Source organism: Enterobacter sp. 118C5 (assembly GCF_034107645.1).
Classification (GTDB): domain Bacteria; phylum Pseudomonadota; class Gammaproteobacteria; order Enterobacterales; family Enterobacteriaceae; genus Enterobacter; species Enterobacter nematophilus.
This window is the reverse complement of sequence record NZ_JAWNEU010000013.1, coordinates 1-56,290: the sequence shown is the minus strand read 5'-3', so window position 1 is coordinate 56,290 and position 56,290 is coordinate 1. Positions and strand designations below refer to the sequence as shown.

Genomic DNA, 56,290 nt, shown 5'->3' with positions numbered 1-56,290 from the left:
TCCGGTAAATCGACGCTGATCAACGATACGCTGTTCCCGATTGCGCAGACGGCGCTGAACGGCGCGACGCTTGCCGAGCCTGCACCGTATCGCGACATTCAGGGGCTGGAACATTTCGACAAGGTTATCGACATTGACCAGAGCCCGATTGGCCGTACGCCGCGTTCCAACCCGGCGACCTATACCGGCGTCTTCACGCCCGTACGTGAACTCTTCGCCGGCGTACCGGAAGCGCGCTCGCGCGGGTATACGCCAGGACGTTTCAGCTTTAACGTGCGCGGCGGCCGCTGTGAAGCGTGTCAGGGCGACGGCGTGATCAAAGTTGAGATGCACTTCCTGCCGGATATCTACGTGCCGTGCGACCAGTGCAAAGGCAAGCGCTATAACCGCGAAACGCTGGAGATTAAGTACAAAGGCAAGACCATCCACGAAGTGCTGGACATGACCATCGAAGAGGCGCGCGAGTTCTTTGACGCCGTCCCTGCGCTGGCGCGTAAGCTGCAGACGCTGATGGACGTTGGCCTGACCTACATTCGTCTGGGGCAGTCAGCGACAACGCTGTCCGGCGGTGAAGCCCAGCGCGTGAAGCTGGCGCGTGAGCTCTCCAAACGCGGAACCGGCCAGACGCTCTACATTCTGGATGAGCCGACCACCGGTCTGCACTTTGCGGATATCCAGCAGCTGCTGGAGGTTCTGCATCAGCTGCGCGATCAGGGCAACACGATTGTGGTCATCGAACATAACCTGGACGTGATTAAAACCGCGGACTGGATTGTCGATCTTGGCCCGGAAGGCGGCAGCGGCGGCGGTGAAATCCTCGTCTCCGGTACGCCAGAGACCGTTGCAGAGTGCGAAGCCTCGCACACCGCGCGCTTCCTTAAACCGTTGCTGTAATCTCAGACGGAGAGCTGCTGTCGGGTCACTTCCGGCAGCAGCTCAACCGCCTGCTTGTAGGACGCATCCACCAGATAATAAATTTGCGAGCCGGGCAGCGAGCCGTCCAGATAAACGGTACTCCAGTGCGCCTTATTGAGGTGCTGACTCGGCCTCACATCATCATGCTGCTGACGTAACAGATCCGCCAGTTCCGGGCTGGTTTTCAGCGACGCCGCCGGACGCCCCTCCACCTCTTTCACCATCGCAAACAGCACGTCTCCCACTTTAATCTGCGTGGCTTTCCAGTCGCTATGAACGCTCTGCTCAGCGCCAGGTTTACTCATGCAGTACTGAAGTAGCTCCGAAATTGTCATCTTTATTCCCCTTGTAGCGTTGCGATAATTTTACGCGAACCACCGTGAATGCGATGTTCTCCCAGCCAGATCCCCTGCCACGTTCCCAGCAGTAGCCGCCCGTTGTGTACCGGCAGCATCAGCGATACGCCCAGCAGAGAAGATTTGATATGCGAAGGCATGTCATCTGCGCCCTCATAATCGTGCTCGTAGGGGGCATTGTCCGGAACCGTCTTCAGGAAATGGTGTTCCATATCAGACCGGACGGTGGGATCGCAATTTTCATTAAGCGTGAGAGAAGCCGATGTATGCTGAAGCAGCAGATGCAGTAAACCCGTTCTGACGCGTGACAGGTCGCGGATTTGTCCGATGACTTCTTCCGTCACAAGGTGAAATCCGCGGGGTTTGGCGCTTAAGGTCAGGGTCTGTTGATACCACATGTGCTGCTCCGTTCTGAAAGATGAATCTTTCTAAGTGTGCAGCAAGAAGGCGAAAGGTAAAACCCGCAGCGGCGGATTTGTTCAAAAAAGAATCATACCCGCCGCTCATGCATTAATACTCGGAGTTAACGATCACCTCTTCGCCAAACTTGCCTGCCATCGGCAGCGGTCGATAGGTCGAGTTAGAGGCACGCAGCACCCGGATCGCTCTGGCCCCCACATCCTGCGCCGCGGTAATGTCGTTATCCGAATCACCGTAGAACACTTTGATGTTTTTCTGCTCCAGCCACTGGGTTTTGGTGTTTTGCCCCTCTTTATCACCGGCAAAAATGACCGGGTTCATGCTGGCCGTCGGGATCTGAAAATCGTCCTGCAGGGTTTTGGAAACAGTCTCCGTTTTGGTCTGGCTACGGCCGGTGACAAAGTAAATGCTGTCGCCGCGCTTAACGTGCATAGCAATAAGCGCGCGGGCGACCTCTTTCGGGATGCTGTACTCGTCCCAGCCGTTATTCATTTTTTCCCAGAACTCCGGGTTCTTCAGATACGCTTCGCTTTCCGGGGAATACGTTTTCTTACCGCGCCAGAAGCCAGGGCTTGAGAAAAGCACGGTATCGTCAATGTCGAAGCCCACGGCCATTGGCGGACGGCCCATCAGGCTGTTTTCAATTTGGGCGACGGAAACCCAGTGAATGGGTGCCTGTTCGGCAAGCATGGCGGCGGTGGTGCCGGTGTAGAGCGGCGTCGGCGCGGAAGCTCGCGCCACAACGGCACTATTAAGCGAGAACAATAAGCAGGCGGCGCTGAGCGCCAGTGTGATCTTGCGCATATTTTCCCCTGAATATTCAGTTTGTTATCGTTTTATTTTGAGTGAATGGTCAAAAAACTATCCGACCATAACCCCAGCGGGAGGTGAAGGAAAGGAGTTTTTGCTTATAAAGATGAATAAAAAGAAGACGATCACAAAGTACCGGGGGACGTGTTTATGGGGCCTGAGGCCCTCACCCCGGCCCTCTCCCGCAGGGAGAGGGAGGATAAGTAAGCACTTACATTACTGCAGCAAACGCCTGCGCCATGCGGTGAACGTTGCTGGCATTCAGGCCCGCCACGCACATGCGGCCGCTGGCGATCAGGTAGACGCCGAACTCTTCGCGCAGACGATCGACCTGCGCCGCGCTCAGTCCGGTATAGCTGAACATCCCGCGCTGCTTGAGCAGATAGTCGAAGTTGTGTCCCGGCACGGCTTCTTTCAGCACGTTAACCAGCTCCTGACGCATGGACAGGATGCGCTTACGCATCGCTTCCACTTCGGCAAGCCAGGACGCCTTCAGCTGTTCATCACCGAGTACCGTCGCTACCACCTGCGCACCAAAGTTTGGCGGGCTGGAGTAAATGCGGCGAACCGTCGCCTTAAGCTGGCCCAGTACGCGACCTGCCGCTTCTGAGTCCTCACACACCACGGACAGACCGCCAACGCGTTCGCCGTACAGAGAGAAGATTTTTGAGAAGGAGTTGCTGACCAGCGCTGGCAGCCCGGCGCTGGCAACGGCGCGAATGGCATAAGCATCTTCTTCCATGCCTGCGCCAAAGCCCTGATAGGCGATGTCGAGGAACGGGATCAAATTACGTGCCTTCAGCACCTCAATCACCGCATCCCACTGGGCATTGGTGAGGTCCGCACCCGTTGGGTTATGGCAGCACGGATGCAGCAATACGATACTGCGCTCCGGCAGCGTGTTCAGTTTTTCCAGCAGCGCTTCAACGCGCACGCCGTTGGTTTCGCTGTCGAACCACGGATAGGTCTCGACTTTAAAGCCTGCCCCTTCGAAGATCGCAACGTGGTTTTCCCACGTCGGGTCGCTGACCCACACTCCGGAATCCGGGAAATACTTTTTCAGGAAGTCAGCACCGACTTTCAGCGCACCTGATCCGCCCAGCGTCTGGATGGTCGCCACGCGTTTCTGCGCGAGTACCGCGTGGTTGGCCCCAAACAGCAGAGGCGCGATGGTATTGCGGTAGGAGTTAAGCCCTTCCATCGGCAGATAAAGAGACGCACCGTGTGGAACAGCGTTAAGGCGCGCTTCGGCTTCGGCAACGGCTTTTAATTGCGGGATGATGCCATCCTCGTTGTAATACAGGCCAATGCTGAGGTTCACTTTGTCGCTGCGAGGATCTTCTTTGAAACGCTCCATTAAGGAGAGAATAGGGTCGCCGGCATAGGCGTCAACTTTCTGAAACACGCGATGGTTCTCCGGAATTCGATGAGGCAGGAATTTCAACAATAAACCGGAAGTGGAAGAAGGTCGAGAGGATGTTAGTAAAGTTGAAGTGAGGTTAATTACCTCACTTCACTGGCGGTTCAATCGATGTATTGCATCGCCACCCGCGACGTCAGGCGCGTGATAAGTTCGTAAGCACTTACTTTCGTTATTTCAGCAATGCGTTCAACGGGCAGACCTTCGCCCCACATCACCACATCGTCGCCCGCTTTATCCTGGGCTTCAGGCCCCAGATCAACGCAAATCATGTCCATCGCCACGCGGCCGACAATTTTCACTTCACGACCGTTAACCAGCACCGGCGTACCCGTTGGCGCCGCGCGCGGATAGCCGTCGCCGTAGCCCATCGCCACCACGCCGAGCCGCGTGTCGCGCTCGCTGGTCCAGGTACCGCCATAACCCACCGGCTCTCCCGCTTTATGCTCGCGCACGGCAATCAGCTTTGAAACCAGCGACATAACCGGCTTAAAGCCTAAGTCCGGCCCCCAGGGTTTGTTCTCCAGAGGGGAAACGCCATAAAGGATGATGCCTGGACGCGCCCAGTCGAAGTGGGACTGCGGCCACAGCAGGATCCCGCCGGAGGCCGCAATCGAGCGCATCCCCGGCTTGCCTTCGCAGAAGGTGTTGAAGATATCGAGCTGCTGTTCGGTTGCTCCGCACTCGGGCTCATCGGCACGGGCAAAATGGCTGACGATGTTCACCGGCTGGCGCACGTTTTTGCACTGGCTCAGACGCTCATAAAACGCTTCCGCGTTTTCCGGACGCACGCCCAGCCTGTGCATGCCCGTGTCGAGCTTCATCCAGACGGTCACCGGCTCGCTCAGCTCGGCGGATTCCAGCGCGGCCAGCTGCTCTTCGTTGTGCACCGCCGTGTGCAGACGCTGGTCGGCAATGGTCGGCAGATCGCTGGCTTCAAAAAAGCCTTCGAGGAGCAGAATCGGTTGAGTAATGCCGCCTGCGCGCAGGCGGAGAGCTTCTTCGAGACGGGCGACGCCAAAGGCGTCGGCATCGGGGAGCGTTCGCGCGGTCTCAAGAAGACCGTGTCCGTAAGCGTTCGCTTTCACGACTGCAACGAGCCTGCTGGCGGGCGCCAGTTCACGCAGACGTTGCAGGTTGTGTCGCAGAGCGCGGCGGTTAATTACAACAGTTGCCGCTTGCATTTGAATTCCTTAGAAATTACTCATCATCATATTGAGGACCGGCATAGTTGTCGAAACGCGACCACTGTCCGTTAAAGGTCAGACGCACCGTACCGATTGGGCCGTTACGTTGCTTACCAATAATAATTTCGGCGATCCCCTTCAGGTCGCTGTTCTCGTGATAAACCTCATCACGGTAGATAAACATGATTAAGTCAGCATCCTGCTCGATGGAGCCGGACTCACGCAGGTCGGAGTTAACCGGGCGCTTGTCGGCGCGTTGTTCCAGAGAGCGGTTCAGCTGCGACAGCGCCACCACCGGCACGTGCAGCTCTTTAGCTAACGCCTTGAGCGAGCGGGAAATCTCTGCAATTTCCAGCGTACGGTTGTCTGAGAGTGACGGGACGCGCATCAGCTGAAGGTAGTCGATCATGATAAGGCCGATGCCGCCGTGCTCGCGGGCGATACGGCGCGCGCGGGAACGGACCTCCGTCGGCGTCAGGCCGGAGGAGTCATCAATGTAGATGTTCCGTTTTTCCAGCAGAATGCCCATGGTGCCGGAGATGCGCGCCCAGTCCTCATCGTCGAGCTGGCCGGTACGAATGCGGGTCTGATCCACGCGCGACAGCGACGCCAGAGAACGCATCATGATCTGCTCGGAGGGCATCTCAAGGCTGAAAATCAGCACGGGCTTATCCTGCAGCATCGCGGCATTTTCGACGAGGTTCATCGCAAACGTCGTTTTACCCATCGATGGACGCGCCGCGACGATGATCAAATCCGAGGGCTGTAAACCGGCGGTTTTCTTGTTCAAATCGTCATAGCCGGTGTTCACCCCGGTGACACCATCGTGCGGCTGCTGGAACAGCTGTTCGATACGCGCCACGGTGGCGTCAAGCACGTCGGCGATGTTTTTCGGCCCTTCGTCTTTGTTCGCACGGCTTTCGGCGATTTTAAAGACGCGGGACTCGGCAAGATCGAGCAGGTCTTCGCTGGTGCGGCCCTGCGGGTCGAATCCGGCCTCGGCAATCTCATTCGCCACCGAGATCATCTCGCGAACAACGGCACGTTCGCGCACGATGTCGGCGTAAGCGCTGATGTTCGCCGCGCTTGGCGTGTTTTTTGACAGTTCTGCCAGATAGGCAAAGCCACCGACGCTGTCCAGCTGACCCTGACGCTCCAGCGATTCCGCGAGCGTGATCAGGTCAATCGGGCTGCCCGACTCCTGCAGGCGCGCCATTTCGGTAAAGATATGGCGGTGCGGGCGGGTGTAGAAATCTTCAGACACCACGCGCTCGGCGACGTCGTCCCAGCGTTCGTTATCCAGCATTAAACCGCCCAACACCGACTGTTCCGCTTCAATCGAGTGCGGCGGGACTTTTAACCCTGCGACCTGGAAATCACGCTCGCGAGGTTCAGTCTGTTTGTTGAAGGGTTTGTTTCCTGCCATAGTGAATGGAGTTACCGAGATAAAGAGTGGGTCGAAAGATTACCATATTTTTCTTACGGAGGGAGCATGGCAACGCGCATTGAGTTCCAGAAACACGGCGGTCCTGAAGTGCTGAAAGCGGTGGAGTTTACCCCCGCTGCGCCTGGCGAGAACGAAATCCAGGTTGAAAACAAAGCTATCGGCATTAACTACATTGATACCTATATTCGCGGCGGTCTCTACCCGCCTCCGTCAATGCCGAGCGGCCTGGGCACTGAAGCGGCCGGCATTGTCAGCAAAGTGGGCAGTGCGGTTAAGCACATCAAAGAAGGCGATCGTGTGGTGTATGCACAGTCTGCCCTGGGCGCTTACAGTTCCGTCCACAACGTCCCGGCGGACAAAGCCGCCCTGCTGCCGAACGCCATCTCCTTTGAGCAGGCGGCCGCCTCATTCCTGAAAGGTCTGACGGTCTATTACCTGCTGCGCAAAACCTACGAAATTAAGCCCGATGAGCAGTTCCTGTTCCACGCTGCCGCCGGTGGCGTGGGGCTGATTGCCTGCCAGTGGGCGAAAGCCTTAGGCGCGAAGCTCATCGGCACCACAGGCAGTGCGCAAAAAGCCCAGCGGGCGCTGGACGCGGGCGCGTGGCAGGTGATCAACTACCGGGAAGAGAGCATCGTCGAGCGGCTAAAAGAGATTACTGGCGGTAAAAAAGTACGCGTAGTGTATGACTCGGTGGGGAAAGATACCTGGGAGGCCTCGCTGGACTGCCTGCAGCGTCGCGGGCTGATGGTGAGCTTCGGTAACGCCTCAGGCGCTGTAACCGGCGTTAATCTGGGCATTCTGAACCAGAAAGGATCTCTGTACGTGACGCGCCCTTCTTTGCAGGGTTACATCACCAACCGGGAAGAACTGGAGGAAGCCAGCAACGAGCTTTTCTCGCTGATCGCCAGCGGCGTGATTAAGGTGGATGTGGCGGATGCGCAAAAATACCCGCTAACCGATGCGCAGCGTGCGCATGAGGTGCTGGAGAGCCGGGCGACGCAGGGTTCAAGTTTGCTAATTCCCTGAGCCCTAAAAAGAAATTGGGCTTCCCGTGGGAAGCCCTTTCTTTTTTTAGTTCGGCTGTATGTAGGGTACAGCTCGATGAATTCTGTAGCGGCAGCCATAGTGACAGATTCGATAAGTAAATCCTATTCTGTTCTAAGCCATGCTGCCGGAAAAGTTACAAGTATGTGACGAACCCCTCAATACCTTAGTAACGGAAGCGGTTATTGCGCTGATAAGTCGGCAGTTTTGGTGCTTTAATCGCCCGTATTACCCACACCACGGCGATAGCCAGCAGCAGCCACGGCAGCAGTTTGATCGTCAGGGCAAACAATCCGCCAATGAACATTACCACCGTGGCCACAACGAGCGCGGCCAGAATGCCGAGCAGCGACACGCCCGTGACCATCAGCATGACAAAAAAGCCAATCACAAAAAGTAGTTCAAGCATGGTGCTCTCCCACAAGTTCCCGAATGATGTTGCAATCATTACAAGAATCATGCCAAAGCTAACGTATTGTTCTTAAAGCAAAACGCCCCGCGAGAATTCGCAGGGCGTGGTGAATTTGACGATCTTTTAGCGAAAATTATCGCTTATCCGCCACCAGCCGCAGCGCATGTTCCAGTACTTCAATATCGGCACCAGCTTTATGCGCGTTCTCGCTGAGGTAGCGACGCCACTGGCGCGCGCCCGGGATCCCCTGGAACAGGCCAAGCATGTGGCGGGTGATGTGGCCAAGATACGTGCCGCTGCTCAGCTCGCGCTCAATGTAGGGGTACATGGCGCGCACGACCGCAACCGGGTCGGCGTCTGCGCCTGCAGCGCCAAAGATGTCGCGGTCGACCGTCGCCAGAATGCCCGGGTTCTGATACGCCTCGCGCCCGACCATCACGCCATCCATATGCTCAAGGTGCGCCTTCGCCTCCTCCAGCGACTTGATGCCGCCGTTGATCGACATCGTCAGGTGCGGGAAATCACGCTTCAGTTGATACACGCGCGGGTAGTCCAGCGGCGGGATCTCACGGTTCTCTTTCGGGCTCAGGCCTGAAAGCCAGGCTTTGCGGGCGTGGATGATAAACATCTCGCACTCGCCTTTCCCTGAAACCGTGTTGATGAAATCGCACAGGAATTCGTAGCTGTCCTGGTCGTCAATGCCGATACGGGTTTTAACCGTCACCGGAATGGAAACCACGTCGCGCATCGCTTTGATGCAGTCCGCCACCAGCTGTGCGTTGCCCATCAGACAGGCGCCGAACATGCCGTTTTGCACGCGGTCGGAAGGGCAGCCAACGTTGAGGTTGATCTCATCGTAGCCGCGCTCTTCCGCCAGCTTTGCACACTGCGCCAGCGCGGCCGGATCGCTCCCCCCCAGCTGCAGGGCAACCGGATGCTCTTCTTCGCTGTATGCCAGGTAGTCGCCCTTCCCGTGAATAATTGCGCCCGTGGTCACCATCTCGGTGTACAGCAGCGTATGGCGGGAGAGCTGGCGCAGGAAATAGCGGCAGTGTCTATCCGTCCAGTCGAGCATCGGCGCAATGGAGAAACGGTGTGCAGGAAAAGCGGTCTGGTGTTCTGACGACATGGCGAAGTTTTAAGCATCTGGTGGAAAAGGGGCGCTACTATAGCACAAAGAAAAGCCGGAGGCGCAGCGCCTCCGGTGCACTTTAGAACGTCATGCTCAGCTGAGCCCCTGCGCCCCAGGTTTCGTCCTCGCCATACAGGCCCATCAGGTCAACATGCACGGTATTAAACGGCGCGAAACCGACACCGCCGGTAAAGACGTTGCTGTCGTTCCCTTTCATGTCCGCGCGATAACCGGCGCGCACCGCCAGCCAGCTCAGCGGAGTCACTTCAGCACCGACCCCAACATACTGCGACGTATCTTCGCTCTTGAAGCCTTTGGTTTCGGTCAGATCGCCATCGGCGGTCAGCGTCACCAGATCGTTGTGCCAGGCGGCGCCCGCGGTCACCAGCGGACGGATCTGGTAGGTGTCTTTATAGCTCACCACTTCCCCCGTACGCCCGTTGCGGATGCGGATATCTTTGGTGTCGATATCGCGCGACATCAGGTTTTGCCCGCTCACGCCGACCGTCCAGTTTTCGCCAAAATCAGCGGCAATACCGGCATCGACGTTAAAGCCGGTATCGTCTGTACGGTAGCGGCTGTCGTTCCACTTATTACTGTCGTAATCGTAGATCGAGGTGGTGTAGTTATAGATCCAGGATTTTTGCAGTTTTGGCGTCACGCCCACGGAAACCGGAACGCCGCCCAGGTCAAACTGACGCGCAACGGCAATACCGTAGTCGGAGACAATCGCCGCCCGACCGGACGCCGTTGAGTTGAGGTTTTTTGTGATCTGGTCCGTGCCGTTCAGCGCCGCGTCCAGGGCAACGCCGGCAGCCACCAGATTGCTTCTTTGAATACCGCGCAGATAATCAATATCCTGCTGGTCGATAGACGAACTCACCCGACCATGGGCATAGCCTTTCGCCATAAAAGCCACGGAAAGCACATCGTTAGGGATACTCACGGCAAGCCCTGCCCCTGCCGTCGCGCGTGCGGTTTTACCCTTGAGATAGTCCAGCTCATCGGCCAGATCTTTGGCCGCGCCCTGGAACTGGTTAATCGAGCCTAGCGGATTGGTGATGACCTCAATTGGCGTAAGGTTATCAACCACATCCTTATAATGATTGATTTTGTCGTTGATGGTATCAATCTCGTCCTGAAGATTGTCCTCATCCGTCACCTGTACGCCAACGGACGGCAAAATGACCGTCACATCATCGTCCGGTTTTGCCTTTGCCAGCAGCGCGGGGTTGATTAACGCCCCACTACCATAGCTGCCCGAAGCAACGCCGGTCCCCCCCATCGCGTCGCTACGTGATTCTGTCCAGGTATTGGCCGCTCCCGCCTGATTTGCCATAAACAAGGAGACAGCGATGCTAACCACCGAAAATTTAAAATGTTTTTTCACAGTATGCCCGTCTTATAGTCTGTTATGAAATAACCCCTGTCTGTTATCCCCCAAACAGGCGCGAACTATTGCTGTGAATAAAGATAAAAAGACCCGCTAATTCATTCCCTAAGTAAAACTTCCTTACGGCCTGTTGTAATTTGTGACGGCCCTCAATATTTATAGAAGAGGAAATTATTTTTTCACAGGTTTTCCATCATGTGGCCCGAAAAATTGAGGGGGATGATCCACCCAGCGGTCCTCTCGCGTGGCGGCATAGACCGGATTAAGCGGATAGTAGATGCGGTTTTGCTTCTTGTTGGCCTCCCCCACCACCAGTAACCGCACCTCTTCGTCCGTATTGTTGATAAAGGTGTGGCACACGCCCGTTCCGGCGGGAAAGCCCACGCTGTCGCCGGGTTCAAGCCTCCACAAATAGCCATTAATCCAGGCTTCAGGATAGCCCTCAAGCACGTAGATAAACTCTTCTTCGTCACTTTCCGCATGGGGATAGGACGTTCGACGCCCCGGCGGTAAACGCTCATGATGAATGCCTATGCGCCTGAGGCCCAGCCTGCGCGCCAGCGGTGCACCGATGGAAAAAAGCTCATTACTGTCGGGGTAGGTGGCGTCATCTGGCCCTTCTACGTCGCGCCAGTGCTTGATACAGTCTGGTTTTTTCATGGTTACATTCCCGGTTTGCGATGCGTCAGGTATAGCACAGCCTGGCGGATATCGGTGTTTTTGCCAGAACATGATAAAGTGAGGGTTTTACGTCCCAGAACATCCGAGGTGCTAAATGGATAAGTCCACAAAAGAGCTGTTAGCGCAGGCCGAAAAGCTGTGCGCGCAACGCAATGTGCGCCTGACCCCGCAGCGCCTTGAAGTCTTACGCCTGATGAGCCTGCAACAGGGGGCGATCAGCGCCTACGATCTGCTCGACCTGCTCCGCGAAAGCGAGCCGCAGGCTAAACCGCCGACGGTGTATCGCGCGCTGGATTTTCTGCTGGAACAAGGGTTTGTGCATAAGGTTGAATCCACAAACAGCTATGTCCTGTGCCATCTTTTCGATCAGCCAACGCACACATCGGCCATGTTTATCTGCGACCGTTGCGGCGTGGTAAAAGAAGAGGGTGCGGAAGGCGTGGAAGACATCATGCATTCGCTGGCGGCAAAAATGGGTTTTGCCCTGCGCCATAACGTGATTGAAGCACACGGGTTGTGTTCAGCATGCGTTGAGGTGGAAGCCTGTCGGCATCAGGATGCGTGTCAGCACGACCACTCTATTCTGGTGAAGAAAAAGCCGCGTTAAGGGCAAAAGAAAAGGCGGCTTAGAGCCGCCTGTGTGGGTTATTCAGCGTTACCAGCGGTAGTCGTTACGGGTTTCCCAGTCTTTGACTTCGTTTTCCGCCTGATCTTTCTCGTAGCCGTAACGTTCCTGAATTTTACCGACAAGCTGATCGCGTTTACCTTCAATGACGGTCATATCGTCATCAGTCAGCTTACCCCACTGTTCTTTCGCTTTACCTTTGAACTGCTTCCAGTTGCCGCCGATTTCGTCTTTATTCATCATCGTGTCCTCTTAGTTAAGCGTCGGGTCGTAACGTCCGTTACGTTCTTTTCTGCTGGACGTGATAATAATTGTAGCTAAGGATTCGGCGGTCAATTTCATATTCGGAATCTTTAACCGTCACGATATATCGTGACGGGAAGGAAGCCAGGTATTATTTTGCCAGTGCCGATGCCAGATAAAGGCAAGCGACAGGCCGCGCAGGGAGAGGAAGACCGCAAGCGCCAGCCACAAACCGTGATTACCCAGCCAGGGAAGCGTCAGCAGCGTCAAACCAAACCCCGCCGCCGCGACCGCCATACTGTTACGCATTTCCGCCCCGCGCGTTGCACCGATAAACATGCCATCCAGCAGATAGCACCAGACACCCACCACCGGCAAGATCACCTGCCAGACGATGTAGTGGTCCGCCAGTTCACGTAAAGCCGGTAACGAAGTGAGTAATGCAATAATGTCACGGCCAAAACAGGCGTAAATCAGTGCGAACGCCAGCGCGACCAGTCCCGCTTGTCGACAGGCTGCCCGCCAGACATCCTGAAGCTGCCCACCTTCCCGCGCGCCGTACGCCTGCCCTGAATGCGCCTCAACGGCGTAGGCGAAGCCGTCCAGCGCGTAGGCGGTAAAGGTCAGCAATGTCATCAGAACCGCATTCACCGCGACGATCTCAGGCCCAAGACGGGCGCCAAAAACCGTCAGCGCGCCAAAACAGAGCTGCAGCAGAAGCGAGCGCAGCATGATGTCACGGTTGAGCGCCAGCAGCCTGCGGATATTGCCGCGCCATGCGTTTTTGAGCAACGCAAGGGAGATCCCGCGCATCGCCAGCACGCGCCAGACCATCCACAAACCAATGAAAAAGGTTCCGTATTCGGCAATCGCCGTCGCCAGTGCCGCCCCGCGTACGTCCATATGCAGACCCATCACCAGCCAGAGATCGAGCGCAATGTTGAGCAGGTTTCCCACGACCAGCAAAATCACTGGCGCACGGGCGTACTGCACGCCCAGTAGCCACCCCAGCAGAACCAGGTTTGCCAGCGAAGCGGGCGCGCTGAGCCAGCGGATTTCCAGGAAGCGACGCGCCTGCTCCAGTACCGCCTCACTACCGCCAACAACATGGAGCGCAAGGTCAATCAGGGGCGTGCGCAGTAAAACAATCAACATCCCCGCGCCTAGCGCCAGGATCAGCGGCTGCACCAGCGCACGCGCCAGACGTAACGGGTCTTTCGCACCATACGCCTGTGCCGTGAGCCCGGTAGTGCTCATACGTAAAAACAGCAGCAGCATAAACAGGAAGCTGGTTGCCGTCGCGCCAATCGCCACGCCGCCAAGATAAACAGGGGAATCGAGATGACCAATAACGGCCGTATCGACCAGACCCAGCAAGGGCACGGTGATATTGGAGAAAATCATCGGCAGGGCAAGACGCCACAATGCCTTATCAGATGCCGTCAGCAGTGACATGAGAAATACCGGGAATGGAAAATGAAGCAGGCTACAGCGGAAGCGTAGCCTGTCAGGAAGAGATTACAGCCATTCGCCGTTGCGAATCACGCCAACCGCCAGACCTTCAATAGAGAAGCTCTGTTCGCGGAGGTCGACCACAATCGGGGTGAACTCGTTGTTTTCAGGCAACAGCTGAACGGTGTTACCCTGTTTTTTCAGGCGCTTAACGGTCACTTCGTCATCAATGCGCGCAACCACCACTTGGCCGTTTCGCACATCCTGCGTTTTGTGAACGGCCAGCAGGTCGCCATCAAGAATGCCGATGTCTTTCATCGACATCCCGCTAACGCGCAGCAGGAAATCAGCACTCGGCTTGAACATACCAGGATCGACCTGGTAATGACCTTCAATATGCTGTTGTGCCAGCAGCGGTTCACCTGCGGCAACGCGGCCAATCAGCGGAATGCCCGTCTCTTCTTCCACCAGCAGGCGGATACCACGCGACGCGCCTGACACAATCTCAATTACACCCTTACGCGCCAGCGCTTTCAGGTGTTCCTCGGCAGCATTCGGAGAACGGAAGCCCAGACGCTGCGCGATTTCCGCACGCGTGGGTGGCATACCCGTCTGGCCGATATGATCCCGAATGAGATCAAACACCTCTTGCTGCCTGGTCGTTAATGCTTTCATTCCGCCCCCTGGGTGTATATACAGTTATGCTGTGAGTATATACAGTCAAAGGAGATTTTGGAACCAAAAACTGCACAAAAAACCAGGGACTTAATTATTCCTCGAGGCTCATCGGAAATGTGACCAAAGCAGAGTGACCCAGGTAATGGCTGCTGTGATAATCGCCAGCAGGACAGCGGCGGAGCCCATATCTTTCGCGCGGCCAGAAAGCTCGTGGAAATCAAAGCCGATCCGGTCGACCACGGCCTCAATAGCGCTATTGAGAATTTCCACTATCATCACCAGAAGTACGGAACCGATGAGAAGCACGCGGGTAATGGCATCTACATCAAGGAAACAGGCGATGATAACCGCGACGATAGCGGCGACACCTTCCTGGCGAAAAGCAGCTTCATTAACCCAGGCGGCACGGAAACCTTTCCACGAATAGCCGGCAGCTTTGATGATACGCGTTAACCCAGTGGTATTATTGGCCATTAAAAGAACCTTTTTTAAAAAAGAGCGTCAGTAACAGGAGCTGCAGCGCGTTTCGCTGCCGCCTGAAGTATGACGGGTAACAACAGAAATTTTGCGCGCTTTCTGTTATCCTTGCGCCGCAATTGCATTATTAACCAGAGGCTTTACATCGTTTATGTCCGGCTGGCCACGAATTTACTACAAATTACTTAATTTACCATTAAGCATACTGGTAAAAAGCAAGTCTATCCCAGCAGAACCCGCGCTGGAACTGGGGCTCGATACGTCGCGCCCTATTATGTACGTTTTGCCTTATAACTCGAAGGCAGACCTGCTAACGCTTCGCGCCCAGTGTCTGGCGCATGATTTACCCGACCCGCTTGAACCGCTGGAAGTTGACGGCACTTTGCTGCCGCGCTACGTGTTCATCCACGGCGGGCCGCGCGTGTTTACCTATTACACGCCGAAAGAAGAGTCCATCAAACTGTTCCACGACTATCTCGACCTGCACCGCAGCAATCCTGACCTGGATGTGCAGATGGTGCCGGTATCGGTGATGTTTGGTCGCCGTCCGGGCCGCGAAAAAGGCGAAGAGAACCCGCCGCTGCGCATGCTTAACGGCATCCAGAAGTTCTTCGCGGTCTCCTGGCTGGGACGCGACAGCTTTGTGCGCTTCTCTCCTTCCGTCTCCCTTCGCCGAATGGCGGACGAGCACGGCACTGACAAGATCATCGCGCAAAAACTGGCGCGCGTGGCGCGTATGCACTTCGCCCGTCAGCGCCTGGCGGCCGTAGGACCGCGTCTCCCTGCGCGTCAGGACCTGTTCAACAAGCTGCTGGCCTCTAAAGCGATTGCTCGCGCCGTTGAAGACGAAGCGCGCAGCAAGAAAATTTCCCATGAGAAAGCCCAGCAGAACGCCATTGCGCTGATGGAAGAGATCGCAGCGAACTTCTCTTATGAGATGATTCGCCTGTCCGATCGTATTCTCGGATTTACCTGGAACCGCCTTTATCAGGGCATCAACGTGCATAACGCCGAACGTGTGCGGCAGCTGGCGCACGACGGCCATGAGATTGTCTATGTCCCCTGCCACCGCAGCCACATGGACTACCTGCTTCTCTCCTACGTGCTCTATCATCAGGGGCTGGTACCGCCGCACATTGCCGCCGGTATTAACCTGAACTTCTGGCCAGCAGGCCCGATCTTCCGCCGTCTGGGTGCGTTCTTTATTCGTCGTACCTTTAAGGGCAACAAGCTCTACTCCACCGTCTTCCGCGAGTATCTCGGCGAACTGTTCAGCCGCGGCTATTCAGTGGAGTACTTCGTGGAGGGCGGTCGTTCCCGTACCGGTCGTCTGCTCGATCCGAAGACCGGCACGCTGTCGATGACCATTCAGGCGATGCTGCGCGGAGGAACCCGTCCAATCACGCTGGTGCCAATTTACATTGGCTATGAGCACGTGATGGAAGTGGGCACGTACGCCAAAGAGCTGCGTGGTGCGACCAAAGAGAAAGAGAGCCTGCCGCAGATGCTGCGCGGCCTGAGCAAGTTACGCAACCTGGGTCAGGGCTACGTAAACTTTGGCGAGCCGATGTCGCTGATGACGTATCTGAACCATCATGTTCCGGATTGGCGCGAATCCATCGACCCTATCGAAGCGGTTCGTCCGGCCTGGCTGACGCCAACGGTGAACGGCATCGCGTCCGAGCTGATGGTGCGCATTAACAACGCCGGTGCGGCCAATGCCATGAACCTGTGCTGTACGGCGCTGCTGGCTTCCCGTCAGCGTTCCCTGACCCGTGAACAGCTCACGGAGCAGCTGGACTGCTACCTGGACATGATGCGCAACGTGCCGTACTCGGTTGATTCGACAGCCCCTTCTGCTACCGCCAGCGAGCTTATCGATCACGCGCTGCAGATGAACAAGTTCGAAGTCGAGAAAGACACGATCGGCGACATCATCATTCTGCCGCGCGAGCAGGCGGTGCTGATGACGTACTACCGCAACAACATCGCTCATATGCTAATGCTGCCGTCGCTCATGGCGGCCATTATCACCCAGCATCGCCGCATTTCACGTCAGGAGCTGTTGCGCCACGTTGAGACGCTCTACCCGATGCTGAAAGCGGAGCTGTTCCTGCGCTGGAGCAAGGAAGAGCTGGCCGTTGAGCTGGATAAACTGACGGAAGAGCTGCGCCGTCAGGGGCTAATCACCGTTGCGAACGACGAGCTGCACATCAATCCGTCACGCTCCCGCACCCTGCAACTGCTCGCGGCCGGCGCGCGCGAAACGCTGCAGCGCTACGCCATTACGTTCTGGCTGCTGAGCGCGAACCCGTCGATCAACCGCGGCACGCTGGAGAAAGAGAGCCGGACGCTGGCGCAGCGTCTGTCCGTTCTGCACGGCATTAACGCCCCTGAATTCTTCGACAAGGCGGTCTTCAGCTCGCTGGTGCTGACGCTGCGTGACGAAGGCTTCATCAGCGATACGGGCGATGCTGAGCCGGAAGAGACGCTCAAGGTTTACCAGATGCTGGCTGAACTGATTACGTCGGATGTGCGCCTGACGATTGAGAGCGCGACGCAGGGCGAGTGATGTAAAAAGCCGGGTAGTGGTTCACCTTGCCCGGCCTGACGTTCTGCATAATAAAAAGGCCCGGTAAGCGCTAACGCTACCGGGCCTTATTTTTGAGCCTTGTTAAATCACCGCATTTAGCTCAGCAGCGTAAAGGCAATCATCCCGACAATGGCCCCGGTGGTGCCGAGGATGGTTTCCATCAGCGTCCATGTTTTCAGGGTTTGCGCTTCGGTCGCGCCGGTAAACTTACCGAACAGCCAGAAGCCAGCGTCGTTAACGTGCGAGACGACAATCGAACCGCCCGCGATGCAGATAGACAGCGCGGCCATCTGCGCACCGGAGTAGTTGAGCTGTTCAATTACCGGCATCACCAGACCTACGGCGGTTAAGCACGCCACGGTTGCGGAACCCTGAATGATACGCACCGCCGCAGCCAGCACGAAGCAGGTTACCGCAATCGGCAGGCCCATCCCGGTCAGCGCTTCACCCAGAGCCGGGCCCACGCCGGAATCCACCAGCACCTGCTTGAACACGCCGCCGGCACCGATCACCAGCAGGATAATCCCCGCAGGCTGCAGCGCCGCACCGCAGATCTCCATCACGCGGTCTTTCGGCATTCCCTGGCGCATCGCCAGGCCGTAAATCGCTACCAGACACGCCACCAGAATCGCCGTGAACGGGTGACCAATGAACTCAAACCATTCGTACGCGGTAGAGCCGACCGGCACAAAGCGCGCGGCGATGGTTTTCAGGCCCACCAGCACCAGCGGGAGCAGGATCAAAGAAAGGCTAAAGCCGAAGGACGGCATTTTACCTTCGCCCAGATGCGGCTCGGTGATGTCGTCCGGAATGTGCAGCTCAACGTAACGGCTGATGAAATTGCCCCACAGCGGACCGGCGATAATCATCCCGGGGATAGCGGCGCACAGGCCAATCAGGATCATCCAGCCAAAGTCGGCGTGCATCTGGGAGGCCAGCAGCATCGGCGCTGGCCCGGGCAGCAGAAAAGCCGCCGCCGCCGCCACGCCCGCAAACAGCGGAATAACCAGCTTTACGAGGTTAGTGCCGGTATGGCGCGCCATGGAGAAGGCGACGCTGATGAGCAGCACCACCGCCACTTCGAAGAACAGCGGCAGCGCGCAAATCAGACCGGCCAGGCCAATCGCGTAGTGCGCGCGGCTGTGACCGAAGGATTTGAGCATCTTGACGGCAATCTGGTCGACCGCGCCCGTCTCATGCAGGATCTTGCCAAACATCGCGCCCAGCGCGACCACAATCGCCAGGAAGCCCAGCGTGCCTCCCATCCCTTTTTCCATCGTCGCGGCGATCTTGTCGAGCGGCATACCGGAAAAGAGACCTGCACCAATAGAAACCACCATCAAAGCAACGAAAGCGTGCATACGCGCCTTCATCACTAAAAACAGCAGCAGCAATACTGAACCCACTGCTGTCAAAACTAGCGTTAATGTACTCAAAACTTACTGCCTTTTGTTAATGACCTCGATGGTGCTGGCTACAACACCCTCCAGTGACTGATCGATATCAACCACTAAGACGTCTTTTTCATCTTCACCCGGCTCCTGAAGCGCTTCGAACTGCGTCACCAGCATCTGGGTTTTAAAGAAGTGGCCTTTACGCGCCTTCAGACGGCTTTCAATGACCTCGAAATCGCCCTTCAGATAGATGAAGGAGAGGTTCGGATTGCCGTCGCGCAGCAGGTCGCGGTAGGTTTTTTTCAGCGCGGAGCAGACGATCAGGGAAACTTTATTGGTGCGCTGCATCGCGAACGCGGCGTCATTCAGCGCCTGCAACCACGGTTTGCGGTCGTCATCGTTCAGCGGCTCGCCGGAGGCCATTTTCATAATGTTGCTGCGCGGATGGAGGAAGTCACCATCAAGAAACGCAGCCTGAAGTTGATGCGCCACTTCGCTCGCCACGGCAGATTTACCGCTACCGGACACGCCCATCAGGACGTAAACGTGGTGATCGTGATTAGTCGTGCTCAAAGGGTGTCCCTCAGTCAATTGTTACGGGTAACAGTTATCGGTAACATTGTCCTGCTGGGGCAAAAGAGAAGCAATATCCAAACGTGCGCGAAGTGAATAAGTGTGAGCTACTTCAAATTTGTCAGTTCAAATAGATCCACCCGGTGACAAGGTGAAACCTAAATCTAACATTTTAGGGGTAACCGTCTCTCCACGAATGCGCGCCAGCAGGCGTTCTGCGCCAATGCGGCCCATGCGTTCACGCGGCGTCAGGACGCTCGCCAGACGCGGCTCCATCACCTGACCAATATCGTGGCCGTGGAAGCCGGCAATCGCCATATCCTCAGGGATCTTCAGCCCCAGACGCTGGCATTCGAACGCTGCACCGACCGCAAGGTCATCGTTGGTACAGAAAATACCGTCCAGTTGCGGATACTCGCGTCGTGCCTGGCGCATCAGCTCAATACCCGAAGTGTAAGATGAGGACTGCTCCACCATCACGCTGTACGGGGTTAAGTTCGCGTCGAGCATCGCCTGCTCGTATCCCTTCTGTTTGATGATAGTACGTTCATCAAGACGCGCACCCAGATAGGCAATATGACGATGACCGCGGGCAATGATGGCCGCCGTCATCTGACGCGCCGCTTCAAAGTTATCGAACCCAACGGCGATGTCGAGGCATGGCGACTGGCTGTCCATGAGCTCCACCACCGGAATACCGGCGACTTCAATCATTTTGAGCGTGCGGGCAGTGTGGGTACGTTCGGTTAAAATCAGGCCGTCAATGTTCCAGGAAAGCATTGATTCAAGACGTTCCTCTTCCAGTTCCGGCTTGTACCCATAGTGCGCGAGCATGGTCTGGTAGCCAAAAGCATCGGTTACGCTTTCAATGCCGCGCAGAACTTCAGCGAAAACCTGGTTGGTCAGGGAAGGAAGCAGGACGCCCACCGCACGGCTGGTCGCATTGGAGAGAATATCGGGTGCGCGGTTGGGAATATAACCCAGTTCATCAAGGGCGGCAGCAATCTTGCCACGCAACGCCACGGAAACCTGTTCCGGGTTACGTAAAAAACGGCTGACCGTCATTTTGGTCACACCGACGCGATCGGCGACATCCTGAAGTACGGGGCGTTTCTTTTTCATCGTCCTGAGAAATCTTGAAGTGAGAGATTTGCTCAGTTTATCACGGACAAAGCTCAACCTTCCCCGTTTAAAGGGAAGGTTGAGAAATTATTTAGACCGGAGGCAGGTCAAACAGCAGGATTTCGCTTTCGCTGTCGGCATGCACGGAGAGCGCCTGCTCATCCCAGACGGCCAGACCATCGGCGGTGGTGGCTTTGGTGCCGTTGATAGACACTTCACCTTTAACCACCTGGATCCAGACGCGGCGATTGGCGGCAATCTGGTGCACGGACTGTTCGTCTTTCGCCAGCGCCCAGCGGTACAGCTCCATATCCTGATGCACTTTCAGAGAACCTTCACGCGCGTCCGGGGACAGCACCAGCTGTTTGCCCTGTTTCGCGTCGAAGCGGCGCTGCTCGTAGCGTGGCGTGATGCCGGTCTCTTCTGGAATGATCCAGATTTGATACAGGTGCAGTTTTTCCGTTTTGCTCGGGTTGTACTCGGAGTGACGCACCCCGGTACCCGCGCTCATAATCTGGAACTCGCCCGCCGGAACCTGCTCTTTGTTGCCCATGCTGTCCTGGTGCTCAACCGCCCCTTCCAGCACATAGGTCAGGATTTCCATGTCTTTGTGCGGGTGAGTACCGAAGCCCTGGCCTGCATCAATCACGTCGTCGTTAATCACGCGCAGTGCGGAGAAGCCCATGAAGTTCGGGTCGTAGTAGTCGGCAAACGAGAATGAATGCCATGAGTCCAGCCAGCCATGATTTGCGTGACCACGTTCGTTTGCTTTGCGTAAGTAGATCATTGTTTTCACCCTCAGTTCGTTTCGATGGAGTAAGTGTGGACTCAAACGGTCGGGGATCATAGAGGGTGAAAATTGACTCCTCTGTTCAAAAAATATGAACAAGCGCAGAGGAGCCGTTTTTGCTTATTTTGCGAGGGTTACCGTGGCAGGAGAAGCCTGCTCGAAGGCCCGCTCAAGGATTTCAAGGTTGGTCAGAACGTCAGATTCCTTGACGTAATTCGGCGCGCCGCTGGTGAGGGTTTCATACAGCGCATCGTAGACGCGGCCATAGTCGCCGGTTTCCGGTTTCAGCTCTTCTTTGACCGTTACGCCCTCATTGTTCACATACTCCAGCACGCCCACGGAATCGTCCGCCGCAAAGCCCGGTTCGCCCGGCATGATGTTGGCCTTCAGGCTGGTCTCCTGCTGGTCAATGCCGTACTTAATGAACGAGCCTTTGGTGCCGTGAACGATAAATTTCGGGTAGTCGGTTTTTACCAGATGGCTGGTTTTGACGATGGCCTTAAGGTCGCCGTAAAACAGCTGCGCCTCGAAGGTATCGTCCGGGTTAGCTTTATTGCGCAGGCTGCGGATGTCATACGCCACGTGGTTCGGGCGGCCAAACAGGGAGATGATCTGGTCCATGGTGTGTACGCCCAGGCCGTAGAACGAGCCGTCCTGCGGCAGGCCGGGGTGGGTTTCCGCCACCGGGCGGTAGTAATCGAAGTGGCTTTCAATTTCCACGATGTCGCCCAGCCTGCCGCTCTCAATCGCTTTTTTCGCCGTCAGGAAGCAGCTGTCGAAGCGACGGTTCTGATACGGGGTGACGGTCAACCCTTTGCTTTTCGCCAGCGCGAACAATTCCTTCGCTTCGGCAATGGTCGGGGTGAACGGCTTTTCTACCAGCACGTTTTTACCCGCTTCCAGCGCGCGCTTCGCGTAGTCGAAGTGGCTGTCGGCATGTGTGCAGACGACCACCAGCTTTACCTGCGGGTCATTCAATACTTCATCAAGATCGCTGGTGAAGTGAATGTGGGAATACTGCGGAGACTGCTCTTCCGGCTTCGCGCTGCGGCGGTAGATGTGGGCGACGTGCCAGGTGTCTTTACGGTGGAGGACATATGGAAGGTGGTAACGCGTGGTGCTTTTGCCAAATCCAATAAATGCGCAATGTAGTGTCATGGCTCAGTCCTTTTGGAGGTTACTGAGTCTAACCATAACAAAAAAAAAGCCAGCGAGAAGCTGGCTAAAGTAATACTGGAAGCAATGTGAGCAATGTCGTGCTTTCAGGTTCCCGTAGGGGTCTTCCTGAATGCAAAGCAATAATAATCATTCTCATTCGCACTTGTCCAATACTTTTTGCAAAAAATAGCGGTTGACTCAAATTTTAAAGTCATTGATGTTGGAGGGGACTTTTAACCGACTGAGGAACAAGGAATGAGTGAGATAGTGATACGCCACGCTGAACCGAGAGATTACGACGCCATTCGTCAGATCCACGCCCAGCCGGAGGTGTACCACAACACGCTACAGGTTCCTCATCCCTCAGAGCAGATGTGGCATGACCGGCTAACCGACCAGCCCGGCATCAAGCAGCTGGTCGCCTGCATCGACGATACCGTCGCCGGGCATCTGTGCATTGCCGTCGCACAACGCCCGCGCCGCAGCCACGTTGCCGATTTCGGTATTTGTGTGGGTGCGCAGTGGCAAAATCGGGGCGTTGCCAGCGCGCTGATGCGAACCATGATTGATATGTGCGACAACTGGCTGCGCGTCGACCGCATCGAGTTAACGGTGTTTGTGGATAACGAACCGGCTATCGCGGTGTACAAAAAGCATGGGTTTGAGATTGAAGGCACCGGCAAGCGCTACGGCCTGCGCAACGGCGAGTATGTGGATGCGTATTATATGGCGAGAATGAAGTGACATAGACTCCTCACCCTAACCCTCTCCCCAAAGGGGAGAGGGAACGATTACACCCTCTCCCCTTTGGGGAGAGGGCCGGGGTGAGGGGGATGTTCAATATCCCGCCGTTAAATCATCCACCGAACGCGGGTCCGACGCCCCAAACAGCGCGCCGTCCGGCCCGACCATAATGCTCTGGGTGCTGCCCATCGCCTCTTTCACCGCCACCTTCTGTCCGCGCTGCTCCAGCAGTTTGAGGGTGTCCGGGCTAAAGCCCTTCTCCACGCGCAGCTCGTCCGGCAGCCACTGGTGGTGGAAACGCGGGGCGTTGGTAGCTTCGGCGACGTTCATCCCAAAGTCGATGCTGTTGACCACCATCTGCAGCACGGTGGTGATAATACGGCTCCCACCTGGGCTACCGGTCACCAGCCAGGTTTTCCCGTCTTTTACCACGATGGTGGGCGACATGGACGACAGCGGACGCTTCTTCGGCCCTACCGCATTCGCATCGCCGCCGACCAGCCCGTAGACGTTCGGCACGCCCGGCTTGGCGGAGAAGTCGTCCATCTCGTTGTTCAGCAGAATGCCGCTGTTGCCCGCCACAATCCCGGTACCGAAGGTGGTGTTGAGCGTGTAGGTTACCGCCACCGCATTGCCTTCTTTATCCACCACCGAGAAGTGCGTCGTCTGGTTGCTTTCATACGGCGCCAGCTTGCCGGGGCGGATCTCGCTCGACGGCTTAGCCTTGTTGATGTCGATCTGTTCCGCAATGGATTTTGCATACGCCTTGTTGGTCAGCGCCTGCCACGGCACCTTCACGAAGTCCGGATCGCCGAGGTATTCCGAGCGGTCGGCGTAGGCGCGTTTTTCCGCTTCCGCCATCACCTGCATGGCATCCGCGCTGCCGAAGCCGAACTTGTGCATATCGAAGTGTTCAAGAATGTTGAGGATCTGCACGATGTGGATCCCGCCGGAGGACGGCGGCGGCATGGAGAAGACCTCGTAGCCGCGGTAGGTGCCGCTAATCGGCTCGCGCTCCACCGCCCTGTATTCCGCCAGATCCGCTTTGGTGATGAGCCCGCCGTTCTTTTGCATCTCCTGCGCAATCTGCTCGGCAATCGCTCCTTTGTAGAACGCATCCGGACCATGCTCCGCAATCAGCTCCAGGCTTTTGGCGAGGTTCTTCTGCACCAGCCTATCGCCCTTCTTCAGCGGCTCGCCGTCTTTCCAGAAGATGGCCTTGCTGTTTTCATGGTTTGGAATCACTTCGCTGCCGTAGGTTTTGAGGTCGTCCGCCAGGGCGTCATTGACCACAAATCCGTCGCGCGCCAACTTGATGGCAGGCTGCACCACCTTGTTCAGCGGCATCGTGCCGTATTTTTCCAGCGCCAGCGAGAAGCCCGCAACGGTGCCCGGCGTGCCGGACGCAAGATGCGAGGTGAGAGATTTTTTGCTGTCCGGGTTGCCCTGGTCGTCGAGGAACATATCGCGGGACGCCTGCGAAGGCGCCATTTCGCGGAAGTCTATGGCGGTGGTTTTCCCGTCTTTGGTGCGCAGCATCATAAAGCCGCCGCCGCCCAGGTTCCCCGCCTGCGGGTGCGTCACCGCCAGCGCATAGCCGACGGCGACCGCCGCATCCACCGCGTTACCGCCCTGCTTGAGAATATCGACGCCCACGCGGGTTGCCAGCGCATCCACCGATGCCACCATGCCATGGGTTGCCCGCACGGGATGAAAAACATCTTCCTCCACGCCGTAAGAGACCGGAGGCGCCGCCGGCGGGTTGGCCGCCACGCTAAATGTGCCGCCTGCAATCAGCGCGGCGATGGCGACCCAGCGCAAGAAGGTTGGTTTCATCATTATTGTTCTCCAGGTGAAGGGACCCATATTCCCCGCTTAAGCCTGGTTCACAACTCCTAAAAAATCATCGTCATGGTGAAATCAGGGTAAACTTAAGAGAGGCCTCAAGAGGAGGAAATGACAATGAAACGCTTGATGATTCTTACGGCGCTGATCCCGTTTGCCGCGCTCGCACAGCCAATCAACACCATGAACAACCCGAACCAGCAGGGTTACGTTATCCCGAGCCAGCAGCGTATGCAGACGGAGATGATGAGCCAGCAGCAGCAGCAAAAAGGGATGCTGAATCAGCAGCTGAGAACGCAGACCCAGATGCAGCAGCAAAGCCTGCAAAACCAGATGAACGCCAACACCCAGCGCGTGCAGCAGGGGCAGGTGCGCGAGCAGCCGCTGCCGAATAAAAACGGCGGGATGTTAGGTGGCATGACGTCTACAGGCAGCGGACAGCAGCACATGCTGCCGCCGCAGTCGAATGGCAGTATGCTTAATCCGCAGAATTAAAGTCCGGGCCGATCAGGTCGATTGCATCGGTACAGATGCTGTCCACGCCCCAGCGCAGCAGTTCGGCTGCACGCTGGGGTTTGTTAACGGTGTAAACCAGAATATGCAGACCCGCGTCTTTCAGCATCTTCACCCGCGCCGCATCCAGCAGCTTGTGGTTCAGATGGATCGAGACGCAGCCCAGGCGCGTCGTTAGCTCGCGCCAGTCCTCGCGCCACTCGTCCAGGAGAAGCCCGCGCGGTAGCTCAGGCACGGCCGCCTGTGCGGCCTCCAGCGCGTCGATGTCAAAGGACGACAGCAGCGGCGCGGTCATCCCTTCCCACAGCTCGCGCGCGGCAAGGGCAATCACTTTGCCCGTCAGCGGCCCGGTGCCGGTGGTCGGTTTGATTTCGATGTTCGCCATCATGCCGTGCTGGCGACAGCGATCGGCCACTTCCGCCAGCAGGGGCAGCGGTTCGCCTTTGAATTCGCCGCTGTACCAGCTTCCGGCGTCCACCTTCAGCAGATCGCGCCACGGCAGTTCACCCGCCACGCCCCAGCCGTTGCTGGTGCGTTCGAGGTTGTCGTCATGCAGCAGGAAAATTTCGCCGTCCTTCGACAGCTTGGCATCGAACTCGATCATCGTGTGGCCGTAGCGCGCGCCGACATCAATCGCCGCCATGGTATTTTCCGGGGCCAGCTTACCGCCGCCGCGGTGGGCGACGACGTGGGGATAAGGCCAGTTGCTCATACTCGTTGTCCTGTTTCACCGTCAAAAAGGTGCAGATGGTTTTCCGGCAGGTGCAGCCACAGCGTGCTACCCGCTTTTGGGCGCTCCTGATGCGCCAGACGCACCACCATTTTTTGCTCGCCCCAGCGCCCGTGCGCCAGGTTATCTGCACCCAACATCTCCAGCGTGTCCATCACCAGCGGCACGCCGCCGTCCGCCTGAGAGGTTAAACCAATATGCTCGGGGCGGATACCGAGCGTCATCTTACGCCCGGCGTAGCCACGATAGTACCAGTTGATCGGCAGCGCCATCCCGCTTTCCAGCTCAAAGTGCGTACCCGCGCTGCTGATGCGCCCCTCCAGCAGGTTCATCGCCGGGCTGCCGATAAAGCTCGCCACAAAGCGGGTGGCCGGTTTTTCGTACACTTCCACTGGGGTGCCAATCTGCTCGGCAACGCCTTTGTTCATCACCATTACGCGCTGGGCGAGGGTCATGGCTTCAACCTGATCGTGGGTCACGTACAGGGAGGTGGTTTTGAGACGACGGTGCAGCTGCTGCAGCTCAAGACGCATCTGGACGCGCAGCTTGGCGTCGAGGTTAGAGAGCGGCTCGTCGAAGAGGAATACCGCCGGATCGCGCACGATGGCGCGCCCCATTGCCACGCGCTGGCGCTGGCCGCCGGAGAGCTCGCGCGGGCGGCGCTTGAGCAGGCCATCCAGCTCCAGAATGCGCGCCGCCTCTTTCACGCGAGCCTCAATATGGCCTTTGCCCATCCCGCGAATTTTCAGCCCCCAGGCCATGTTCTCCTCCACGCTCATGTGCGGATAGAGCGCGTAGTTCTGGAACACCATCGCGATGCCTCTGTCTTTCGGCTCCATCTCGGTGACGCGCTGACGGTCAATCCAGATATCCCCGGAGGTGACGCGCTCCAGCCCCGCCACCATGCGCAGCAGGGTGGATTTTCCGCAGCCGGAGGGGCCGACCATGACGATGAATTCCCCGTCCGCCACGTCGAGCGTCAGCGGCTGAATCACCTGGGTTTTGCCGTCCCAGCTTTTGGTTACTGCCTGTAATTTTAAACCTGCCATCTTATTTCTCACTGTCCACTAAACCACGCACAAACGCACGCTGCATGGCTAAAACGATAACAACCGGGGGGATAAGGGTGAGCAGCATCGCCGCCATCACCTGGTTCCAGAGGGTGGTGCCTTCGCCGGTGGCGATCATGCCCTTGATGCCCGCCACGGCGGTGCCGAGATTGACGTCCTGAATAATCAGCAGCGGCCACAGGTACTGGTTCCAGCCGTAGATAAAGGTGATCACAAACAGCGCCGCGAGGTTGGTCTTCGACAGCGGCAGCACGATGTCGCGGAAGAAGCGCATCGGCGACGCGCCGTCGATGCGCGCGGCTTCAATCAGCTCGTCCGGCAGGGTCATAAAGAACTGGCGGAACAGGAAGGTGGCGGTCGCCGAGGCCATCAGCGGCAGGGTTAAGCCCGCGTAGCTGTCGAGCATCTTCAGGTTGGCAATCACCTCCACCGTCGGGAAGATACGCACTTCCACCGGCAGCATCAGGGTAATAAAAATCATCCAGAAGAACAGGTTACGCAGCGGAAAGCGGAACCAGACGATGGCGAAGGCCGAGAGCATCGACACCGTAATTTTGCCGACCGTAATGCCAAACGCCATGATGAAGCTATTGAGCATCATCAGCCAGAACGGCGCGCTGTTGGCGCCCACGCCCTGGGTCCAGATGGTTTTCATGTTCTCGAAGAGATGCCCGCCCGGGATCAGCGTCATCGGCGTGTCGAATACCGCTTTGGTGTCCAGCGTGGCGGCGACAAACGCCACGTACAGCGGGAACAGGATGACGATAATCCCTAAAATCAGCATGGTATGGCTGAAAATCGTCAGCCCGCGACGGTTCTCAATCATTGGTAGCGCACCTTACTTTCAACATAGCGGAACTGCACCACCGTGAGGATGATGACGAGGAACATCAGCACGACGGACTGGGCGGCAGAAGCGGAGAGATCCAGCCCCGCAAAGCCTTCGCGGTAGATTTTGTAAATCAGCGTGGTGGTCGCCTGCACCGGGCCGCCTGCGGTGGCCGCATCGATCACCGGGAAAGTATCGAAGAAGGCGTACACGAGGTTTACCACCAGCAGGAAGAAGCTCACCGGGGCAATCAGCGGCAGCGACAGCCTGAAGAAGCGACGCACTGGCCCTGCGCCGTCAATTGCCGCGGCCTCCACCAGCGAGCGCGGAATGGACTGCAGCGCGGCAAAGAAGAAGAGGAAGTTGTAGCTGATCTGCTTCCACACCGAGGCGAACACCACCAGGAACATCGCCTGACCGCTGTTCTGGGCGTGGTTCCACTCAACGCCGAACTCTGCCAGGAAGTGGGTAATCAGCCCGCGCCCCGGGTTAAACAGGAAGATCCACAGCACGGCGGCGACGGCGGGAGCCACGGCATAAGGCAGCAGCATCAGGGTCTGGTACAGACGGCTGCCGCGCACCACGTAATCTACCAGCGCGGCGAAGAACAGCGACGCGACCAGCCCGCTGACGGTCACCAGCGCGCTGAACTTCATCGTCGTCCAGAAGGAGTCCAGGTAGTAGCTGTCGTGGAACAGCGCGGTGAAGTTGTCCAGCCCGACAAACTGGCTGGAGAGACCGAACGGATCGACGCTTTGTACCGAGTACCACAGCGCTTCGCCCGCAGGCCAGATAAAGAAGATAACGGTGATGACCAGCTGCGGCGCGACCAGAAGATAAGGCAGCCAGCGGGAACGGAACACCGGACGGGATGAGGACATAGGTTTGCTCTGTAGGTATACCCCCCTCACCCCGGCCCTCTCCCCAAAGGGGCGAGGGTATAATCGTCCCCTCTCCCCTTTGGGGAGAGGGTTAGGGTGAGGGGATTAGTTTGAATTACGATTTGGTCGACTGCTCAAAGCGGCGCAGCAGCTGATTCCCGCGCTCTACCGCGGAGTCCAGCGCCTGCTGAGGCGTTTTCTTCCCGGTCCAGACGCTTTCCAGCTCTTCATCCACGATGGTGCGGATCTGCGGCATGTTGCCCAGACGCAGGCCTTTGGTGAACGGCAACGGTGGCTTGTTCAGCATCTGACGCGTCGCGATATCTGCCCCTGGGTTCTTGCTGTAGAAGCCCTGCTCGCGGGTCAGATCGTACGCGGCTTTGGTGATCGGCAGGTAGCCGGTTTTCTGATGCCATTCGGCGGCATTTTCAGGCTTGGCCAGGAAGTCGAGGAACTCGGCGACGCCTTTGTAGGTGCCCTTGTCTTTACCCTGCATCACCCACAGGCTCGCCCCGCCGATGATGGCGTTCTGCGGCGCGCCCTTCACGTCGGCGTCGTATGGCATCATGCCCACGCCGTAGTTGAATTTGGCGTAGTGACGGATGTCCGCCAGCGAGCCGGAAGAGGCGGTGGTAATGGCGCAGTCGCCGTTGTAGAACTTCTCGGTGGATTCGTCTTTACGCCCGAAGTAGCTGAAGTCGCCCTTCTTGTTCAGAGCTTCCAGCAGCGCAATGTGCTTCACCTGCTCCGGCTTGTTGAACTCCAGTACCGCGTCGGTGCCGTCGAAGCCGTTGTTTTTGGTGGCAACCGGCAGGCCGTGCCAGGCGCTGAAGTTTTCAATCTGGATCCAGCCCTGCCAGCCGCTGGCGTAGCCGCACTTCATGCCCGCGGCTTTCAGCTTCGCGGTGTATTCGGCCAGGTCCTGCCAGGTTTTTGGCGGCTGCTCCGGATCTAAGCCGGCTTTTTTGAAGGCGTCTTTGTTGTAGTACAGCACCGGCGTGGAGCTGTTAAACGGCTGGGACAGCAGGTGGCCAGTTTTGGAATCGGTGTAGTAACCCGCGACGGTCGGCACGAATTGCGACTCGTCGAAGTTGATGCCCGCCTCTTTGAACACTTCATAGACCGGCTTGATGGCTTTGGAGGCCATCATGGTGGCGGTGCCCACTTCATAAACCTGTAACAGCGCCGGCGCGTTGCCGGTACGGAAGGCGGCGATGCCCGCGCTCAGGCTTTGCTCGTAGTTGCCTTTGTACACCGGCACAATTTTGTAATCCGGGTGGGTGTCGTTGAAACGCTGCGCCAGGGAGTCAACCTCTTTACCCAACTCCCCTTCCATGGAATGCCAGAACGGAATGGTGGTCACAGCCATTGCGTTCGTCGCAAAAGCCAGACCCAGTGCCAGACCCAAAGCTGTGTGTCGTAACGATGTCATTGTCATCTCTCTTATTGTGCCGGATGCGCGATATCACGCGTTTTATGCTCGCGAGGTAACATGACATGCTCGAATGACAGAAAAATAACTGTTTGCTTACAGATAAGTGACAGCCAGGCGTCAGGGGGATGATGGTTGTGTGAAGGGGGTTTTGGTTGGGTGCGGTTGGGTGCCCTCACCCCGGCCCTCTCCCACAGGGAGAGGGAGCAAACACTAAAAAAGGCAACTTTCGTTGCCTTTTTGTTTTTACCTATCCGCCCAAATACGCGCTCCGCACCGCTTCGTTCGCCAGCAGCGCATCGCCGGTATCCTCCAGCACCACGCGGCCGTTCTCCAGCACGTAACCGCGGTCAGCGAGCTTCAGCGCCTGGTTGGCGTTCTGCTCGACGAGGAAGATAGTCATTCCCTCTTTACGCAGCTGCTCGATGGTGTCGAAAATCTGCTGGATGATGATAGGCGCCAGGCCGAGCGACGGTTCATCCAGCAGCAGCAGGCGTGGCTGGCTCATCAGCGCGCGGCCAATCGCCAGCATCTGCTGCTCACCGCCGGACATGGTGCCGGCGCGCTGGATGCGGCGCTCCCACAGGCGCGGAAAGAGTTCGTATACCCATTTTATGCGGGTCTGGTATTCATCCCTGTGAGCAAAGAAGCCGCCCATCGCCAGGTTCTCTTCCACCGTCATGCGGGAGAAGACGCGGCGCCCTTCCGGGACAATCGCCACCGCCTCGCGCATGATTTTTGCGGTCTGCCAGTCGGTAATGTCTTTATCATCAAACACAATCCGCCCGCTGGTGGCGCGCGGGTCGCCGCACAGAGTGCCGAGCAGCGTGGTTTTGCCCGCGCCGTTGGCACCAATCAGGGTGACGATTTCACCCTGATTGATGTGCAGGCTGACGTCGTGCAGCGCCTGGATCTTGCCGTAGTGCGCGTTGACCTTGTCGAACGTTAACATCGCTTTTTCCATCTTATGCCTCACCAAGGTATGCGCGGATCACGTCCGGGTTATTGCGGATCTCTTCCGGCGTGCCGTTTGCCAGCGGCGTGCCCTGGTTTACCACGTAGATACGGTCCGAAATACCCATCACCAGCTTCATGTCGTGCTCAATCAGCAGGATGGTGGTGTCGTGACTATCGCGCAGCTCGGCAATCAGCTCGTCCAGCTCTTTGGTCTCTTTCGGGTTGAGGCCCGCCGCCGGTTCATCGAGCATCAGGATTTCCGGCTGGGTCACCATGCAGCGCACAATCTCCAGGCGACGCTGGTCACCGTAGGCCAGGTTGCTCGCCTGACGGTTGGCGTGCTGCAGCAGGCCGATGCGGTCGAGCCAGGTGGCGGCGCGGTCGAGCGCCTCCTCCTGCGTGCGGCGGAAGGCCGGGGTTTTCAGCAGGCCGGAGAACAGCCCGGTTTTCAGCTGCTGATGCTGAGCCACCAGCAGGTTCTCAATCACCGTCATCTCGCGGAACAGACGCACGTGCTGGAAGGTACGCACCACGCCCATGCGGGCAATCTGCTGGCCCGACAGCCCTTCAAGATGCTGGTCGCGCAGCATGATGGTGCCGCCCGTCGGCTTGTAGAAGCCGGTCAGGCAGTTAAAGACCGTGGTTTTCCCCGCCCCGTTCGGGCCAATCAGGGAGACAATCTCTTTCTTGTGCAGATCCAGATTCACGTTGTTGACCGCCAGCAGGCCGCCAAAACGCATCATCAGACCGTTAACGGATAATAATGGCTGACTCATGCCTGCTCTCCTTTCGCTTCCGCACTCTTAAGCTTCAGCTGTGGACGCGTCATCGGCAGCAGACCCTGCGGACGCCAGATCATCATCAGCACCATCAAACCACCCAGCATCAGCATGCTGTATTCGTTAAAGTCGCGCATCAGCTCGCGCGAAACCACCAGCAGAATGGCCGCGAGGATAACGGCGAACTGCGATCCCATCCCGCCGAGCACCACAATCGCCAGCACAAAGGCGGATTCGGCAAAGGTGAACGATTCCGGGCTGACGAAGCCCTGACGTGCGGCAAACAGCGTTCCGGCGAAACCGGCAAACGCGGCGCTGATGGTGAACGCGGTCAGCTTGATGCGGGTCGGGTTCAGGCCCAGCGAGCGGCAGGCGATCTCATCTTCACGCAGCGCTTCCCACGCGCGGCCCAGCGGCATGCGCAGCAGGCGGTTGATCACGAACAGGGTAATCACCACCAGCAGCAGCGCCACCAGGTAGAGCCAGATCACGCGGTCGGACGGGTCATATTTGATGCCGAAGAAGTTGCTGAAGGTATCCCAGCCGCCTTCGCGGGCGGTACGGCTGAACTCCAGGCCAAAGAAGGTCGGTTTCGGGATCTGGCTGATGCCGTTCGGGCCGCCGGTCACTTCGGTGTTATTCAGCAGCAGGATACGGACGATTTCGCCGAAGCCCAGGGTCACAATCGCCAGGTAGTCACCGCGCAGGCGCAGCACCGGGAAGCCGAGCAGGAAGCCCGCGGCGGCAGAGACCAGCCCCGCCAGCGGCAGGCAGGTCCAGAAGCCGAGGCCGTAGTAGTGGTTTAGCAGCGCGAAGGTGTAGGCACCGATGGCGTAGAAGCCGCCGTAGCCCAGCACCAGCAGGCCAGACAGCCCCACTACCACGTTCAGACCCAGGCCGAGGATCACGTAAATCATGGTCAGGGTGGCGATGTCCACCGTGCCGCGCGACACCATAAACGGCCACGCTACGGCGGCCACCAGCAGCGCCACGAGGAACAGCTTCTGCTTAACGGTAGAACCGTCGATCGCCGGCAGGACGAATTTCGGTCCGGAGACATTTTTCAGCGTCTTCTGGAACAGCGGACGCAGCAGCTGGAACAGGAACACCACGGCGGTGCCGATAAACACCCACTGCCAGCGAATATCAGCTGCAGTATCGACAACGAGCTTGGTGCCATTCAGCTCAAGCTGGACGCCCATAAAGACGCTGGCCAGCACGAAGAACATGGCAGCAGAGAGCAGCGCCATTGCAAAATGCATCGGTTTCATACTTTCTCTACCTCCGGACGGCCCAGAATACCGGTAGGCATAACCAGCAGAACCAGAATCAGCAGGGCAAACGACACCACGTCTTTATATTCCGTACTCAGGTACGCCGAGGAGAGCGCTTCCGCCACGCCCAGGATCAGGCCGCCGATCATCGCGCCCGGAATACTGCCGATGCCGCCCAGTACCGCCGCGGTGAAGGCTTTCATCCCGGCCATAAAGCCGATGTACGGGTTGATTACGCCGTAGAACTGGCCGAGCAGCACACCTGCGACGGCAGCCATCGCCGCGCCAATCACGAAGGTCAGAGCGATCACGCGGTCGGTGTTGATGCCGAGCAGGCTCGCCATCTTCAGGTCTTCCGCGCACGCGCGGCAGGCGCGTCCCATGCGGGAGTAGCGAATGAACAGCGTCAGGGCGAGCATGGCGACAAAGGTCACGACCCAGATCACCAGCTGCATAGTGGTAATAGAGGCAGAGAAGTTTTCGCTGGCGCCCACAATCCACTGGCCGTTAAACAGGCTTGGCAGCGCCACGTCGCGCGAACCTTCGGTCAGGCTGACGTAGTTTTGCAGGAAGATGGACATCCCGATGGCGGAGATCAGGGCAATCAGGCGCTTGGAGCTGCGCACCGGCCGGTAGGCCACGCGCTCAATGCTCCAGCCGTAGGCGCTGGCAATCACAATCGCGCCGACAAACCCGGCGGCGACCAGCAGCCAGCTGCTGTCGATGCCCATCATCATCAGCGCGGCGATAATCATAAAGGAGACGTAGCTACCGATCATGTACACCTCGCCGTGGGCGAAGTTGATCATGCCGATAATGCCGTAAACCATCGTGTAACCGATGGCGATCAGCGCGTAGGTGCTTCCCAGCGTGACGCCGTTAAACATCTGCTGCAGGAAATAGAGAAACTGCTCGGACATATGCAAACCTTTTTATACCCGCCCGGTGAGCCGGGCGGTGGGATAATTATTTGGCGACCGAGGACGAACCGTCGGCGTGCCACTTAAAGACACCAAACTCAAATCCCTTCAGATCGCCTTTCTCATCCCAGTTCAGCGGCCCAATCACGGTGTTCACCCCGTGCGCTTTTAAATCTTTCACCAGATCCAGCGGCTCTTTGCTGCCGGTACGATCCAGGGCCGTCGCCAGAGACTGCACGGCCGCGTAGGTGATCCAGACGTATGGACCGCTCGGATCTTTCTTCTGCGCCTTGAGCGCATCTACGATAGCCTTGTTGGCCGGATCCTGGTCATAGCGTTTTGGCATCGTTACCAGCATGCCTTCGGCAGAATCCCCCGCGATGTTTGACAGGGAGGCGTTGCCCACGCCCTCTGGCCCCATAAACTGGGTTTTCAGACCGGTGGCGCGCGCCTGGCGCAGCATTTGCCCCATTTCCGGGTAGTAGCCGCCGTAGTAGACGAAGTCGATGTTCTCTTTTTGCAGACGGGCGATCAGCGCGGAGAAGTCTTTCTCACCGGCGGTAATGCCGTCAAAGAAGACGATGTTCGCGCCGCCTTTTTTCAGGCCGTCCTGCACGGAACGCGCCAGGCCCTCGCCGTACTGCTGTTTGTCATGAATGATGGCAATACGCTTAGGCTTAACGGTGTCGAGGATGTATTTCGCTGCGGTTGGCCCCTGGGAGGAGTCCAAACCGGCGGTACGCATGATGTGCTGATAGCCGCGCTGGGTCAGCTCCGGGTTGGTGGCACCCGGAGTGATCATCAAAATGCCTTCGTCTTCGTAGATATCGGACGCGGGCTGGGTGGAGGATGAGCACAGGTGGCCGATGACGTACTGGATGCCGTCGTTGACGATTTTGTTGGCGACCGCAACGGCCTGTTTCGGATCGCAGGCGTCGTCATACTCCACGCCCACCAGCTTGTCGCCCTTGATGCCGCCTTTGGCGTTGATGTCTTTGATGGCCTGACGCGCGCCGTTAAACTCCATGTCACCCCACTGGGCAACAGGGCCGGACATCGCACCGACTACCGCCACTTTAATCTCTTCCGCCATGGCCGCATGCGAGATCGCCAGTGCAACCATTCCCGCGATAAATGTCTTCGCGTTCCTTTTCATCTCAGAATCCCCATTCGTGATGTCGTGTTTATATTTTGTTTTATTATGGTTAAAAAGCATTCTGTACTTTTAATGAACAACGCTATTTTTACCAGTGCCTTTAATGGTTTAGCGCAGTTTTTTGTCAAAAACCAGACTAAAATCTCTATTTTTCAGGCGATTAAGGAAAGATAATATTCTGAAATCAGGCAGAGATAAACAAATAAAAGTGCAGTTTGCAGCATAAAATAACGGTACAAAGCGCCGAATAAATCGCTGCCATTCAGGTTAAAATTCTGCTTATTTTTCGATCCATGTGTTTTCACACTGCCCATTGCATTGCTAAAAAACTAATCACCTGGTTAATGAGAATAAAAAGAGGAAGCCGCTGAGTGAATAAATTGAGTACACTGCCTCTACTCAATTTGATTTGGACAAGCTGCTAATGAAACTGACTATCGTGCGTCTGGTGACCTTTAGCGACCAGGATCATATCGACCTGGGCAAGATCTGGCCGGAATATTCCCCTTCGTCGCTGCATGTTGACGAGAACCACCGCATTTATGCCGCGCGCTTCAACGAGCGCCTGCTGGCCGCGGTTCGCGTGACCCTGAGCGGCACGGAGGGAGCGCTGGATTCGCTGCGCGTGCGTGACGTGACCCGTCGTCGCGGTGTGGGACAGTATTTAATTGAAGAAGCGATCCGCGAAAACCCGAACGTGAACTCATGGTGGATGGCCGACGTGGGCGTGGAAGACCGCGGCGTGATGGCGGCATTTATGCAGGCGTTAGGGTTTACGGCGCAGGAGAGCGGGTGGGAGAAGCGTTTGGGGTGATTTGTGCGGGGTGATGTGTGCGGTGCGGCCTGATGCCCTCACCCCGGCCCTCTCCCACGGGGAGAGGGTGCAAACACTAAAATGGCAACCTTACGGTTACCATTTGCTTTTATTTTGCGTCAGTAGCAGTACCGTTAGCATGCCAGTCAAACACGCCGAATTCGAAGCCCTTCAGGTCGCCCTTCGCGTCCCAGGACAGCGGCCCCATGACGGTTTCGACCGTGTTCGCTTTCAGCCAGGTGGCAATCTCAGCCGGATCGGCTGACTGGTTCAGACCCGCCTGCAGAGACTGCAGCGCAGCGTAGGTGGTCCAGACGAACGCGCCGCTTGGATCCTGTTTCTTCGCCTTGATGGCATCTACGATAGGTTTGTTCGCAGGGACCTGGTCGTAGTTCTTCGGCTTGGTCACCAACAGACCTTCAGCAGATTCACCCGCGATGTTAGACAGGGAAACGTTCGCCACGCCTTCCGGTCCCATGAACTGGGTTTTCAGACCCGCCGCACGCGCCTGGCGCAGGATCTGGCCCATTTCCGGGTGGTAGCCGCCGTAGTAAACGAAATCGATATTCTCTTTCTTCAGACGCGCCACCAGCGTGGAGAAGTCTTTCTCACCGGCGGTGATCCCGTCAAAGAAGACCACGTTGGCATTGCCTTTTTTCAGACCGTCCTGCACCGCACGGGCCAGGCCTTCGCCATACTGCTGTTTGTCGTGAACAATCGCGATACGCTGCGGCTTCACTTTATCCAGGATGTACTTAGCCGCCGTTGGGCCCTGATCGGAGTCCAGACCGGTGGTGCGCAGGGTCAGCTTATAGCCGCGCGCGGTCAGCTCTGGTGCAGTTGCGGCCGGGGTGATCATCAGAATGCCTTCGTCTTCGTAGATGTCAGACGCTGGCTGAGTGGAAGAGGAGCACAGGTGACCGATAACGTATTTGATCCCGTCGTTGACCACTTTGTTCGCCACCGCGACCGCTTGCTTCGGGTCACAGGCATCATCGTATTTTACGATCTGCAGTTTTTCGCCCTTGATGCCGCCCTTGGCATTAATGTCTGCAACCGCCTGTTCAGCGCCCGTAAATTCCTGGTCGCCGTACTGTGCTACCGGACCGGACATTGCGCCCACCACGGCCACTTTAATATCTGCCTGCGCCATGGTGCTGAATGCCAACGCGATACATCCTGCCAGTAACGCTTTACCCTTCATGTTCATCCTGAGATTCCCCATTATTATGGTTATTACGATTGTTGTGATGTTGTTGTGCAGCGCTTTATTTCAGTTATTGGTGTGCTGTTCGCGCTTTTTCAGCATACTCTGCTAAAACATACCCCATTTTTATGATTTTGGAATAGCTAATTTGAAATGAAAATATGATAAGCCCGACAGGATTTAACGCCGGGCTGGCGGCTTTAACGTGTCAGCGACGCGAAGATAATGTCCAGCGCTTTACGGAACTGCGCTTCGGGGATGGTAAGCGGATAAAGGAAGCGGATCACGTTGCCGTAAACGCCGCAGCTCAGGAGCAGCAGCCCTTCGTTCAACGCGCGTTCCTGCACCTGCCGGGTGAATTCCGGCGACGGTTGTCCGGATTGCGGATCGTTAAACTCTACCGCCACCATCGAGCCCTGGGCACGGATGTCGGCGATGAACGGGCAGTGTTCCTTCGCTTTGTTGAGCACTTCTACCAGATGATGGCCGAGATGCGCCGAGCGCGTGCAGAGATCTTCCTCGTCAATCACGTCCAGCACCGCGTGGGCCGCGGCAATCGCCAGCGGGTTACCCGCGTAGGTACCGCCCAGTCCGCCAGGCGCGGGCGCGTCCATCACCTCGGCGCGGCCCGATACCGCTGAGAGCGGCATCCCGCCCGCGAGGCTTTTCGCCATGGTGATCAGGTCCGGCTTCACGCAGTGGTGCTCCATCGAGAACAGCTTGCCGGTGCGGGCGAAGCCGCTTTGCACCTCGTCGGCAATCAGCAAGATACCGTGGGTATCGCACAGGGCGCGCAGAGCCTGCATAAAATCAGCGGGCGCGATGTTGAAACCGCCCTCCCCCTGAACCGGTTCGAGAATAATGGCCGCCACCTGGTCTGGGGCGATATCCGCTTTAAAGATGCGTTCCAGGCTTTTTAATGCTTCCGCCGTGCTGACGCCGTGCAGTTCGTTCGGATACTGCGCGTGATACACAGAGCCGGGGAACGGGCCGAAGCCCAGCTTGTACGGCGCGACCTTACCGGTCAGCGCCATGGTCATAAAGGTACGCCCGTGGAACGCGCCGCCAAAGGCGATCAGGCCTGGGCGTCTGGTGTACGCGCGGGCAATTTTGACCGCGTTTTCGACCGCTTCAGCGCCCGTGGAGAAGAAGGCGGTTTTGGCAGGGCCGTCAATCGGCACGCGCTGGTTGATGCGCTCGGCAAGCGCGACATAGCCTTCGTACGGCACAATCTGGTAGGCCGTGTGGGTAAACGCGTGGAGCTGTTTTTCAATAGCGGAGATGACTTTGGGATGGCGATGGCCGGTATTCAGCACCGCGATCCCGGCGGCGAAGTCGATATACTCATTGCCTTCCACGTCCCACACCGTGGCGTTTTCGGCTTTGTCGGCATAGAAGTTACACATCACGCCGATGCCGCGCGGCGTCGCCTGTAAACGCCGGTCGTTCAGTTCGGTATTTTTCACCCTGTCCCCCTGAGAAAGTCGCCTGCTTAGCGCATCAGTAAGTGTTTGCCAGGGGGAGGGAATTCGCCAGAGCGGGCGCTAAAAAAACAAAACCCCCGGACTCGCATCCAGGGGTTCTCGGTGTACTTCGCGGTAATTACGCTTCGATAGCGGCGCGAAGTTTTTTCATGGCGTTCTTCTCAAGCTGACGGACACGTTCCGCAGAAACGCCGTAGCGGTCGGCCAGCTCCTGCAGCGTGGACTTGTTGTCTTCATCCAACCAGCGGGCGCGGATAATGTCCTGGCTACGTTCGTCGAGACCTTCCATCGCATGGGTCAGCTTGTTCGCGGCCTGATCTTCCCAGTTGTCCTCTTCAATGCCGTCGGCAAAGTTAGAGGTTTTATCCTGTAGATACAGAACCGGTGCCATCGGCTGGCTGTCGGATGCGTCGTCGTCGGAGGACATATCAAAGGTCATGTCCTGCGCGGCCATACGGGATTCCATCTCACGGACGTCTTTACTGGATACACCCAGCTCGCGCGCCACCATTTCCACTTCATCCTGATTGAACCAGCCCAGACGCTGCTTGGTTTTACGCAGGTTGAAGAACAGCTTACGTTGCGCTTTTGTCGTGGCGACCTTCACGATACGCCAGTTGCGCAGCACGTATTCATGAATTTCTGCTTTGATCCAGTGCACGGCGAAGGAGACCAGTCGCACGCCCACTTCCGGGTTAAAGCGACGTACAGCCTTCATCAGGCCGATGTTACCTTCCTGAATCAAGTCCGCCTGCGGCAGGCCATAGCCCGCATAGTTACGAGCAATGTGAACAACAAAGCGCAGGTGAGACAGGATCAGCTTTTTCGCTGCTTCCAGATCGCCCTGGTAATGCAGCTTTTCAGCAAGCTCCTTTTCTTCCTCGGCCGTTAACATCGGCCAGGTGTTCGCAGCCCGGATATAAGATTCCAGGTTACCAACAGGGGCTAAAGCTAAAGTTTGCATTTCTTTGGTCATTCATTCCTCTCAATGTTTCTTCTGGTCCAGGCTGTCCCCGTCAGGCAACAACCATGCCAAAGCGTTTGAGCAACGAGATTAGCATTCACTCTTTTATCAGACAGTGATTTTATCCACAAGTTCCAGGTGCAATGGTGAATAAATTACGCACAAAATGTGACATGGAGATGATAACAGGGGAAGAGACAACAGGGACGCTTTCCCTGCAGAGCGAACATCTCGGTGCAGGGAAAGATTATATCACGCTTTTATTAGTCGGGAGTAAAGTGGCGTAAATGTTGAACCGTTGCCAGCCATGCGGCAATCCAGCCGATCATGGAGCACACCAGCAGCAACAGCAGGCACTCATCGAAGCCTAACCCACTGATATCAAACTTAGTTCCGAAAACCTGCGCCACTTCAGTGACGGCAGACGAAAGCCGCATCACCAAAATTTCTGACAATATCAGTGAAAGAAATGCGCCAGAGAAACCGAGCAGTGCGCCACCGTAAAGGAACGGACGCAGGATGAAACCATCCGTTGCGCCAATCAGTTTCTGGACGTTGATGGTATCGCGGCGCGCGAAGATGCTCAGACGCACGCTGTTACCGATGACGAGGAACACCGCCGCCACCATCAGCACGCCGATCATCGCCGACACGCGTCCCACCAGCCCGGTCAGCGCCGCAAGACGGGCAAACCAGCTGTCGTCCATGCGCACTTCATCGATCCCGTTGATGCGGGTGATGCGGTCGCGCAGGGTATTCAGCGAATCGGTGCCCTGGAAATCAAGCTTCGGGATCACCACCGCCACGGCGGGCAGCGGGTTCTCTTCCAGCATGTCCAGCGCGCCGCCAAAGCCTGACCAGTTACGGAACTCGCCCAGCGCTTCATCGCGCGAGAGATAGTTGACCTTTTCCACGCCCTGCTCGGCCTGGATTTGCCCGACCACCTGCGCCGCCGCGTTATCGTCGAGCGCTTTATCCAGATAAACGGTGATCTGCGGTGACGGATAATACTGCGACGCCGCCTGGTTAACATTCTTATAGACCATGTAGCAGACGCTTGGCAGCGTCAGGGAGATGGCAATCACCATCACCGTCAGGAACGTCGCCAGCGGCTTGCTTTTCAGGTCCTGCAGCGCGCCGTGAAAGGCGTAGCGCACCTGCTCGTTAAACACGTTGGTCTTGCGGGAAGCCGGCTTCGGCGCCGCTTTCTGGCGCTTAGGCGCATTACGATTGCCGTCACCGCCGCCCTGCGGCTTACGGAAACGGTCAAACCGGTTCCCGAACTGCCGAATCTGGTTCATTGCATCACGCTTGTTCACCGTGGCCTCCGTGCAAATGCCCGTCGCTCAGGGTCAGCATGCGGTACGAACGGCGGGAAATCAGCCCCATATCGTGCGTCGCCATCAGTACCGTTACCCCTACGCGGTTGAATTCCTCAAACAGACGCAAAATCCCTTCGGACAGGGCATCGTCCAGGTTACCGGTCGGTTCATCCGCCAGCAGTACGGCAGGCTTGTTCACCACCGCGCGGGCGATGCCCACGCGCTGCTGTTCACCGCCGGAAAGCTGGATCGGGAAGTTTTTCGCTTTGTCCAGCAGCCCGACCTTGTCCAGAGCCGCAGAGACGCGACGGCGGATATCGTCATAGCTGGCGCCGGCAATAATCAGCGGGATCGCCACGTTATCGAAAACGGTGCGATCCATCAGCAGGTGGTGGTCCTGGAAAATCATGCCGATCTGACGACGCAGAAACGGCACTTCACGGTTTTTCAGACGGCTAATTTCGTGGCCGCTGAACCAGATTTTCCCGGCGCTTGGCCGTTCGATCCCACAGATAAGCTTGAGCAGGGTACTTTTCCCCGCGCCGGAATGGCCGGTCAGGAATGCCATCTCGCCTGGCTGCAGGTGGAACGTCACCCCCTGCAGCGCTTGTCTCCCACCGAGATAGGCCTTGCTGACGTGTTCAAAGCGAATCATTGTTAGTCCTCTCGGGCAAATAATGCCTCAATAAAGTCGTCCGCCTTAAACGGACGCAAATCCTCAATACGCTCGCCCACACCGATGTAGCGGATAGGAATGCCGAACTGGTCGGCCACGGAGAAGATCACTCCGCCTTTCGCGGTGCCGTCCAGCTTGGTCAGCGTGATCCCCGTCAGCCCTACCGCTTCATGGAACAGCTTCGCCTGGCTAATGGCGTTCTGCCCGGTGCTGGCGTCGATAGTCAGCATAATTTCATGCGGTGCATCTTCGTCCAGCTTCTTCATGACGCGAACGATTTTCTTCAACTCTTCCATCAGGTGCGATTTGTTCTGCAAACGCCCTGCGGTGTCGGCAATCAGCACGTCCACGTTGCGCGACTTCGCCGCCTGGATGGCGTCGAAAATCACGGATGCGGAATCCGCACCGGTGTGCTGGGCAATCACCGGAATGTTGTTGCGCTGGCCCCATACCTGGAGCTGCTCAACCGCTGCCGCACGGAAGGTATCGCCCGCCGCCAGCATCACCGATTTACCCTGCTGCTCAAACTGGCGCGCCAGCTTGCCGATGGTGGTGGTTTTACCCACGCCGTTGACGCCAACCATCAGAATAACAAATGGCGTTTTGCCTTCAATATTAAGCGGTTCGTCAACTTTTGCGAGAATTTCGCCCATCTCGTCTTTCAGCAGGCCGTACAGCGCCTCGGCGTCGCGCAGCTGCTTGCGGCTCGCCCCTTCGGTCAGGTTGGCGATGATCTTACGGGTGGTCTCCACGCCGACGTCCGCAATCAGCAGCTGTTCTTCCAGCTCTTCAAAGAGATCGTCGTCGATCTTCTTGCCGCGGAACAGACTGATAAATCCGGAACCTAAGTTTTCTTTGGTTTTGAGCAGGCTACGCTTCAGGCGCGCGAAGAAACCTTCTTTGGTCGGTTTTTCCTGCTCCTGCACGATCTCTTCTTCGGCCTGCTCTTCCACCGGCACGACGATTACCGCTTCTTCAGCCGCTTCCGCCGCCAGCGCCTGGGCTTCCAGCTCTTCGTCGGTCAGCTCTGGCTCAAGTGCCGCTTCTTCTTCCACCGCCTCAACGATTTCAACGGTTTCCGCTTCGGCCTGCCACTCTTCGGCAGACACCTCTTCGGCGTTGACCTCTTCCGGCAGCGGCAGCTCTTCGTGTTCGATTACAGCCTGCGGCGCCTCGGTAACGGCTTCGATGACGACAGGTTCTGGCTTCTCGCTCTCCTGAACCTGCTCAGTGACCTCAACCACCTCTTCAGCAAAGGACTCGATCTCTTCTTTGCTGTGGGCAGGCTCTTCCGCTTCGACAACCGCAGCGGTTTCTACTGGCGTTTCAGGCTGTGACTGCTCTTCTACAACCTGTTGTTCTTCGGTTTTCTGTTCTGTTTCTTGCTCTTTTTCACCGAAACCCAACCAGGAAAAGAAGCCACGTTTTTTTTGTTTTGCCATCTGCGACTACACTCCTCGCGGCGCTATATACAGGGAAGCTAAAAAAATGATGAAATAGTCTAACACTTTACTTAATTGACATCACCGCCCGCAATCGCAGGGCTATGGTTAACAGAGCTTTCCAGAGATGAAGAAACCCACCCGCGCCCCGGCCGGTCAAATTCGCATTATCGGCGGCCAGTGGCGAGGCCGGAAATTACCGGTGCCGGACAGCCCCGGTTTACGCCCCACCACCGACCGCGTTCGCGAGACGCTGTTTAACTGGCTTGCCCCGTCAATGGTAGACGCCCACTGCCTGGACTGCTTCGCCGGAAGCGGTGCCTTAGGGCTAGAGGCGCTGTCGCGCTATGCTGCCAGCGCCACGCTGCTGGAGATGGAGCGCGGCGTCGCACAGACGCTGCAGCAAAATCTGGCGACGCTGAAGGCGACGAATGCGAAAGTGGTAAATACCAATACGCTGAGCTTCCTCGCGCAGCAGGGCACGCCGCATAACGTGGTCTTTGTCGACCCGCCGTTCCGCAAGGGGCTGCTGGAAGAGACGTTATCCCTGCTGGAGCACAATGGCTGGCTGGCGGATGACGCGCTAATTTATGTAGAAAGCGAAGTGGAAAACGGCCTGCCGCCCGTTCCCGTTCACTGGGATCTGCACCGCGAGAAGGTCGCAGGCCAGGTGGCTTATCGTCTGTATCACCGTCAGGCACAAAGAGGATCCGATGCCGATACTGATTAACCTGGGGCGCTTGCTGATGCTGGGCGTCTGGGCATTTTTGATTTTGAATCTGGTGCACCCGTTCCCGCGCCCGTTGAACATCTTCGTTAACGTGGCGCTGATTTTCACCTCGTTCATGCACGCCCTGCAGATGGTGATGCTGAAAAACGGCCTGCCGAAAGATGGCCCGCCGATGACCGGCTGGCAGCAGCTGCGGGTGTTTATTTTCGGCGTGTTTGAACTGCTGGTGTGGATGAAGAAGTTTAAGGCGCAGGTGAAGAAGTAAGGTGCGGCCTGATGCCCTCACCCTAACCCTCTCCCACGGGGAGAGGGGACCGTTCGTGCATTATTCCGTCCTGAACCCCTCAAACCGCGCCCCTTTATAGCTCAGGGTGCCTTTCTCCCCTACCGTCAGCTGGTGGTACTGCTGCGCCTCCAGGCGGAAGGTCATCTCCAGGCCGCCCGTTTCTGGCTTAAAGCTCGCTTCATAGCGCATACCGGATCCCGCAGGCGTCACCTGCTGCTGGCGCGAGCGGCGATCGTTAAGCGGCTTCTCGCGCTTGTTCGTCACCACCACGCGCTTTTGCATCAGCGGCGCGGCGTCGTTGTCCGCCTTTTCGCGGCGCTGCTGCACGAAGCGAAACGAGGCGGCAATGACGATAATCGCCACCACGATAATGAAAAACAGCGGCATCTTGCTCATTGAAACATCCCATCAGATTATGCGGAATTCAGGATACCTCGCCTGCCCCGGCATTGCCAAACGCCTGCCCGCGTCACTACACTGGATCAGAAACTGATTATTCAGCCTCAACAGTTACAGGGAGTTAATATGCTTTGGTCATTTATCGCTGTCTGTTTTTCCGCATGGCTTTATGTCGATGCGTCCTATCGCGGTCCAGCCTGGCAGCGCTGGTTGTTTAAACCCGTCACGCTGCTGTTGCTTCTGCTGCTCGCCTGGCAGGCCCCGATGTTTAACGCCATCAGCTATCTGGTGCTCGCCGGGCTGTGTGCCTCCCTGATTGGTGATGCCTTAACCCTGCTGCCGCGTCAGCGCCTGCTGTATGCCGTGGGGGCATTCTTCCTTTCCCATCTGCTGTATACCATCTACTTTGCCAGCCAGATGACGCTCTCCTTCTTCTGGCCGCTGCCGCTGGTGCTGCTGGTGATTGGCGCGCTGCTGATTGCGGTGATCTGGTCGCGTCTGGAAGAGATGCGTCTGCCGGTATGCACGTTTATCGCCATGACGCTGGTGATGGTGTGGCTGGCCGGTGAGCTGTGGTTCTTCCGTCCGACATCTCAGGCGATGTCCGCATTCTTCGGGGCGGCGCTGCTATTAATCGGCAATATTGTTTGGCTGGGCAGCCACTATCGCCGCCGCTTCCGCGCCGATAACGCGATTGCGTCCGCCTGCTACTTTGCCGGGCACTTCCTGATCGTGCGTTCATTGTATATCTAAATAACGCTTGACTCTGGAGTCGACTCCAGAGTGTATGCTGCGGTTAATGAGAAAATTATCATTACCGGAGACTGCCATGTCGACTCCAGAAACACCGAAAAAAGTCCCACAGTTCTCGGCACTTAAGCTCAGCCCGGTTCCGCCGAAAGACGACTGCTGCTGCGAGGGCGCGTGCGAAACGCAGGTCGAATCGCTGCCTGAAAACGGCAATCACTACAGCTGGGTCGTCAACGGCATGGACTGCGCGGCCTGCGCCCGCAAAGTGGAAAACGCGGTGAAGCAGGTGCCGGGCGTAAACCACGTTCAGGTGCTGTTCGCCACCGAAAAGCTGCTGGTCAGCGCCGATAACGACGTCAGCAAACAGGTTGAAGCCGCCGTCAGCAAGGCGGGCTATGCCCTGCGCAGCGAAACGGCCCCTGCCGAACAAACCTCTCCCCTGAAGGAAAACCTGCCGCTTATTACCCTCATCATCATGATGGCCCTGAGCTGGGTGCTGGAGCAGATTAACCACCCGTTCGGCAATCTGGCGTTTATCGCCACCACGCTGGTCGGGCTGTTCCCGATTGCCCGCCAGGCGCTGCGTCTGATAAGAAGCGGCAGCTGGTTTGCCATTGAAACGCTGATGAGCGTGGCGGCCATTGGCGCGCTGTTCATTGGCGCGACGGCGGAAGCGGCGATGGTGCTGCTGCTGTTCCTGATTGGCGAACGGCTTGAGGGCTGGGCGGCGAGCCGGGCACGCAAAGGGGTGAGCGCGCTGATGGCGCTGAAGCCTGAAACCGCCACGCGGGTTAATGAAGGCAAACGTGAAACGGTCGCCATCAACACGCTGCGACCGGGCGACGTGATTGAAGTCGCAGCGGGCGGGCGTCTGCCTGCCGATGGGGCTCTCGTTACCGCCATCGCGAGCTTTGACGAAAGCGCCCTTACCGGGGAATCCATTCCGGTAGAGCGTGCGGCAGGCGAAAAAGTCCCTGCCGGTGCCACCAGCGTTGACCGCCTGGTGCAGCTCAAAGTCCTGTCCGAGCCGGGCGACAGCGCCATCGACCGCATCCTGAAGCTGATCGAAGAAGCCGAAGAGCGCCGCGCGCCGGTCGAACGCTTTATCGATCGCTTCAGCCGGATTTACACCCCCGCCATCATGCTGGTTGCCCTGCTGGTTACCGTGATTCCACCGCTGTTTTTCGGCGCGCCGTGGGAGGGCTGGATTTATAAAGGGCTGACCCTGCTGCTGATCGGCTGCCCGTGCGCGCTGGTGATCTCCACGCCCGCGGCGATTACCTCGGGGCTGGCGGCGGCGGCACGTCGCGGGGCGCTGATTAAGGGCGGCGCGGCGCTGGAACAGCTGAGCCAGGTTCAGCACATCGCCTTCGATAAAACCGGCACGCTGACGGTTGGCAAGCCGCAGGTCACCGGCGTCTATCCGCAGGACATCAGTGAAGACGAACTGCTGATAATGGCCGCCGCCGTTGAGCAGGGTTCAACTCACCCGCTGGCGCAGGCGATAGTGCGTGAAGCGCAGGAGCGCGGTCTGGCTATCCCTTCGGCAACCGCCCAGCGGGCGCTGGTCGGGTCTGGGATTGAGGCCGTCGTCGACGGCAAAAAGGTGCTGATTGTCGCGGCGGGCACGTCCTCCCATCCACAGGTTGAGGCGTTAGAGCAGGCCGGGCAGACGGTCGTTGCCGTGATGCAGGACGGCGTGGCGAAGGGCATGCTGGCACTGCGCGACACCCTGCGCGATGACGCCAAAGACGCGGTAGCGGCGCTGCATCAGCTGGGCGTACAGGGCGTGATCCTCACCGGCGATAACCCGCGCGCGGCGGCCGCGATTGCCGGCGAGCTTGGGCTGGAGTTTAAGGCTGGATTGTTGCCAGCGGATAAGGTCAGCGCGGTAACCGAACTGAACAGCCGCGCGCCGCTGGCGATGGTCGGTGACGGGATTAACGATGCCCCGGCGATGAAGGCCGCAACCATTGGCATTGCGATGGGCAGCGGCACCGACGTAGCGCTGGAGACGGCGGATGCGGCGCTGACGCACAACCGCCTGACCGGGCTGGCGCAGATGATAGATCTTGCGCGGGCGACGCGCGCCAATATTCGCCAGAACATCGGCATTGCGCTGGGTCTGAAGGGGATATTTCTCGTCACCACGCTGCTCGGTTTGACCGGGCTGTGGCTGGCGGTGCTGGCAGATACCGGGGCGACGGTGCTGGTGACGGCGAACGCGCTGCGATTATTGCGCCGTCGGTAAAAACGCCGGGCAGGTTGGGTCGGGGTGCGGCCTGATGCCCTCACCCCAACCCTCTCCCACGGGGAGAGGGAGAAGGGCGGCGTCACTGCATCCCTAACACCCCCGGCAGCCATAATGAGATCGCCGGAATATACGTAATCATTCCCAGGATCAGGAGCAACATGCCGTAAAACGGCAGCATCGCCCGCACGACGTGCTCGATCTTCTGCTTGCTCACCGCGCTCGCCACGAACAGCACCGACCCGACCGGCGGGGTGATCAGCCCGATCCCCAGGTTAACCATCATGATCATCCCGAAATGCACCGGGTCGATCCCCAGCGAGTTGGTCACCGGCAGCAGAACCGGGGTCAGGATCAGGATGATCGGCGCCATGTCCATCAGGGTGCCGATCAGCAGCAGCATGATGTTGAGATACATCAGGATCACGTACTTGTTATCGGAGAGCGACGTGAAGAACTCGGTGATGCGCATCGGCAGCTGCATGTAGGTCATCACCGCGCCAAACGCCGCGGCAAAGCCAATCAGAATCATCACGATGGTGACCGTTTTGACCGTGCGGCACATCAGCTTCGGCAGTTCATTCCACTTGTAGTCGCGGTAGATAAACATGGTGACGAAGAACGCCCACAGGCAGGCCACGGCGGCGGATTCGGTGGCGGTAAATATCCCGGACAGGATCCCGCCGAGGATAATCACCACCGTCATCAGTCCCCACAGCGCGTCGAGCATGATTTTCAGCGCCTGCCTTAACGGAATTCGCTCCCCTTTCGGATAGCCGCGCTTGCGGGCGAAGCACAGGCAGAGCGCCATCAACCCCATACCCAACAGCAGACCCGGCAGCACGCCCGCGATAAACAGCGTGGCGATGGAGACCGTGCCCCCCGCCGCCAGGGAGTAAATTACCGAGTTGTGGCTGGGCGGGATCAGAATCGCCTGCACCGACCCGCTGGCCGTGACCGCCGCCGCGTATTCGCGCGGATAGCCCTTCTTCTCCATCTCCGGGATCATCACGCTGCCGATGGACGCCGTATCCGCCACCGACGAGCCAGAAATCGCGCCGAAGAAGGTCGAGGCGACGATGTTCACCAGCGACAGCCCGCCGCGAATGAAGCCGACAAACACGTAGGCGAAATTCACCAGCCGCCGGGCAATGCCCCCTTCCGCCATGATCGCCCCGGCGAGAATGAAGAACGGGATCGCCAGCAGGGTAAATTTGTTCACCCCGCTGGTGATCTGGATCATCAGCGCCTCCAGCGGCAGGTCAATCCACAATGCCCCCGCCACGGCGCTCAGGCCGACGGCAAAGGCCACCGGCATCCCCAGCGCCAGCAAAATGGCGAGGGTGAATAACAAAACAAAAGCATCCATCGTTCACCCCTTAACTGTGATTGCCGATCAGCACGACCGGACGGTTTTCCTGTGAACCAAACAGCAGGCGTTCAAGCACAAACAGGATCAAAATCGCCGAGCCGATCGGCAGCGGCAGGTAGCTTTCGCCGGAGGTCAGGATCGGGAACTCCGCCACCGGCTGCTCCCACAGCTCGACGCACAGCCAGTAGCTGTACCAGCACATCAGGCCGGAGATCAGCAGCATCAGCAGATCAACCACCCGCGCGCACAGCCGTTGCAGCGACGCGGGCAGACGGTCGGTGAGCATATTGACCGCAATGTGCGACCCGGCGCGGTAGCTCACCGCCGCGCCGATGAAGGTGAACGTCACCATGCAGATAATGGCGATCGGCTCCGGCCAGGATTCGCCGCGATTGAGCACGTAGCGTGAAAAGATGCCGATGGGGATGACAATCGTCATCACCAGCAGCGAAATGCCCGCCACCGCCATGGCGAGCAGGTACAGACGGTCCATCCACTTCAGGTAGAGTTCGGACATACGTGCTCCGGCTTACTGGACGTCAGCGATGGCTTTCATCAGATCCTGATGCTTGTCGCCATACTGGGCGCGCACCGGCTCTGTGGCCTTGATGAATACCGTCTTATCGATATCGTGGAACTGCACGCCGCCCGCCTTCATTTTCGCCAGCGCCTGGTCGTTATACGCATTCCACAGCTTGCGCTGTTCGAACTGCGCTTCACGGGCCAGGGTCAGGATTTTTTGCTGCTCATCAGCGCTCAGTTTGTCCCATTTCACTTTTGAATAGAGCAGCATTTCCGGGGTGATAAAGTGACCGCTGAGGGTGTAGTTTTTAGCAACCGGCATGTAGTTGTGGGCGATAAAGGTGGGCGGGTTGTTCTCCGCGCCGTCAATCACGCCGGTCTGCATGCCGCTGTACACCTCGCTAACGCCCATCGCCACCGAGTTCGCCCCCATGTCCTTCAGCGTGGCGAGCGCCACCGGGCTGCCCTGCACGCGGATTTTCTTCCCTTTCAGATCTTCCGGCTTCACGATCGGCTCTTTGGTGATGAGGTTACGGGTGCCGGAATCCATCCAGCCGAGGAACACCAGGCGGGATTTCGGGTTCGCGGTCAGCTTGTCGCCGATCTGCTTGCCGATATCCCCGTCGATCACCTTGTGCATGTGGTCCTCATCGCGAAAAACGTACGGCAGCGTGAAGACTTCGATATCCGGCAGGATGGCGGCAACCGGCGCCATGGAGACGCGGATCATGTCAATCGCCCCCATCTGCGCCTGCTCAATCATCTGCTTTTCATCCCCCAGCACGCCGCCGGGGAAGACCTTAATCTCCAGCTTGCCGTCGGTTTGCTGTTTGAGTTTTTCACCCATGTGCTGAACCGCGACCACGTTCGGGTAGCCTTCAGGATGCACATCGGCGGCTTTGATAGTTTGGGCAGAAACGGTGCAGGCAAAAGCAGACAGGCACAGCGCGGCCAGTAACGGCTTGAGGGTCGTTTTCATTGAGTCAGCTCCAGGGTAGTGATGTCAGCGTTAAAACAGTGTTTTATTTTTTTACGCTTAGAAAATAGACTAGCCCGGGAGAAGCGTAGGTGAAGCGCCTCACAAAAGCGCGAATTTATGAAACGATGGTTTAAATTTGTGAGGGCGGTAGTGCCGGGTAACGATGCGGTCATACCCGGCGGGGCATGACCGCGCGTCAATCAGGAAAAATAGCTCATGACCAGCCCTAAAAACAGCACCAGACCGACATAGTTATTGTTCATAAACGCTTTAAAGCAGGCTTCGCGTTCGCGTTTTGCAATCAGCTTCTGCTGGTAGGCAAACAGCAGCCCGGCCACCAGTATCGACCAGTAAAATTCCCAGTTAAGCCCGTTCAGGCGCGCAATCGCGACCATCAGCGCCAGTACCGCAACCTGCAGAATGCCAATGATAAGTTTGTCCTGGCGTCCAAAGAGAATGGCGGTGGATTTAATGCCAATTTTCAGGTCGTCGTCGCGGTCAACCATCGCATACTGCGTGTCATACGCCACGGCCCAGAGGATGTTCGCCAGGAACATCAGCCAGCAGCTAAGCGGTAAGGACTCACTAACTGCTGCAAACGCCATCGGAATCGACCAGCCAAACGCCGCCCCCAGCACCACCTGAGGCAGATGGGTATAGCGCTTCATAAAGGGGTAAACCCAGGCCAGAGCGAGCGCCGCGACGGACAGCAGAATCGTCATGGTGTTCAGGGTTAACACCAGCAGGAAAGAGAGCAGCACCAGAACGATGAACAGCACGCGGGCTTCTTTTCCGGTCACCTGGCCGCTGGGTAGCGGACGGTTGGCAGTACGCTTTACGTGGCCGTCAAATTTACGATCGGCATAGTCATTCACCACGCAGCCCGCCGCGCGCATCAGCCAGACGCCGGCAACAAACACGCCCAGGATCCACAGCGGCGGCACGCCAGGCGTAGCCACCCACAGCGCCCATAAGGTCGGCCACAGCAGCAGCAACGCGCCAATGGGTTTATCGGTACGCATTAAGCGGTGATACGCCAACAGCTTATTCTGCGTCAGGCTCCACTCCATTTTTTCTTCCTCTTAGTACAACGGTGATGCCGGTAAAAATAGCTCCGTCAGGATTAACGGCTTACCGCTCAGGCGAAGGCGGGAACGGCGCCCCCAAAGTTCGGCATCACGCCCAATCTCAATGAAATCCCTGGTCAGCTCAGACGAGGTGAAAAGATAGCGTCCCAGCGGCGTTTTCCCCAGCCGCTGCAGCGCCAGTTCGGGCCCGGACAGGGTGGACTCGGGTACCACCGTGCGCCCGGCAAGCCAGGGTTCGCCATCGGCACAAAGCAAAATTTCGCGCAGCCAGTAGCGTTCCTCTTGCGGTAACAGCGGCAGCTCGCTGGCGATCTCATCGCCGGAGACAAACCCTTCCTGTATCAGGGTCACCGTGACCGTTTTACCCTGTTGTTCAAAACGTTTCGTCATGGAATCTTCCAGCAGCAACCAGTCCAGCTGCTGCGGATCAAGCGCAGGTATTTGGTCGAAATAGCGCAGCGCACGCAGTTGCGTTAGCGCGGGGTGTGACATGCCAGACTCTCCGATACATAACGTAATGGCATTGTATCGCAGAAAAGGACATTGAGGGGGGCCAAACGTTATTTAACGATCACTATCGCAACATGGGCGCAACAGCCTGGCGAATACGAAAAAAAGTGCGCCCACTCAGGCGCACTAAACTACTAACAAATCAGCACTGTGGGGAACGGTCACCCCTTGCCTTTTACACTGCTGATAAAGGTGGAACGGGCAGTGGTTGAACCTAAACGTTCGGCTTCATCAAGCAGTTTCAGCGCTTTATCGACATCGCCGCGCTTCACCGCCTGCTTAATGGCGTTGTTGAAGTATTCTTCGGTGTCGTTCAGCACGGGCTCGGCTTTCTTCGCCGGGGCTGGCGCTGCGGCGGCGACCGGTGCGGCTGCCGTGGCAGCAGGCGCGGCGTAAGCAGGTGCAGCCGTATTGCCCACGGTAACAGGGCCGTTACCGGAGGAGCCAAACAGCGGGCCGACCAGCACGCTGGAACCGCTGTTCGTCTTCACCTTCAGCTTTAACGTTCCGTCGGTGACGTGACGGGCGATCGGGTCCGGAATATCCGGAACCGCGTTGCCGGTGCCTTTTGCGTAGGCCTTAGCCGGATCGAGCAGCGTGGTGGTCTTCTGGAGATCCTGCTCGGTGGTAAAGACCAGCACGTAGAGTTTTTGCTGGCCCAGCGCAGGCGTCAGGCGCATGACGCCTTCCAGACGATCGGCGCTCATCACGCCGGGTTCCTGATAGGTAAAGTATTCACTTGGGAAAAAGGCTGACGGCGTCATGTTCTGATCGAGAATCAGCACGTTAGGCGCAAATACGCTCGTCTGCTTGTTGACTTCACTGGTCAGGGTAATGGCCAATTCACCGATATTGGCGGGTACGCTATACGCAGCGACCGGGCCGGTAATACCCGGTACATTAAGCGACTGGCCGCCCGTTGAGAGCTGGGTGGTCTGGGTTTTAGACTGATCGACAGGCGTCCAGACAAGCTGTTGCAGTGCCGCTGTTGGAATAGCTGGCGCAGATGTTGTGTTTTGCGGAACGAAGTTGACGTTAGCGAGCGTTACGGCAGGCGCGCTTGCCAGCAGCCCTGCGGATAAACAAAGGGCAAGGAGAGTTTTGTTCATTTTCATTGTTATCACCTCAAAATGCACAGGTTCAGCGGTAGCCAGGCAATAGCGCGCCGTCCCAAGGATTGAGGGGCTTGCGCCCCTCAGTTTGGTCATTACGTCAGGTTAAGACGGGATTACCACCAGATTTCCATCTGGGCGCCGAAGGACCACTCGTCGCTGTCACCGCGGCTGGTCGTGTTGAAGCCGGAATTATTGGCGGCGGCGTATTTCAGTACATCATCACCATCTTTGATGTAACCCCACTTCTCATCCCACTTAGCGTAGGTTGCAAAGATACGCAGCGCCGGACGAGACCAAATGCTGTCGCCAGCCTGCCACTGTTGTGCCAGGGTAATTTTGTACTGGTTGTTACGATCGCCTGTCTGCTGAGACTTGACGTTGTCGTAACCTACTTCCAGCAGGGTGCTCATGATTGGCGTCCATTTGTACATTGGACGAACGCCCACGGTCCACCAGTCGGTACCCAGGTCGTTATCAAGATCCAGTTTCTGGTACATACCGACGTACATCAGATCCCATTTATCGCCCAGGGAGATGGCACCGTGATCCAGCACGCGCCACAGCTTACCGTTGTTATTGATGTAGTCATCAACAAAGTGGGTAACCGTGCCATCGTCATTTTTAATATCGAAGGTAGAACCGTAGGTACCTTGTGAAACGCCTTTACCCTGAGTGGTCATCGCGTCCGTTGCATACTGAATAACGAACTTGTTATAGCCTTTCAGCATGCTCTGGGTGTGTTCAGCGGTGAACATCCAGCCGTCTTTCGACGCGCCGTCTGCATAGCTATAACCATCAGTTTTATTGGAACGTCCATAGTCGACGCCCAGTTCCAGAGTACCGTTCGGGTTGGTCTCCAGACCCGCCAGACGCATATCAAACACGTCGTTCGCAGTATCTTTAGATTTGTCGTAGATATTCTGGCTGCTAAAGGTGTAGGAACCACCCGCTTCCTGAGAACGGGTCGCTGCCAGAGACAGTTTACCGAAGCCCAGATCGACGTTTTCGATACCCGCACCAGGACCTGAAATATCCCAGTAGTAGAAGTCGATCATGTGGACGTCATGACGCTGATAGAAGCGCTTACCGGCCCAGATGGTGGAACCTGGCAGCCATTCGATCAGGTTTTTACCCTGCACGTTAGCTTCACGGAACGCCGGGTCAGTGGCTTCCCAGTCGTTCTGCTGCGCCACGGAGTACGCTACGTTGGTGTCGAAGTAGAAGCTCTTGTCACCTTCTTTCCACACTTCCTGGCCCAGCTTCAGTTCCGCATAGGTTTCACATTCGTTACCAAGACGGTATTTACTTTGGGCACCGGTTGCCTGGAAGCACTGCTGTTCGCCGCCACTACCCGTCCAGCCGATACCGGAACGAGCATAACCATGGAAATCCACGGCCAGCGCCTGAGCAGACATTACGCCCGCTGCGACGGCAACTGCCAGAGGAAGTTTGCGCAGAGTAATCATCATTCTATCTCCTGAGATCATTGCTTTTCTTTGAACACTTCACCTGTCGGTTTCGTGTCTTCTTTTGGGATTGCTTAAACGCCTGGCTCTTTATGCAGCCGACGACATGCTGTGCCATCCTCACGGAACAGATGGCAACGCTCTGGCGGCAAGCCGATAGCGAATGTGGCACCCTCTTCTACCAACACCACGTCATTCTGGCGGTAGACCAGGTTCTGACGGATGGCGGGGATCTGGATATGAATCTGTGTTTCGTGACCAAGCTGTTCAACGACCTGAACTTCACCTTCCAGCGTCACATCCGCAATGTGGCTTGGCAGTAGATGCTCAGGACGGATACCGAGGGACATATTTGCCCCTACCTGTACGTTGGCGCTGTCCACCGGCAGCCAGACTTGCTGGCGGTTTGGCAGCTCCACCTGTACCTGTTCAATGGCTGTCGCCGTCACTTTGACGGGCAGGAAGTTCATCTTTGGCGAGCCAATGAAGCCCGCAACAAAGCGGTCTGCCGGGTAGTGATAGAGCTCCAGCGGTTTGCCCACCTGCGCTACGCGACCGGCATCCAGCACCACGATCTTGTCGGCCAGGGTCATCGCTTCGACCTGATCGTGGGTGACGTAAATCATCGTGCGGCCAAGGCGCTTGTGCAGACGGGAGATTTCGATACGCATCTGGACGCGCAGGGCGGCATCCAGGTTAGAGAGAGGTTCATCGAGCAGGAACACGCGCGGCTCGGCCACCAGCGTACGGCCAATCGCCACACGCTGACGCTGACCACCGGAAAGCGCTTTCGGTTTACGCTCCAGCAGGTGCGCCAGCTGCAACACTTCCGCCACCTGCGTGACGCGCTGGTTAATGACCTCTTTTTTCGCCCCGGCCAGCTTCAGGCCAAAGGACATGTTCTCTGCAACGGAAAGATGGGGATAAAGCGCATAAGACTGGAACACCATGCCTACACCGCGTTCGGCTGGCGGGATGTCGTTCATTCGGGTATCACCGATCAGCAAATCGCCGCTGGTGATGGTTTCAAGACCGGCAATCATACGCAGCAGAGTAGATTTACCACAGCCTGATGGGCCCACAAACACCACAAACTCGCCTTCAGTGATGTCCAGATTGATGTCTTTCGACACCACTACGTCGCCCCAGGCTTTCGTTACATTACGCAGCTGTACGCTCGCCATGCCCTTCTCCCTTCGTTACAACCTGTCACCGACAGAAACATTCAAGATAAGTTCACTATGGGGTATCCATTACTTTCGTGAATCCTCCACCCCCCGGCTTTTTTATGGGGGAGGAGGCGGGAGGATGAGAGAGCAGGCTCTGCGACCGCAGCCGGGGGGCTGAGGCGAAATTCGTGAAGCGGCCTGCAAAATTCGGTGGGTTTTTATGTGCGCCAGCACTCATAACTTAAATTTATGCAACGGAGATCACACAAACGGGGGGTGGGGCGTAGGG

Annotated in this window: 56 protein-coding genes and 1 pseudogene (1 of these 57 cut by a window edge); 11 read left to right on the top strand and 46 right to left on the bottom strand. The window is 57.4% G+C overall.

The genetic code is table 11. The features are described 5' to 3' along the window. Positions 1-894, top strand: partial view of an excinuclease ABC subunit UvrA gene (uvrA, locus tag UTO39_RS18270; RefSeq protein ID WP_320727755.1) — the 3' end only. Its footprint begins 1,929 nt before the window's first position; 894 of the gene's 2,823 nt are visible here — the last part of the coding sequence; the start codon falls outside the window, past its left edge; it ends in the stop codon at positions 892-894. Between the two features lie 2 nt (positions 895-896). Here uvrA and UTO39_RS18265 read toward each other — a convergent pair whose 3' ends face one another. From UTO39_RS18265 to dnaB, 6 genes are all read right to left on the bottom strand, one after another. Beyond that, positions 897-1,250, bottom strand: coding sequence for an MmcQ/YjbR family DNA-binding protein (locus UTO39_RS18265; RefSeq protein ID WP_061099548.1), 354 nt, complete (start codon positions 1,248-1,250; stop codon positions 897-899). A 2-nt stretch (positions 1,251-1,252) separates the two neighbouring features. Continuing rightward, positions 1,253-1,669 (bottom strand): secondary thiamine-phosphate synthase enzyme YjbQ, encoded by a 417-nt coding sequence (locus UTO39_RS18260; protein WP_061099549.1) that lies wholly within the window; start codon positions 1,667-1,669, stop codon positions 1,253-1,255. Between the two features lie 112 nt (positions 1,670-1,781). Beyond that, positions 1,782-2,495, bottom strand: coding sequence for an acid phosphatase AphA (gene aphA / locus UTO39_RS18255; RefSeq protein WP_061099550.1), 714 nt, complete (start codon positions 2,493-2,495; stop codon positions 1,782-1,784). A gap of 217 nt (positions 2,496-2,712) precedes the next feature. Further along, positions 2,713-3,906: an aromatic amino acid transaminase gene (gene tyrB, locus UTO39_RS18250; protein WP_061099551.1), complete on the bottom strand. Its 1,194-nt coding sequence runs from the start codon at positions 3,904-3,906 to the stop codon at positions 2,713-2,715. Positions 3,907-4,025: 119 nt separating this feature from the next. Beyond that, the gene (gene alr, locus UTO39_RS18245; protein ID WP_061099552.1) at positions 4,026-5,105 is read right to left on the bottom strand and encodes an alanine racemase; all 1,080 of its coding nucleotides are present in this window, start codon (positions 5,103-5,105) and stop codon (positions 4,026-4,028) included. 16 nt (positions 5,106-5,121) lie between these two features. Then, on the bottom strand, positions 5,122-6,534 hold the full coding sequence (gene dnaB, locus UTO39_RS18240) for a replicative DNA helicase (protein ID WP_008503375.1): 1,413 nt from the start codon (positions 6,532-6,534) through the stop codon (positions 5,122-5,124). 66 nt (positions 6,535-6,600) lie between these two features. Between dnaB and UTO39_RS18235 the strand changes: the two genes are divergently transcribed. Next, positions 6,601-7,584, top strand: coding sequence for a quinone oxidoreductase (locus tag UTO39_RS18235; RefSeq protein ID WP_061099554.1), 984 nt, complete (start codon positions 6,601-6,603; stop codon positions 7,582-7,584). Between the two features lie 184 nt (positions 7,585-7,768). On the opposite strand, the gene pspG is transcribed toward UTO39_RS18235, so the two are convergent. The 4 genes from pspG to UTO39_RS18215 form a co-directional block, all read right to left on the bottom strand. Further along, positions 7,769-8,011: an envelope stress response protein PspG gene (gene pspG / locus UTO39_RS18230; RefSeq protein ID WP_028015168.1), complete on the bottom strand. Its 243-nt coding sequence runs from the start codon at positions 8,009-8,011 to the stop codon at positions 7,769-7,771. Between the two features lie 136 nt (positions 8,012-8,147). Beyond that, the gene (dusA, locus tag UTO39_RS18225) at positions 8,148-9,143 is read right to left on the bottom strand and encodes a tRNA dihydrouridine(20/20a) synthase DusA (RefSeq protein ID WP_266179878.1); all 996 of its coding nucleotides are present in this window, start codon (positions 9,141-9,143) and stop codon (positions 8,148-8,150) included. Between the two features lie 82 nt (positions 9,144-9,225). Then, positions 9,226-10,485, bottom strand: coding sequence for a conjugal transfer protein TraF (gene traF / locus UTO39_RS18220; protein ID WP_407065110.1), 1,260 nt, complete (start codon positions 10,483-10,485; stop codon positions 9,226-9,228). A 225-nt stretch (positions 10,486-10,710) separates the two neighbouring features. Beyond that, positions 10,711-11,199 (bottom strand): cupin domain-containing protein, encoded by a 489-nt coding sequence (locus UTO39_RS18215; RefSeq protein ID WP_320727754.1) that lies wholly within the window; start codon positions 11,197-11,199, stop codon positions 10,711-10,713. Positions 11,200-11,314: 115 nt separating this feature from the next. Between UTO39_RS18215 and zur the strand changes: the two genes are divergently transcribed. Beyond that, positions 11,315-11,827: a zinc uptake transcriptional repressor Zur gene (gene zur, locus UTO39_RS18210; RefSeq protein WP_047345602.1), complete on the top strand. Its 513-nt coding sequence runs from the start codon at positions 11,315-11,317 to the stop codon at positions 11,825-11,827. Between the two features lie 48 nt (positions 11,828-11,875). Here the strand turns inward: zur and UTO39_RS18205 are convergent, their stop codons facing one another. The 5 genes and pseudogenes from UTO39_RS18205 to UTO39_RS18185 all read right to left on the bottom strand — a co-directional run bounded on the left by UTO39_RS18205 (position 11,876) and on the right by UTO39_RS18185 (position 14,692). Then, positions 11,876-12,085: a CsbD family protein gene (locus tag UTO39_RS18205; RefSeq protein WP_003860314.1), complete on the bottom strand. Its 210-nt coding sequence runs from the start codon at positions 12,083-12,085 to the stop codon at positions 11,876-11,878. A gap of 49 nt (positions 12,086-12,134) precedes the next feature. Then, positions 12,135-12,209, bottom strand: a pseudogene (locus tag UTO39_RS18200) (hypothetical protein); the annotation flags it as partial. Next, entirely contained in the window at positions 12,206-13,543 is a 1,338-nt protein-coding gene (gene dinF, locus UTO39_RS18195) for an MATE family efflux transporter DinF (protein WP_320727753.1), read from the bottom strand. The pseudogene UTO39_RS18200 and the gene dinF, both read right to left, overlap by 4 nt. A 63-nt stretch (positions 13,544-13,606) precedes the next feature. Then, a complete protein-coding gene (lexA, locus tag UTO39_RS18190; RefSeq protein WP_028015162.1) occupies positions 13,607-14,215 on the bottom strand; it encodes a transcriptional repressor LexA in 609 nt (202 codons plus the stop codon). A gap of 108 nt (positions 14,216-14,323) precedes the next feature. Then, a complete protein-coding gene (locus UTO39_RS18185; protein WP_320727752.1) occupies positions 14,324-14,692 on the bottom strand; it encodes a diacylglycerol kinase in 369 nt (122 codons plus the stop codon). A 154-nt stretch (positions 14,693-14,846) separates the two neighbouring features. Here UTO39_RS18185 and plsB point away from each other — a divergent pair, with 154 nt between their 5' ends. Further along, positions 14,847-17,267: a glycerol-3-phosphate 1-O-acyltransferase PlsB gene (gene plsB, locus UTO39_RS18180; RefSeq protein WP_320727751.1), complete on the top strand. Its 2,421-nt coding sequence runs from the start codon at positions 14,847-14,849 to the stop codon at positions 17,265-17,267. A 116-nt stretch (positions 17,268-17,383) separates the two neighbouring features. Here plsB and gntU read toward each other — a convergent pair whose 3' ends face one another. The 5 genes from gntU to UTO39_RS18155 all read right to left on the bottom strand — a co-directional run bounded on the left by gntU (position 17,384) and on the right by UTO39_RS18155 (position 22,325). Further along, the gene (gene gntU / locus UTO39_RS18175; protein ID WP_014833577.1) at positions 17,384-18,724 is read right to left on the bottom strand and encodes a gluconate transporter; all 1,341 of its coding nucleotides are present in this window, start codon (positions 18,722-18,724) and stop codon (positions 17,384-17,386) included. A 3-nt stretch (positions 18,725-18,727) separates the two neighbouring features. Further along, on the bottom strand, positions 18,728-19,255 hold the full coding sequence (gene gntK / locus UTO39_RS18170; protein ID WP_008503362.1) for a gluconokinase: 528 nt from the start codon (positions 19,253-19,255) through the stop codon (positions 18,728-18,730). Positions 19,256-19,381: 126 nt separating this feature from the next. Further along, positions 19,382-20,377 carry a gluconate operon transcriptional repressor GntR gene (gene gntR / locus UTO39_RS18165; protein WP_014882133.1) on the bottom strand — a complete coding sequence of 332 codons (996 nt, stop codon included), beginning with the start codon at positions 20,375-20,377 and terminating at the stop codon, positions 19,382-19,384. 91 nt (positions 20,378-20,468) lie between these two features. After that, positions 20,469-21,164 (bottom strand): pirin family protein, encoded by a 696-nt coding sequence (locus tag UTO39_RS18160; RefSeq protein WP_003861565.1) that lies wholly within the window; start codon positions 21,162-21,164, stop codon positions 20,469-20,471. Positions 21,165-21,287: 123 nt separating this feature from the next. Continuing rightward, positions 21,288-22,325: an oxidoreductase gene (locus UTO39_RS18155; protein WP_320727750.1), complete on the bottom strand. Its 1,038-nt coding sequence runs from the start codon at positions 22,323-22,325 to the stop codon at positions 21,288-21,290. A gap of 255 nt (positions 22,326-22,580) precedes the next feature. Between UTO39_RS18155 and yhhY the strand changes: the two genes are divergently transcribed. Beyond that, positions 22,581-23,069: an N-acetyltransferase gene (gene yhhY / locus UTO39_RS18150; RefSeq protein WP_253540360.1), complete on the top strand. Its 489-nt coding sequence runs from the start codon at positions 22,581-22,583 to the stop codon at positions 23,067-23,069. Positions 23,070-23,162: 93 nt separating this feature from the next. Here the strand turns inward: yhhY and ggt are convergent, their stop codons facing one another. After that, positions 23,163-24,908 (bottom strand): gamma-glutamyltransferase, encoded by a 1,746-nt coding sequence (ggt, locus tag UTO39_RS18145; RefSeq protein ID WP_320727749.1) that lies wholly within the window; start codon positions 24,906-24,908, stop codon positions 23,163-23,165. Between the two features lie 123 nt (positions 24,909-25,031). On the opposite strand from ggt, the gene UTO39_RS18140 reads away from it, so the two are divergent. Then, on the top strand, positions 25,032-25,409 hold the full coding sequence (locus tag UTO39_RS18140) for a DUF2756 family protein (protein ID WP_320727748.1): 378 nt from the start codon (positions 25,032-25,034) through the stop codon (positions 25,407-25,409). On the opposite strand, the gene ugpQ is transcribed toward UTO39_RS18140, so the two are convergent. From ugpQ to livK, 10 genes are all read right to left on the bottom strand, one after another. Next, positions 25,393-26,139 (bottom strand): glycerophosphodiester phosphodiesterase, encoded by a 747-nt coding sequence (ugpQ, locus tag UTO39_RS18135; RefSeq protein WP_320727747.1) that lies wholly within the window; start codon positions 26,137-26,139, stop codon positions 25,393-25,395. The genes UTO39_RS18140 and ugpQ overlap by 17 nt on opposite strands. After that, positions 26,136-27,206 carry a sn-glycerol-3-phosphate import ATP-binding protein UgpC gene (locus UTO39_RS18130; RefSeq protein ID WP_320727746.1) on the bottom strand — a complete coding sequence of 357 codons (1,071 nt, stop codon included), beginning with the start codon at positions 27,204-27,206 and terminating at the stop codon, positions 26,136-26,138. Before UTO39_RS18130 ends, ugpQ begins: the two co-directional genes overlap by 4 nt. Position 27,207: 1 nt before the next feature. Further along, a complete protein-coding gene (ugpE, locus tag UTO39_RS18125; protein WP_028015153.1) occupies positions 27,208-28,053 on the bottom strand; it encodes a sn-glycerol-3-phosphate ABC transporter permease UgpE in 846 nt (281 codons plus the stop codon). Beyond that, positions 28,050-28,937, bottom strand: a complete 888-nt coding sequence (gene ugpA / locus UTO39_RS18120) for a sn-glycerol-3-phosphate ABC transporter permease UgpA (RefSeq protein WP_151412698.1) — start codon at positions 28,935-28,937, stop codon at positions 28,050-28,052. The genes ugpE and ugpA overlap by 4 nt, the downstream gene beginning before the upstream one ends. A gap of 115 nt (positions 28,938-29,052) precedes the next feature. Beyond that, on the bottom strand, positions 29,053-30,369 hold the full coding sequence (ugpB, locus tag UTO39_RS18115) for a sn-glycerol-3-phosphate ABC transporter substrate-binding protein UgpB (protein ID WP_023326491.1): 1,317 nt from the start codon (positions 30,367-30,369) through the stop codon (positions 29,053-29,055). A gap of 250 nt (positions 30,370-30,619) precedes the next feature. After that, positions 30,620-31,333 carry a high-affinity branched-chain amino acid ABC transporter ATP-binding protein LivF gene (gene livF / locus UTO39_RS18110; protein ID WP_061099567.1) on the bottom strand — a complete coding sequence of 238 codons (714 nt, stop codon included), beginning with the start codon at positions 31,331-31,333 and terminating at the stop codon, positions 30,620-30,622. Position 31,334: 1 nt separating this feature from the next. Continuing rightward, positions 31,335-32,102 carry a high-affinity branched-chain amino acid ABC transporter ATP-binding protein LivG gene (gene livG, locus UTO39_RS18105; protein WP_320727745.1) on the bottom strand — a complete coding sequence of 256 codons (768 nt, stop codon included), beginning with the start codon at positions 32,100-32,102 and terminating at the stop codon, positions 31,335-31,337. Then, positions 32,099-33,376: a high-affinity branched-chain amino acid ABC transporter permease LivM gene (locus UTO39_RS18100; protein ID WP_061099569.1), complete on the bottom strand. Its 1,278-nt coding sequence runs from the start codon at positions 33,374-33,376 to the stop codon at positions 32,099-32,101. Before UTO39_RS18100 ends, livG begins: the two co-directional genes overlap by 4 nt. After that, on the bottom strand, positions 33,373-34,299 hold the full coding sequence (gene livH, locus UTO39_RS18095) for a high-affinity branched-chain amino acid ABC transporter permease LivH (protein ID WP_028015147.1): 927 nt from the start codon (positions 34,297-34,299) through the stop codon (positions 33,373-33,375). The genes UTO39_RS18100 and livH overlap by 4 nt, the downstream gene beginning before the upstream one ends. Before the next feature lie 46 nt (positions 34,300-34,345). Continuing rightward, positions 34,346-35,455 carry a high-affinity branched-chain amino acid ABC transporter substrate-binding protein LivK gene (livK, locus tag UTO39_RS18090; protein ID WP_320727744.1) on the bottom strand — a complete coding sequence of 370 codons (1,110 nt, stop codon included), beginning with the start codon at positions 35,453-35,455 and terminating at the stop codon, positions 34,346-34,348. Positions 35,456-35,879: 424 nt separating this feature from the next. Between livK and panM the strand changes: the two genes are divergently transcribed. Continuing rightward, positions 35,880-36,269 carry an aspartate 1-decarboxylase autocleavage activator PanM gene (panM, locus tag UTO39_RS18085; protein WP_320727743.1) on the top strand — a complete coding sequence of 130 codons (390 nt, stop codon included), beginning with the start codon at positions 35,880-35,882 and terminating at the stop codon, positions 36,267-36,269. A 109-nt stretch (positions 36,270-36,378) separates the two neighbouring features. On the opposite strand, the gene livJ is transcribed toward panM, so the two are convergent. The 6 genes from livJ to ftsY all read right to left on the bottom strand — a co-directional run bounded on the left by livJ (position 36,379) and on the right by ftsY (position 43,364). Beyond that, positions 36,379-37,479: a branched chain amino acid ABC transporter substrate-binding protein LivJ gene (livJ, locus tag UTO39_RS18080; RefSeq protein ID WP_151412697.1), complete on the bottom strand. Its 1,101-nt coding sequence runs from the start codon at positions 37,477-37,479 to the stop codon at positions 36,379-36,381. 197 nt (positions 37,480-37,676) lie between these two features. After that, positions 37,677-38,942, bottom strand: coding sequence for a 4-aminobutyrate--2-oxoglutarate transaminase (locus UTO39_RS18075; RefSeq protein ID WP_253540351.1), 1,266 nt, complete (start codon positions 38,940-38,942; stop codon positions 37,677-37,679). Positions 38,943-39,078: 136 nt separating this feature from the next. Further along, positions 39,079-39,936, bottom strand: coding sequence for an RNA polymerase sigma factor RpoH (gene rpoH / locus UTO39_RS18070; protein WP_028015143.1), 858 nt, complete (start codon positions 39,934-39,936; stop codon positions 39,079-39,081). 251 nt (positions 39,937-40,187) lie between these two features. Further along, complete coding sequence (gene ftsX, locus UTO39_RS18065) at positions 40,188-41,243, bottom strand: permease-like cell division protein FtsX (RefSeq protein ID WP_080329942.1); 1,056 nt, start codon at positions 41,241-41,243, stop codon at positions 40,188-40,190. Next, positions 41,230-41,901 carry a cell division ATP-binding protein FtsE gene (gene ftsE, locus UTO39_RS18060; protein WP_003861525.1) on the bottom strand — a complete coding sequence of 224 codons (672 nt, stop codon included), beginning with the start codon at positions 41,899-41,901 and terminating at the stop codon, positions 41,230-41,232. Before ftsE ends, ftsX begins: the two co-directional genes overlap by 14 nt. 2 nt (positions 41,902-41,903) lie before the next feature. Then, entirely contained in the window at positions 41,904-43,364 is a 1,461-nt protein-coding gene (gene ftsY / locus UTO39_RS18055) for a signal recognition particle-docking protein FtsY (protein WP_320727742.1), read from the bottom strand. A 127-nt stretch (positions 43,365-43,491) separates the two neighbouring features. Between ftsY and rsmD the strand changes: the two genes are divergently transcribed. Continuing rightward, positions 43,492-44,094 (top strand): 16S rRNA (guanine(966)-N(2))-methyltransferase, encoded by a 603-nt coding sequence (rsmD, locus tag UTO39_RS18050; RefSeq protein WP_320727741.1) that lies wholly within the window; start codon positions 43,492-43,494, stop codon positions 44,092-44,094. Next, complete coding sequence (locus UTO39_RS18045; RefSeq protein WP_320727772.1) at positions 44,084-44,359, top strand: DUF1145 family protein; 276 nt, start codon at positions 44,084-44,086, stop codon at positions 44,357-44,359. Before rsmD ends, UTO39_RS18045 begins: the two co-directional genes overlap by 11 nt. A gap of 60 nt (positions 44,360-44,419) precedes the next feature. Here the strand turns inward: UTO39_RS18045 and UTO39_RS18040 are convergent, their stop codons facing one another. Continuing rightward, positions 44,420-44,776 carry a DUF2500 domain-containing protein gene (locus UTO39_RS18040; RefSeq protein ID WP_320727740.1) on the bottom strand — a complete coding sequence of 119 codons (357 nt, stop codon included), beginning with the start codon at positions 44,774-44,776 and terminating at the stop codon, positions 44,420-44,422. A gap of 129 nt (positions 44,777-44,905) precedes the next feature. Between UTO39_RS18040 and UTO39_RS18035 the strand changes: the two genes are divergently transcribed. Together UTO39_RS18035 and zntA are read left to right on the top strand one after the other, a co-directional pair. Beyond that, positions 44,906-45,532, top strand: a complete 627-nt coding sequence (locus UTO39_RS18035; protein WP_013099145.1) for a lysoplasmalogenase — start codon at positions 44,906-44,908, stop codon at positions 45,530-45,532. Between the two features lie 76 nt (positions 45,533-45,608). Then, positions 45,609-47,780, top strand: coding sequence for a Zn(II)/Cd(II)/Pb(II) translocating P-type ATPase ZntA (gene zntA / locus UTO39_RS18030; protein WP_320727739.1), 2,172 nt, complete (start codon positions 45,609-45,611; stop codon positions 47,778-47,780). Between the two features lie 82 nt (positions 47,781-47,862). On the opposite strand, the gene UTO39_RS18025 is transcribed toward zntA, so the two are convergent. The 8 genes from UTO39_RS18025 to malK form a co-directional block, all read right to left on the bottom strand. Next, positions 47,863-49,149, bottom strand: coding sequence for a TRAP transporter large permease (locus UTO39_RS18025; RefSeq protein ID WP_061099577.1), 1,287 nt, complete (start codon positions 49,147-49,149; stop codon positions 47,863-47,865). Between the two features lie 10 nt (positions 49,150-49,159). Then, entirely contained in the window at positions 49,160-49,669 is a 510-nt protein-coding gene (locus UTO39_RS18020; protein WP_061099578.1) for a TRAP transporter small permease, read from the bottom strand. Positions 49,670-49,681: 12 nt separating this feature from the next. Continuing rightward, a complete protein-coding gene (locus tag UTO39_RS18015; RefSeq protein WP_041911564.1) occupies positions 49,682-50,653 on the bottom strand; it encodes a TRAP transporter substrate-binding protein in 972 nt (323 codons plus the stop codon). A gap of 200 nt (positions 50,654-50,853) precedes the next feature. Next, positions 50,854-51,723 carry a 4-hydroxybenzoate octaprenyltransferase gene (ubiA, locus tag UTO39_RS18010; protein ID WP_080329933.1) on the bottom strand — a complete coding sequence of 290 codons (870 nt, stop codon included), beginning with the start codon at positions 51,721-51,723 and terminating at the stop codon, positions 50,854-50,856. Positions 51,724-51,735: 12 nt separating this feature from the next. After that, positions 51,736-52,233 carry a chorismate lyase gene (ubiC, locus tag UTO39_RS18005; RefSeq protein ID WP_014882105.1) on the bottom strand — a complete coding sequence of 166 codons (498 nt, stop codon included), beginning with the start codon at positions 52,231-52,233 and terminating at the stop codon, positions 51,736-51,738. A 179-nt stretch (positions 52,234-52,412) separates the two neighbouring features. Beyond that, positions 52,413-53,366 carry a maltose operon protein MalM gene (malM, locus tag UTO39_RS18000; protein WP_061099580.1) on the bottom strand — a complete coding sequence of 318 codons (954 nt, stop codon included), beginning with the start codon at positions 53,364-53,366 and terminating at the stop codon, positions 52,413-52,415. A gap of 113 nt (positions 53,367-53,479) precedes the next feature. After that, complete coding sequence (locus tag UTO39_RS17995) at positions 53,480-54,835, bottom strand: maltoporin (RefSeq protein WP_320727738.1); 1,356 nt, start codon at positions 54,833-54,835, stop codon at positions 53,480-53,482. 71 nt (positions 54,836-54,906) lie between these two features. Further along, complete coding sequence (malK, locus tag UTO39_RS17990) at positions 54,907-56,016, bottom strand: maltose/maltodextrin ABC transporter ATP-binding protein MalK (protein ID WP_028015130.1); 1,110 nt, start codon at positions 56,014-56,016, stop codon at positions 54,907-54,909. Positions 56,017-56,290: the final 274 nt, after the last annotated feature.

Coding starts and splice junctions, on each gene's coding strand:
- UTO39_RS18265 (WP_061099548.1), bottom strand. CDS start 1,250: ATGACAATTTCGGAGCTACTTCAGTACTGCATGAGTAAACCTGGCGCT.
- UTO39_RS18260 (WP_061099549.1), bottom strand. CDS start 1,669: ATGTGGTATCAACAGACCCTGACCTTAAGCGCCAAACCCCGCGGATTT.
- aphA (WP_061099550.1), bottom strand. CDS start 2,495: ATGCGCAAGATCACACTGGCGCTCAGCGCCGCCTGCTTATTGTTCTCG.
- alr (WP_061099552.1), bottom strand. CDS start 5,105: ATGCAAGCGGCAACTGTTGTAATTAACCGCCGCGCTCTGCGACACAAC.
- dnaB (WP_008503375.1), bottom strand. CDS start 6,534: ATGGCAGGAAACAAACCCTTCAACAAACAGACTGAACCTCGCGAGCGT.
- UTO39_RS18235 (WP_061099554.1), top strand. CDS start 6,601: ATGGCAACGCGCATTGAGTTCCAGAAACACGGCGGTCCTGAAGTGCTG.
- pspG (WP_028015168.1), bottom strand. CDS start 8,011: ATGCTTGAACTACTTTTTGTGATTGGCTTTTTTGTCATGCTGATGGTC.
- dusA (WP_266179878.1), bottom strand. CDS start 9,143: ATGTCGTCAGAACACCAGACCGCTTTTCCTGCACACCGTTTCTCCATT.
- traF (WP_407065110.1), bottom strand. CDS start 10,485: ATGGCAAATCAGGCGGGAGCGGCCAATACCTGGACAGAATCACGTAGC.
- UTO39_RS18215 (WP_320727754.1), bottom strand. CDS start 11,199: ATGAAAAAACCAGACTGTATCAAGCACTGGCGCGACGTAGAAGGGCCA.
- zur (WP_047345602.1), top strand. CDS start 11,315: ATGGATAAGTCCACAAAAGAGCTGTTAGCGCAGGCCGAAAAGCTGTGC.
- UTO39_RS18205 (WP_003860314.1), bottom strand. CDS start 12,085: ATGAATAAAGACGAAATCGGCGGCAACTGGAAGCAGTTCAAAGGTAAA.
- dinF (WP_320727753.1), bottom strand. CDS start 13,543: ATGTCACTGCTGACGGCATCTGATAAGGCATTGTGGCGTCTTGCCCTG.
- lexA (WP_028015162.1), bottom strand. CDS start 14,215: ATGAAAGCATTAACGACCAGGCAGCAAGAGGTGTTTGATCTCATTCGG.
- UTO39_RS18185 (WP_320727752.1), bottom strand. CDS start 14,692: ATGGCCAATAATACCACTGGGTTAACGCGTATCATCAAAGCTGCCGGC.
- plsB (WP_320727751.1), top strand. CDS start 14,847: ATGTCCGGCTGGCCACGAATTTACTACAAATTACTTAATTTACCATTA.
- gntR (WP_014882133.1), bottom strand. CDS start 20,377: ATGAAAAAGAAACGCCCCGTACTTCAGGATGTCGCCGATCGCGTCGGT.
- UTO39_RS18160 (WP_003861565.1), bottom strand. CDS start 21,164: ATGATCTACTTACGCAAAGCAAACGAACGTGGTCACGCAAATCATGGC.
- UTO39_RS18155 (WP_320727750.1), bottom strand. CDS start 22,325: ATGACACTACATTGCGCATTTATTGGATTTGGCAAAAGCACCACGCGT.
- yhhY (WP_253540360.1), top strand. CDS start 22,581: ATGAGTGAGATAGTGATACGCCACGCTGAACCGAGAGATTACGACGCC.
- ggt (WP_320727749.1), bottom strand. CDS start 24,908: ATGATGAAACCAACCTTCTTGCGCTGGGTCGCCATCGCCGCGCTGATT.
- UTO39_RS18140 (WP_320727748.1), top strand. CDS start 25,032: ATGAAACGCTTGATGATTCTTACGGCGCTGATCCCGTTTGCCGCGCTC.
- ugpQ (WP_320727747.1), bottom strand. CDS start 26,139: ATGAGCAACTGGCCTTATCCCCACGTCGTCGCCCACCGCGGCGGCGGT.
- UTO39_RS18130 (WP_320727746.1), bottom strand. CDS start 27,206: ATGGCAGGTTTAAAATTACAGGCAGTAACCAAAAGCTGGGACGGCAAA.
- ugpE (WP_028015153.1), bottom strand. CDS start 28,053: ATGATTGAGAACCGTCGCGGGCTGACGATTTTCAGCCATACCATGCTG.
- ugpA (WP_151412698.1), bottom strand. CDS start 28,937: ATGTCCTCATCCCGTCCGGTGTTCCGTTCCCGCTGGCTGCCTTATCTT.
- ugpB (WP_023326491.1), bottom strand. CDS start 30,369: ATGACATCGTTACGACACACAGCTTTGGGTCTGGCACTGGGTCTGGCT.
- livF (WP_061099567.1), bottom strand. CDS start 31,333: ATGGAAAAAGCGATGTTAACGTTCGACAAGGTCAACGCGCACTACGGC.
- livG (WP_320727745.1), bottom strand. CDS start 32,102: ATGAGTCAGCCATTATTATCCGTTAACGGTCTGATGATGCGTTTTGGC.
- UTO39_RS18100 (WP_061099569.1), bottom strand. CDS start 33,376: ATGAAACCGATGCATTTTGCAATGGCGCTGCTCTCTGCTGCCATGTTC.
- livH (WP_028015147.1), bottom strand. CDS start 34,299: ATGTCCGAGCAGTTTCTCTATTTCCTGCAGCAGATGTTTAACGGCGTC.
- livK (WP_320727744.1), bottom strand. CDS start 35,455: ATGAAAAGGAACGCGAAGACATTTATCGCGGGAATGGTTGCACTGGCG.
- panM (WP_320727743.1), top strand. CDS start 35,880: ATGAAACTGACTATCGTGCGTCTGGTGACCTTTAGCGACCAGGATCAT.
- livJ (WP_151412697.1), bottom strand. CDS start 37,479: ATGAACATGAAGGGTAAAGCGTTACTGGCAGGATGTATCGCGTTGGCA.
- rpoH (WP_028015143.1), bottom strand. CDS start 39,936: ATGACCAAAGAAATGCAAACTTTAGCTTTAGCCCCTGTTGGTAACCTG.
- ftsE (WP_003861525.1), bottom strand. CDS start 41,901: ATGATTCGCTTTGAACACGTCAGCAAGGCCTATCTCGGTGGGAGACAA.
- ftsY (WP_320727742.1), bottom strand. CDS start 43,364: ATGGCAAAACAAAAAAAACGTGGCTTCTTTTCCTGGTTGGGTTTCGGT.
- rsmD (WP_320727741.1), top strand. CDS start 43,492: ATGAAGAAACCCACCCGCGCCCCGGCCGGTCAAATTCGCATTATCGGC.
- UTO39_RS18040 (WP_320727740.1), bottom strand. CDS start 44,776: ATGAGCAAGATGCCGCTGTTTTTCATTATCGTGGTGGCGATTATCGTC.
- UTO39_RS18035 (WP_013099145.1), top strand. CDS start 44,906: ATGCTTTGGTCATTTATCGCTGTCTGTTTTTCCGCATGGCTTTATGTC.
- zntA (WP_320727739.1), top strand. CDS start 45,609: ATGTCGACTCCAGAAACACCGAAAAAAGTCCCACAGTTCTCGGCACTT.
- UTO39_RS18025 (WP_061099577.1), bottom strand. CDS start 49,149: ATGGATGCTTTTGTTTTGTTATTCACCCTCGCCATTTTGCTGGCGCTG.
- UTO39_RS18020 (WP_061099578.1), bottom strand. CDS start 49,669: ATGTCCGAACTCTACCTGAAGTGGATGGACCGTCTGTACCTGCTCGCC.
- UTO39_RS18015 (WP_041911564.1), bottom strand. CDS start 50,653: ATGAAAACGACCCTCAAGCCGTTACTGGCCGCGCTGTGCCTGTCTGCT.
- ubiA (WP_080329933.1), bottom strand. CDS start 51,723: ATGGAGTGGAGCCTGACGCAGAATAAGCTGTTGGCGTATCACCGCTTA.
- ubiC (WP_014882105.1), bottom strand. CDS start 52,233: ATGTCACACCCCGCGCTAACGCAACTGCGTGCGCTGCGCTATTTCGAC.
- malM (WP_061099580.1), bottom strand. CDS start 53,366: ATGAAAATGAACAAAACTCTCCTTGCCCTTTGTTTATCCGCAGGGCTG.
- UTO39_RS17995 (WP_320727738.1), bottom strand. CDS start 54,835: ATGATGATTACTCTGCGCAAACTTCCTCTGGCAGTTGCCGTCGCAGCG.
- malK (WP_028015130.1), bottom strand. CDS start 56,016: ATGGCGAGCGTACAGCTGCGTAATGTAACGAAAGCCTGGGGCGACGTA.